The 57671-nt window shown below is 56.0% G+C and carries 51 protein-coding genes and 1 riboswitch (2 of these 52 cut by a window edge); of the genes, 21 read left to right on the forward strand and 30 right to left on the reverse strand.

Annotated features, from left to right (window positions below):
- The 3 genes in view from ppdD to hofC are tightly spaced (at most 12 nt apart) and all read left to right on the forward strand, a layout consistent with a single transcriptional unit that may run on beyond the window.
- On the forward strand, positions 1-24 hold the 3' portion of the coding sequence (ppdD, locus tag ACOT1A_RS08060; RefSeq protein ID WP_023299332.1) for a prepilin peptidase-dependent pilin. The gene continues 414 nt to the left of window position 1, outside the view; only the last 24 of its 438 coding nucleotides appear in the window; its start codon lies off the left edge, out of view; the stop codon is at positions 22-24.
- 12 nt (positions 25-36) lie between these two features.
- Entirely contained in the window at positions 37-1416 is a 1380-nt protein-coding gene (gene gspE, locus ACOT1A_RS08065) for a type II secretion system protein GspE (RefSeq protein ID WP_046619924.1), read from the forward strand.
- The gene (gene hofC / locus ACOT1A_RS08070; protein WP_105323014.1) at positions 1406-2590 is read left to right on the forward strand and encodes a protein transport protein HofC; all 1185 of its coding nucleotides are present in this window, start codon (positions 1406-1408) and stop codon (positions 2588-2590) included. Before gspE ends, hofC begins: the two co-directional genes overlap by 11 nt.
- Before the next feature lie 33 nt (positions 2591-2623).
- On the opposite strand, the gene ACOT1A_RS08075 is transcribed toward hofC, so the two are convergent.
- Entirely contained in the window at positions 2624-3667 is a 1044-nt protein-coding gene (locus tag ACOT1A_RS08075; RefSeq protein WP_022647054.1) for a GMP reductase, read from the reverse strand.
- 228 nt (positions 3668-3895) lie between these two features.
- On the opposite strand from ACOT1A_RS08075, the gene coaE reads away from it, so the two are divergent.
- From coaE to yacG, 3 genes are read left to right on the forward strand one after another with little or no spacing between them, the layout of a single operon-like run.
- Entirely contained in the window at positions 3896-4516 is a 621-nt protein-coding gene (coaE, locus tag ACOT1A_RS08080; RefSeq protein WP_105323013.1) for a dephospho-CoA kinase, read from the forward strand.
- Complete coding sequence (gene zapD / locus ACOT1A_RS08085; RefSeq protein WP_105323012.1) at positions 4516-5259, forward strand: cell division protein ZapD; 744 nt, start codon at positions 4516-4518, stop codon at positions 5257-5259. The genes coaE and zapD overlap by 1 nt, the downstream gene beginning before the upstream one ends.
- Before the next feature lie 9 nt (positions 5260-5268).
- Complete coding sequence (gene yacG / locus ACOT1A_RS08090; RefSeq protein ID WP_003856332.1) at positions 5269-5463, forward strand: DNA gyrase inhibitor YacG; 195 nt, start codon at positions 5269-5271, stop codon at positions 5461-5463.
- A 34-nt stretch (positions 5464-5497) separates the two neighbouring features.
- Here yacG and mutT read toward each other — a convergent pair whose 3' ends face one another.
- The 23 genes from mutT to leuO all read right to left on the reverse strand — a co-directional run bounded on the left by mutT (position 5498) and on the right by leuO (position 32663).
- Complete coding sequence (mutT, locus tag ACOT1A_RS08095; protein ID WP_032621758.1) at positions 5498-5890, reverse strand: 8-oxo-dGTP diphosphatase MutT; 393 nt, start codon at positions 5888-5890, stop codon at positions 5498-5500.
- Between the two features lie 57 nt (positions 5891-5947).
- The gene (gene secA, locus ACOT1A_RS08100) at positions 5948-8653 is read right to left on the reverse strand and encodes a preprotein translocase subunit SecA (protein ID WP_022647050.1); all 2706 of its coding nucleotides are present in this window, start codon (positions 8651-8653) and stop codon (positions 5948-5950) included.
- A 58-nt stretch (positions 8654-8711) separates the two neighbouring features.
- On the reverse strand, positions 8712-9215 hold the full coding sequence (gene secM / locus ACOT1A_RS08105; RefSeq protein ID WP_105323059.1) for a secA translation cis-regulator SecM: 504 nt from the start codon (positions 9213-9215) through the stop codon (positions 8712-8714).
- A gap of 280 nt (positions 9216-9495) precedes the next feature.
- The gene (gene lpxC, locus ACOT1A_RS08110) at positions 9496-10413 is read right to left on the reverse strand and encodes a UDP-3-O-acyl-N-acetylglucosamine deacetylase (protein WP_003856337.1); all 918 of its coding nucleotides are present in this window, start codon (positions 10411-10413) and stop codon (positions 9496-9498) included.
- A 101-nt stretch (positions 10414-10514) separates the two neighbouring features.
- The gene (gene ftsZ, locus ACOT1A_RS08115; RefSeq protein ID WP_022647048.1) at positions 10515-11666 is read right to left on the reverse strand and encodes a cell division protein FtsZ; all 1152 of its coding nucleotides are present in this window, start codon (positions 11664-11666) and stop codon (positions 10515-10517) included.
- Between the two features lie 62 nt (positions 11667-11728).
- On the reverse strand, positions 11729-12985 hold the full coding sequence (ftsA, locus tag ACOT1A_RS08120; protein WP_003856340.1) for a cell division protein FtsA: 1257 nt from the start codon (positions 12983-12985) through the stop codon (positions 11729-11731).
- Positions 12982-13824, reverse strand: a complete 843-nt coding sequence (gene ftsQ, locus ACOT1A_RS08125) for a cell division protein FtsQ (protein WP_003856342.1) — start codon at positions 13822-13824, stop codon at positions 12982-12984. The genes ftsA and ftsQ overlap by 4 nt, the downstream gene beginning before the upstream one ends.
- Position 13825: 1 nt before the next feature.
- The gene (locus ACOT1A_RS08130; RefSeq protein ID WP_023299324.1) at positions 13826-14746 is read right to left on the reverse strand and encodes a D-alanine--D-alanine ligase; all 921 of its coding nucleotides are present in this window, start codon (positions 14744-14746) and stop codon (positions 13826-13828) included.
- The gene (murC, locus tag ACOT1A_RS08135; protein ID WP_022647046.1) at positions 14739-16214 is read right to left on the reverse strand and encodes a UDP-N-acetylmuramate--L-alanine ligase; all 1476 of its coding nucleotides are present in this window, start codon (positions 16212-16214) and stop codon (positions 14739-14741) included. The genes ACOT1A_RS08130 and murC overlap by 8 nt, the downstream gene beginning before the upstream one ends.
- 59 nt (positions 16215-16273) lie before the next feature.
- The gene (murG, locus tag ACOT1A_RS08140) at positions 16274-17338 is read right to left on the reverse strand and encodes an undecaprenyldiphospho-muramoylpentapeptide beta-N-acetylglucosaminyltransferase (protein ID WP_038415340.1); all 1065 of its coding nucleotides are present in this window, start codon (positions 17336-17338) and stop codon (positions 16274-16276) included.
- Positions 17335-18579: a cell division protein FtsW gene (gene ftsW / locus ACOT1A_RS08145; RefSeq protein ID WP_022647044.1), complete on the reverse strand. Its 1245-nt coding sequence runs from the start codon at positions 18577-18579 to the stop codon at positions 17335-17337. The genes murG and ftsW overlap by 4 nt, the downstream gene beginning before the upstream one ends.
- Positions 18579-19895: a UDP-N-acetylmuramoyl-L-alanine--D-glutamate ligase gene (gene murD / locus ACOT1A_RS08150; RefSeq protein ID WP_276170076.1), complete on the reverse strand. Its 1317-nt coding sequence runs from the start codon at positions 19893-19895 to the stop codon at positions 18579-18581. The genes ftsW and murD overlap by 1 nt, the downstream gene beginning before the upstream one ends.
- 2 nt (positions 19896-19897) lie before the next feature.
- Complete coding sequence (gene mraY / locus ACOT1A_RS08155; protein ID WP_003856353.1) at positions 19898-20980, reverse strand: phospho-N-acetylmuramoyl-pentapeptide-transferase; 1083 nt, start codon at positions 20978-20980, stop codon at positions 19898-19900.
- The gene (murF, locus tag ACOT1A_RS08160) at positions 20974-22332 is read right to left on the reverse strand and encodes a UDP-N-acetylmuramoyl-tripeptide--D-alanyl-D-alanine ligase (protein WP_232934351.1); all 1359 of its coding nucleotides are present in this window, start codon (positions 22330-22332) and stop codon (positions 20974-20976) included. The genes mraY and murF overlap by 7 nt, the downstream gene beginning before the upstream one ends.
- Complete coding sequence (gene murE, locus ACOT1A_RS08165; RefSeq protein ID WP_046619892.1) at positions 22329-23816, reverse strand: UDP-N-acetylmuramoyl-L-alanyl-D-glutamate--2,6-diaminopimelate ligase; 1488 nt, start codon at positions 23814-23816, stop codon at positions 22329-22331. Before murE ends, murF begins: the two co-directional genes overlap by 4 nt.
- The gene (ftsI, locus tag ACOT1A_RS08170) at positions 23803-25569 is read right to left on the reverse strand and encodes a peptidoglycan glycosyltransferase FtsI (RefSeq protein WP_038415335.1); all 1767 of its coding nucleotides are present in this window, start codon (positions 25567-25569) and stop codon (positions 23803-23805) included. The genes murE and ftsI overlap by 14 nt, the downstream gene beginning before the upstream one ends.
- A 15-nt stretch (positions 25570-25584) precedes the next feature.
- Positions 25585-25950 carry a cell division protein FtsL gene (ftsL, locus tag ACOT1A_RS08175; RefSeq protein WP_003856363.1) on the reverse strand — a complete coding sequence of 122 codons (366 nt, stop codon included), beginning with the start codon at positions 25948-25950 and terminating at the stop codon, positions 25585-25587.
- Positions 25947-26888 carry a 16S rRNA (cytosine(1402)-N(4))-methyltransferase RsmH gene (gene rsmH / locus ACOT1A_RS08180; protein WP_003856366.1) on the reverse strand — a complete coding sequence of 314 codons (942 nt, stop codon included), beginning with the start codon at positions 26886-26888 and terminating at the stop codon, positions 25947-25949. Before rsmH ends, ftsL begins: the two co-directional genes overlap by 4 nt.
- Before the next feature lie 2 nt (positions 26889-26890).
- Positions 26891-27349, reverse strand: coding sequence for a division/cell wall cluster transcriptional repressor MraZ (mraZ, locus tag ACOT1A_RS08185; protein ID WP_014830641.1), 459 nt, complete (start codon positions 27347-27349; stop codon positions 26891-26893).
- A 591-nt stretch (positions 27350-27940) separates the two neighbouring features.
- A complete protein-coding gene (gene cra / locus ACOT1A_RS08190; protein ID WP_003856369.1) occupies positions 27941-28945 on the reverse strand; it encodes a catabolite repressor/activator in 1005 nt (334 codons plus the stop codon).
- 176 nt (positions 28946-29121) lie between these two features.
- A complete protein-coding gene (gene ilvN / locus ACOT1A_RS08195) occupies positions 29122-29616 on the reverse strand; it encodes an acetolactate synthase small subunit (protein WP_001252742.1) in 495 nt (164 codons plus the stop codon).
- A 1-nt stretch (position 29617) separates the two neighbouring features.
- A complete protein-coding gene (gene ilvI / locus ACOT1A_RS08200) occupies positions 29618-31342 on the reverse strand; it encodes an acetolactate synthase 3 large subunit (protein WP_045308063.1) in 1725 nt (574 codons plus the stop codon).
- Positions 31343-31718: 376 nt separating this feature from the next.
- Positions 31719-32663 (reverse strand): transcriptional regulator LeuO, encoded by a 945-nt coding sequence (leuO, locus tag ACOT1A_RS08205; protein ID WP_022647036.1) that lies wholly within the window; start codon positions 32661-32663, stop codon positions 31719-31721.
- A gap of 627 nt (positions 32664-33290) precedes the next feature.
- On the opposite strand from leuO, the gene leuL reads away from it, so the two are divergent.
- The 5 genes from leuL to leuD all read left to right on the forward strand — a co-directional run bounded on the left by leuL (position 33291) and on the right by leuD (position 38150).
- Positions 33291-33377 carry a leu operon leader peptide gene (gene leuL / locus ACOT1A_RS08210; RefSeq protein WP_057979999.1) on the forward strand — a complete coding sequence of 29 codons (87 nt, stop codon included), beginning with the start codon at positions 33291-33293 and terminating at the stop codon, positions 33375-33377.
- 91 nt (positions 33378-33468) lie between these two features.
- Positions 33469-35040 carry a 2-isopropylmalate synthase gene (gene leuA / locus ACOT1A_RS08215; protein WP_022647035.1) on the forward strand — a complete coding sequence of 524 codons (1572 nt, stop codon included), beginning with the start codon at positions 33469-33471 and terminating at the stop codon, positions 35038-35040.
- Positions 35040-36131, forward strand: coding sequence for a 3-isopropylmalate dehydrogenase (gene leuB, locus ACOT1A_RS08220; RefSeq protein ID WP_022647034.1), 1092 nt, complete (start codon positions 35040-35042; stop codon positions 36129-36131). Before leuA ends, leuB begins: the two co-directional genes overlap by 1 nt.
- Positions 36132-36133: 2 nt before the next feature.
- Entirely contained in the window at positions 36134-37534 is a 1401-nt protein-coding gene (gene leuC, locus ACOT1A_RS08225) for a 3-isopropylmalate dehydratase large subunit (RefSeq protein WP_023299316.1), read from the forward strand.
- 10 nt (positions 37535-37544) lie between these two features.
- The gene (leuD, locus tag ACOT1A_RS08230; RefSeq protein WP_023299315.1) at positions 37545-38150 is read left to right on the forward strand and encodes a 3-isopropylmalate dehydratase small subunit; all 606 of its coding nucleotides are present in this window, start codon (positions 37545-37547) and stop codon (positions 38148-38150) included.
- 90 nt (positions 38151-38240) lie between these two features.
- Here leuD and ACOT1A_RS08235 read toward each other — a convergent pair whose 3' ends face one another.
- From ACOT1A_RS08235 to sgrT, 3 genes are all read right to left on the reverse strand, one after another.
- A complete protein-coding gene (locus ACOT1A_RS08235) occupies positions 38241-38393 on the reverse strand; it encodes a Hok/Gef family protein (protein WP_010427008.1) in 153 nt (50 codons plus the stop codon).
- 217 nt (positions 38394-38610) lie between these two features.
- Entirely contained in the window at positions 38611-39789 is a 1179-nt protein-coding gene (locus tag ACOT1A_RS08240) for a sugar efflux transporter (protein WP_058645797.1), read from the reverse strand.
- A 120-nt stretch (positions 39790-39909) separates the two neighbouring features.
- The gene (gene sgrT / locus ACOT1A_RS08245) at positions 39910-40062 is read right to left on the reverse strand and encodes a glucose uptake inhibitor SgrT (RefSeq protein WP_003856388.1); all 153 of its coding nucleotides are present in this window, start codon (positions 40060-40062) and stop codon (positions 39910-39912) included.
- An 88-nt stretch (positions 40063-40150) separates the two neighbouring features.
- Here sgrT and sgrR point away from each other — a divergent pair, with 88 nt between their 5' ends.
- The 4 genes from sgrR (at position 40151) to thiQ (ending at position 45229) form a co-directional block, all read left to right on the forward strand.
- Complete coding sequence (sgrR, locus tag ACOT1A_RS08250; RefSeq protein WP_276170075.1) at positions 40151-41806, forward strand: HTH-type transcriptional regulator SgrR; 1656 nt, start codon at positions 40151-40153, stop codon at positions 41804-41806.
- Positions 41807-41842: 36 nt separating this feature from the next.
- Positions 41843-41943: riboswitch (TPP riboswitch) on the forward strand.
- A gap of 31 nt (positions 41944-41974) precedes the next feature.
- Positions 41975-42958 (forward strand): thiamine ABC transporter substrate binding subunit, encoded by a 984-nt coding sequence (gene thiB / locus ACOT1A_RS08255; RefSeq protein ID WP_022647029.1) that lies wholly within the window; start codon positions 41975-41977, stop codon positions 42956-42958.
- A complete protein-coding gene (thiP, locus tag ACOT1A_RS08260; RefSeq protein ID WP_126314605.1) occupies positions 42934-44544 on the forward strand; it encodes a thiamine/thiamine pyrophosphate ABC transporter permease ThiP in 1611 nt (536 codons plus the stop codon). Before thiB ends, thiP begins: the two co-directional genes overlap by 25 nt.
- Positions 44528-45229: a thiamine ABC transporter ATP-binding protein ThiQ gene (thiQ, locus tag ACOT1A_RS08265; protein WP_276170074.1), complete on the forward strand. Its 702-nt coding sequence runs from the start codon at positions 44528-44530 to the stop codon at positions 45227-45229. The genes thiP and thiQ overlap by 17 nt, the downstream gene beginning before the upstream one ends.
- Before the next feature lie 43 nt (positions 45230-45272).
- Here thiQ and ACOT1A_RS08270 read toward each other — a convergent pair whose 3' ends face one another.
- Together ACOT1A_RS08270 and araC are read right to left on the reverse strand one after the other, a co-directional pair.
- Complete coding sequence (locus ACOT1A_RS08270; RefSeq protein WP_017383796.1) at positions 45273-46040, reverse strand: DedA family protein; 768 nt, start codon at positions 46038-46040, stop codon at positions 45273-45275.
- Positions 46041-46158: 118 nt separating this feature from the next.
- On the reverse strand, positions 46159-47004 hold the full coding sequence (araC, locus tag ACOT1A_RS08275; RefSeq protein ID WP_032625458.1) for an arabinose operon transcriptional regulator AraC: 846 nt from the start codon (positions 47002-47004) through the stop codon (positions 46159-46161).
- 335 nt (positions 47005-47339) lie between these two features.
- Here araC and araB point away from each other — a divergent pair, with 335 nt between their 5' ends.
- From araB to rluA, 6 genes are all read left to right on the forward strand, one after another.
- Complete coding sequence (gene araB, locus ACOT1A_RS08280; RefSeq protein WP_276170073.1) at positions 47340-49049, forward strand: ribulokinase; 1710 nt, start codon at positions 47340-47342, stop codon at positions 49047-49049.
- A gap of 10 nt (positions 49050-49059) precedes the next feature.
- Positions 49060-50562, forward strand: a complete 1503-nt coding sequence (gene araA / locus ACOT1A_RS08285; RefSeq protein ID WP_015572656.1) for an L-arabinose isomerase — start codon at positions 49060-49062, stop codon at positions 50560-50562.
- Positions 50563-50648: 86 nt separating this feature from the next.
- Entirely contained in the window at positions 50649-51344 is a 696-nt protein-coding gene (araD, locus tag ACOT1A_RS08290) for an L-ribulose-5-phosphate 4-epimerase (RefSeq protein WP_022647024.1), read from the forward strand.
- 155 nt (positions 51345-51499) lie between these two features.
- On the forward strand, positions 51500-53857 hold the full coding sequence (polB, locus tag ACOT1A_RS08295; RefSeq protein WP_276170072.1) for a DNA polymerase II: 2358 nt from the start codon (positions 51500-51502) through the stop codon (positions 53855-53857).
- A 127-nt stretch (positions 53858-53984) separates the two neighbouring features.
- Positions 53985-56891, forward strand: a complete 2907-nt coding sequence (gene rapA / locus ACOT1A_RS08300) for an RNA polymerase-associated protein RapA (protein WP_046619877.1) — start codon at positions 53985-53987, stop codon at positions 56889-56891.
- 12 nt (positions 56892-56903) lie between these two features.
- The gene (gene rluA / locus ACOT1A_RS08305; protein ID WP_003856412.1) at positions 56904-57563 is read left to right on the forward strand and encodes a bifunctional tRNA pseudouridine(32) synthase/23S rRNA pseudouridine(746) synthase RluA; all 660 of its coding nucleotides are present in this window, start codon (positions 56904-56906) and stop codon (positions 57561-57563) included.
- Positions 57564-57594: 31 nt separating this feature from the next.
- Here rluA and djlA read toward each other — a convergent pair whose 3' ends face one another.
- Positions 57595-57671: the 3' portion of a co-chaperone DjlA gene (gene djlA, locus ACOT1A_RS08310; protein ID WP_023299305.1), read on the reverse strand. Its footprint extends 739 nt past the window's final position; the window shows 77 of its 816 coding nt (coding positions 740-816); its start codon lies beyond the right edge, outside the window; its stop codon occupies positions 57595-57597.

The following is a 57671-nucleotide window of genomic DNA, read 5'->3' on the forward strand; positions in this document are numbered from 1 at the left end:
GTTTTCCGCTTCGACAACAACTGACAGGAGTGGACAATGAACACCGAACAGCTTATGACGCTCTGTCAGCGCTATCACGCACTGCTACTCGCAAGCGACACCGAGATGATCAGCATTGCGGTGGTGGGTAATCCTGCCTCTGAGCTGATGGAAGCGTTACGCTTCGCCACGCAGAAACGTATTGATATTGAGTGCTGGACGGCCGAACGGATGGAAAAACGGCTTCAGTCCCTCTCATCATCACACCTGCCGGGAATAGCGCCAAACTCAGCCGCTGACGTGCTCAGTACAACGTTGCAGCAGGCAGTGAACCAGCGGGCTTCTGACATCCATATTGAACCGACGGAGCACGGCTACCAGATCCGTTTGCGAATCGACGGTGTTCTCTACCCGCAACCGCCGGTTTCCGCCGCCCTCGGTACGACGCTTGCCGCACGCCTGAAGGTGCTGGGCCAACTGGATATTGCGGAGCGCCGCCTGCCGCAGGACGGTCAGTTTACGGTGGAGCTGGCAAGCGTCCCCGTCTCTTTTCGTATCGCAACCCTTCCCTGTAGCGGTGGAGAAAAAATCGTGCTTCGTCTGCTTCACCAGGTACAGCAGGCTCTGGAGCTTGAACTGCTGGGGATGAGTGCAGACCAGCAGGCCCGTTTTGCCGGGGCGCTTAACAGCCCTCAGGGGTTGATTCTGGTCACCGGCCCGACCGGTAGCGGGAAAACGGTGACGCTGTACAGTGCGTTACAGGCGCGAAATACCCCTGACGTTAATATTTGCAGCGTGGAAGATCCCGTTGAAATCCCGCTTGCAGGCTTAAACCAGACGCAGATTAATCCGCGCGCGGGGCTGACCTTCCAGAGCGTGCTGCGTGCCCTGCTCAGGCAGGATCCTGACATCATTATGGTGGGTGAAATTCGTGACGGCGAAACGGCAGAAATTGCCATTAAGGCGGCGCAAACCGGGCATCTGGTGCTGTCCACCCTTCATACTAATTCGACGACTGAAACGCTGGTACGGTTGCAACAGATGGGCGTCGCGCGCTGGATGATCTCTTCGGCACTCTCGATGGTGATTGCCCAGCGGCTGGTGCGTCGTTTATGCCCGTACTGCCGACAGGAAGCCAGCCGCCACACCGAATTACCTCGCACGCTGTGGCCCCGGCCGCTTCCTCGCTGGCAACCCACCGGTTGCGAACGCTGCTACCACGGTTTTTATGGTCGCGTAGCCATTTTTGAAGTGCTCGTCATCGACGACACGCTGCGGCAGGCCATCGCCAGCGGAGCAAGCACGGAGGTGATTGGGTCCAGCGCACGTCAGGCGGGAATGACCTCTTTGTTTGAGCATGGCTGCATGGCCGTGGAGCAAGGGCTGACCACGCTCGAAGAGCTGTTGCGCGTCCTGGGAATGCCCGATGGCTGCTAATTCGCTCTGGCGCTGGCGTGCCCTGACCACCGAGGGGGAGGTGCAAACCGGCACCCTCTGGGCCATCGACCGTAACGCAGCTTACACGGCTCTGGTGCTTAAACAGCTGCACCCGCTGGCGCTAAAACGCTGCCAGCAGCGACACCGATGGCAGGTGCAACACTGCTACGATATTTTTCGCCAGCTCGCCACGCTGCTACAGGCCGGACTTACGCTGTCCCAAAGCCTGCACATGCTGGCGGAACAGCATCCTTTGAAGCACTGGCAGGCGCTGCTGCACAGTCTTGCTGATGACCTGAGCGAAGGTTGCGCCCTGTCAGAGGCCATGAAGAAATGGCCAGAGGTGTTTAGCCCCCTTTATGTCTCGATGGTGAAGACGGGTGAGCTGACGGGTAAGCTCGAAGCCTGCTGCCGTCAGCTTGCGCAGCAACAAAAATCCCAGCAGCAGCTCAGTGCAAAGGTGAAGAAAGCGCTGCGCTATCCGCTGATCATCCTGACGCTGGCCGTTTTCGTGGTGCTGGCGATGGTCACGCTGGTGTTGCCTGAGTTTGCTGCAATCTACAAAACGTTCAACACCCCGCTCCCTTTGCTCACGCAGGCAGTCATGGGGCTGGCGGCCCTGGTTCAGGCGCATATGCTCACCCTTTTGGCCCTGCTCGTGGCAATGGTTGTCATCGCCTGTAAGCTGCGGCGGCATCCGCGCTGGCAGTACGTCCTGTTACATGTACCGGTGATGGGCACGCTGATGCGTGGGCAAAAACTGGGGCAAATTTTTACCGTGCTGTCATTAACCCAGCAGGCCGGGATTGCCTTTTTACAAGGACTGGAGAGTGTGGAGGAAACCGTTGAGAGTGGCTACTGGCAGGAGAAACTCCGTGAGATACGCAGCGATATCGAACAGGGGATGCCCGTGTGGTCCTCCTTCCAGAAGGCCTCTGTTTTTACGCCACTGTGTATTCAGCTCATTCGCACCGGAGAAGTGTCGGGTTCACTGGATGTGATGCTGATGAATCTGGCCCGCCATCATACGGAACAGACATTTCAGCAGGCAGACAATCTGGCGGCGCTTCTTGAGCCTTTTCTACTGGTCGTGACAGGTCTGATTATTGGCACGCTGGTGGTGGCAATGTATCTGCCGATTTTCCATCTGGGGGATGCAATGAGCGCGGGGTAATGCTGGCGCACGGACGCGCGCCAGCCGTAGCCGTCAGAGGCTATTAAATACGCGGTTTTCCTGCTCCTGAACGCGGATAAACGTCGTGCGTTTCGTCAGCTCTTTCAGGCGGGAAGCCCCAACGTAGGTGCAGGCAGAACGCAGACCGCCGAGGATATCGCGCGCCGTGTTTTCGACCGGGCCGCGCAGTGGCAGCTTCACGGTTTTACCTTCCGCCGCACGGTATTTCGCGACACCACCCACGTGACGGGTCATCGCAGATTCAGAGCTCATTCCGTAGAACAGCATGAATTTCTCACCGTTCTCTTCCACCACGGTACCGCCGCTCTCTTCGTGGCCTGCCAGCATGCCGCCGAGCATCACGAAGTCCGCGCCGCCGCCGAAGGCTTTCGCCACATCGCCTGGCATGGTGCAGCCACCGTCGCTGATGATCTGGCCGCCCAGACCGTGCGCGGCGTCAGCGCATTCAATTACCGCAGACAGCTGCGGATAACCCACACCGGTTTTCACGCGCGTGGTGCAAACGGAGCCCGGGCCAATGCCCACTTTCACAATGTCGGCCCCGGAGAGGATCAGCTCTTCACACATTTCACCGGTCACCACGTTGCCCGCGATGATGGTTTTGGTTGGCCAGGCTTCACGCGCCTTGCTGACGAACTGGACGAAATGCTCGGAATAACCATTTGCCACGTCAATGCAGACAAAATTCAGCGCCGGATTGGCGTTCAGGATCTGTTTGGTTTTCTCGAAATCTGCATCAGACGTACCGGTCGAGACCATCACATGCTTCACCACGTCAGCCGAGGCGGAGGCGACAAACGCATTCCACTCCTCAGGGCTGTAGTGTTTATGTACCGCAGTAAGGATGTCGAATTGCGCCAGCGCGGTCGCCATCTCGAAGGTCCCGACGGTGTCCATGTTGGCCGCGATAATCGGCACGCCAGACCACGTCTGACCGGAATGCTTAAAGGTGAATTGACGTTCGAGTTCAACGTCTGAGCGACTTTTCAGTGTAGAGCGTTTAGGGCGGATAAGAACGTCTTTGAAACCTAACTTCAGATCTTCTTCGATACGCATGTGCGGATTCCTGGGGTTAGAGGCAAATATATTAAAAGCACAACTCCAGTGACGCTATCATACGCACTAATACCTGCTCCGCAAGACTGCGAAATTCTCTTTTTTTACGCTACAATCCTATAAATTTACCTGGTAAAAAGCGGGTAAAGAGAGCTAAACATTGGCTGTTGTAAGTTTGAATTTTAAGCAACTGATTTTAAAACTGAATAATTCCCAGGATCTGATTTAATGGGGTATATCGTCGCATTAACCGGCGGCATCGGTAGTGGTAAAAGCACCGTTGCGCACGCGTTTGCTCGTCTCGGCATCACGATTATCGACGCCGATATCATTGCCCGTCAGGTGGTAGAACCCAATACACCCGCCTTAAACGCCATCGAAGCGCATTTTGGTCGCCGTGTGATACAGGCTGACGGCACCCTGAATCGTCGGCAGCTGCGTGAGTGCATATTTTCCGATCCGGCGGAAAAAGCCTGGCTTAATGCCCTGCTCCACCCCATTATCCACCAGGAAACTCAGCGTCAGATTGCCGCAGCCAGTTCGCCCTATGTGTTGTGGGTGATCCCGTTACTGGTGGAAAATCAGCTTCAAAATAAAGCAAATAGAACGCTGGTGATTGACGTTTCCCGCGAAACGCAAATCCAGAGAACCATGGCGCGTGACCATGTTTCACGCGAGCATGCTGAACAAATTCTTGCCGCACAGGCCACGCGCGAAGCGCGCCTCGCCGTTGCGGATGATGTTATTGATAATAACGGCGCACCAGATGCCATTGCATCGGATGTTGCTCGTCTGCACGCGAAGTATCTGACCTTCGCCGCGCAGGCCGTTGCACAGGAAAAACCATAATGTCGACTCATATCCTTTTTGAGCATCCGCTTAACGAAAAAATGCGTACCTGGCTACGCATAGAATTTCTTATTCAACAACTTTCACAACATCTGCCCGTCAACGATCATGCCACCGCGCTGCATTTTTTCCGCAACGTGGGCGATCTGCTGGATGTGATTGAACGCGGCGATGTCCGCACTGAGCTGTTGAAAGAGCTGGAGCGCCAGCAGCGTAAATTACAGGCCTGGGCCGAAGTACCGGGCGTAGATACAAGTCGAATTGACGCTTTACGCCAGCAGCTAAAAAACAGCAGCGCGACGCTGATGGCCGCGCCGCGCGTTGGACAATTTTTACGCGAGGACCGTCTGATTGCGCTGGTGCGTCAGCGTCTGAGCATACCGGGCGGTTGCTGTAGCTTTGACCTTCCAACGCTGCATATGTGGCTGCACATGCCGCAGGAACAGCGCGATCGCCAGGTAAACAGCTGGATGGGCAGTCTGGAGCCGATGAATCAAACGTTATCCCTGATCCTCGATCTTGTGCGTAACTCTGCCCCGTTCCGCAAGCAGACCAGTCTCAACGGTTTTTATCAGGATAACGGCGACGACGCCGATCTTCTGCGTTTGAATCTCTCTCTTGGCGAGCAGCTTTACCCGCAAATTTCCGGACATAAAAGCCGTTTCGCGATCCGCTTTATGCCGCTGGACAGTGAGCATGGCACCGTGCCGGAACGCCTCGATTTTGAACTGGCCTGTTGTTAAGGAGTGCCGATGTCTGACGTAACCACCGTAAACTGCCCAACCTGTGGGAAAACTGTCGTCTGGGGAGAAGTGAGTCCATTTCGCCCATTCTGCTGCAAACGCTGTCAACTTATAGACCTGGGCGAATGGGCGGCGGAAGAGAAACGCATTCCGAGCGAAGGCGATCTCTCGGATAGCGATGACTGGAGCGAAAACCAGCAGTAACATTAAAAGCCTGCTGGCGCTTCGCTTAGCAGGCCTACGGTTGTGCGACCAGCCGGAGGATCACAGGCTCATTGGCAGGCGGGAATTTTTCCGCATCGCTGGCCTGAAGCTCAATCCAGTTACCCGGCTGCCCCTCTTTTCCCCATGGCTCACCTTCCCAGTTTTCCACCAGCCAGAACCAGAGCGTGATGTGCCTGTCCGGAAACTGGTACTCCAGCTTATCGAACAGCGTTGCGTCAAGCGGGGTGATCCCCACCTCTTCCTGAAGCTCACGCACCAGCGCCTGCTCCGGCGTTTCACCTGATTCGATTTTCCCGCCGGGGAATTCCCATTTGTTGGCCATATGCGCATCGGCGGCACGTTGGGTAATGAAGATCTGGTTTTGCGGGTTGCGAATGATCCCGACAGCAATTTGCAGTGTTTTCATCATGTCACGTCCATAAAAAAGGCGCAGATATCTGCGCCTTTTCGGTTTGTTATGTTCTTAGCTCAGGCGGCCGTGGCACGCCTTGTATTTTTTGCCGGAACCGCATGGGCACGGATCGTTACGACCGACTTTACGATCGCCCGTCTGCGCTGCGATTGCCGCTGCGGCTTCGCTCTCATCGGTCTGATGACTCAGCTGCTGCATCTGTGCCAGACGCTCAGCTTCTTCACGACGCTGCTGCTCCATCGCTTCCACTTCTTCCGGCATACGCACCTGAACTTTGCTCAGAGTGCTGATGACTTCATACTTCAGCGACTCCAGCATGGCAGCAAACATGGAGAAGGATTCACGCTTGTACTCCTGCTTCGGATCTTTCTGCGCATAACCACGCAGGTGGATACCCTGACGCAGGTAGTCCATTGCCGCCAGGTGCTCTTTCCACAGGGAGTCCAGGGTCTGCAACATTACGCCTTTCTCGAAGTGACGCATCATCTCAGCGCCAACCACTTCTTCCTTACGCTTGTAGACGTCCAGCGCGGTTTCGTAGATACGCTCGCGCAGGGTCTCTTCGTGCAGCTCAGGCTCTTTGTCCAGCCACTCTTTGATTGGCAGTTCGAGGTCGAAGTCGTTTTTCAGACGTTCCTGCAGGCCTTCGATATCCCACATCTCTTCCAGAGACTGCGGTGGAATGTGCGCGTCGATAGTGGCTTTGAACACATCTTCGCGAATGCTGTTGATGGTTTCGCTCACGTCGGACACGTCCAGCAGTTCGTTACGCTGGGTATAGATTGCACGACGCTGGTCGTTGGCAACGTCATCATATTCCAGCAGTTGCTTACGAATGTCGAAGTTGCGGCTTTCTACTTTACGCTGGGCGTTGGCAATCGCTTTGGTAACCCACGGGTGCTCGATCGCTTCGCCAGGTTTCATGCCCAGTTTACGCATCATGCCGGACACACGGTCAGAGGCGAAAATACGCATCAGCGCATCTTCCATGGACAGATAGAAGCGGGAAGAACCGGCATCACCCTGACGGCCCGCACGACCGCGCAGCTGGTTATCGATACGACGAGATTCATGACGCTCGGTACCAATGATGTGCAGACCACCGGATGCCAGCACCGCGTCGTGACGCACCTGCCAGTCGGCTTTTATCTGCGCGATTTGCTCCGGGGTTGGGTTTTCCAGCTCGGCCACTTCGGCCTGCCAGCTACCGCCGAGCATAATATCGGTACCACGACCCGCCATGTTGGTAGCGATGGTTACGGCAGCCGGGTAACCCGCCTGCGCAACGATATCTGCTTCTTTAGCGTGGAACTTGGCGTTCAGCACGTTGTGCTTGATGCCCGCCTTGGTCAGCTCGTTAGACACCACTTCAGATTTCTCGATGGAGATGGTCCCCACCAGAACCGGCTGGCCCTTCGCGGTACGATCGCGAATATCTTCGATGATCGCCTGGATTTTTTCCGCTTCGGTCATGTATACCAGGTCCGGCATATCCTTACGGATCATTGGACGGTTGGTTGGTACAACCACGGTATCCAGCTTATAGATGGAGCTAAACTCAAACGCTTCGGTATCTGCGGTACCGGTCATCCCCGCCAGCTTCTCGTACAGACGGAAGTAGTTCTGGAAGGTGATGGAGGCCAGCGTCTGGTTTTCGTTCTGAATATCCACGCCTTCTTTCGCTTCCACGGCCTGGTGCAGACCATCGGACCAGCGACGTCCCTGCATGGTACGACCGGTGTGTTCATCGACGATGATGACTTCACCGTCTTTAACGATGTAGTCAACGTCGCGGGTGAACAGGGCGTGCGCGCGCAGTGCAGCCGTTACGTGGTGCATCAGCATGATGTTGCTCGGGGAGTACAGAGACTCGCCCTCTTCCATAATGCCTTCAGCCACCAGCAGCTCTTCGATTTTCACCAGGCCGCGTTCGGTCAGGTTGACCTGACGCGCTTTTTCATCCACGGAGAAGTGACCTTCACCCTGGAAAGTATCGGAGTCTTCTTTCTCCTGACGCAGCAGGTGTGGAATGATTTTGTCGACTTTACGGTACATCTCGGAGCTGTCTTCGGCCGGGCCGGAGATGATCAGCGGGGTACGCGCTTCATCGATCAGAATGGAGTCAACCTCATCCACCAGCGCATAGTGCAGTTTACGCTGGACGCGCTCTTCAGGGCTGAACGCCATGTTGTCACGCAGGTAGTCGAAGCCGTATTCGTTGTTGGTGCCGTAGGTGATGTCCGCGTTGTAGGCTTCACGCTTCGCAGGTGCCGGCAGGCCGGACATGTTAATGCCCACGGTCATGCCGAGGAATTCGAACAGTGGACGGTTATTTTCGGCGTCGCGTTGCGCCAGATAGTCGTTGACGGTAACAACGTGAACGCCCTTACCCGTCAGCGCATTCAGGTAAGCCGGCAGCGTTGCAGTCAGGGTTTTACCTTCACCGGTACGCATTTCCGCGATGCAGCGCTCGTTGAGCACCATCCCGCCCAGCAGCTGCACGTCGAAGTGACGCATGCCGAACACGCGTTTACTGGCCTCACGTACTACGGCAAAGGCTTCCGGGATCAGGCTTTCTAAGGTTTCGCCTTTCTCCAGACGCGCACGGAACTCCGCGGTTTTTGCTTTCAGTTCATCATCAGAGAGCTTCTCCATCGCCGGTTCCATACCGTTGATGACGTTCACAGCTTTGCGCATGCGGCGCAGGGTACGATCGTTACGACTACCAAAAACTTTGGTTAACAATTTGATTAGCATAATAAATTCTCAAACGCCCCAGTCGGGCAGATAAATTAAGGTATTGAAAAAGATTAATTTAGCTGAGGCGTTGAGGCCCGGCACGGATGCCGTGAACCTGGCTAATCCAGGCCGAAACAGAGAAGGATGCGGGGGAAACAAAAGCAGTTTGCGCCGTCTGACTCACGGTCACAGGCGGCTGGTTGTCCTGCGTCAGAAGCGCATTGAGCGTATCGAGCAGAGCAAGGTGCTGAGCCTGGACCGGCAGCGTTTCTTCAGCAACAGGCATCGTCTGCGGCGCCATCGCGAACGACAGATGGCGAATAACCGTGCGAATCGCGTGTTGCTGCCAGTAATCAACGGAGAAATTGGGACGACGGCTGGCTTCAAGCCATGCGAGATTAGTGAAGTTAACCCGCGTGGTGAGATCGTGTTTGGTCGTCGTGGAACGTGCTGGCGTTGCCGCGTCTGCGCTGTTGCTGAGCACAGGCAAGCCGAGACTCGCCGCGACCATCCCCAATAAGAGATGCGGCCAGAAGTAACGTCTGCCAAATTGTCGCCAGCGCGTCAGTATTCCGCTCACTTGCTCCACCACGTTCGCCCGCCAGTGCAGGCTGAGTTCAGTTATTCTTTTTTAGCGCCCAGATATTACCACTAAAGCCAATACACGACAGCAGGAATGACACCTTGCAGCAGGTAAAAACGGTCATTAATGCAGCGAACACACCGTTATTTGGCACCCAACACAGGCCAGGGGTGAGAGAGACAAATCCAGAAAGGGCAGAAATAAAAACGACTGGCTTCCCTGGTCGGAGAGAGTACCAGGTGAACCAGTCGCTTTTCTTACGAAACGGCTTTAACCGTTACGCCAGGACCATAGTCGGGGCTTTGAACGCCAGCGGCAGTTCAGCTTCGTCTTCGAAGGTCACATATTCCCAGGCTTCCTGTTTTGCCAGGACGGCCTGCAACAGTTTGTTGTTCAGTGCATGACCGGATTTAAACGCGGTAAAGGCACCAATGATGTTGTGACCACACATGAAGAGGTCGCCGATCGCGTCCAGCATTTTGTGACGAACAAATTCATCTTCAAAACGCAGACCGTCTTCGTTCAGTACGCGATAATCGTCAACAACGATGGCACAATCGAAGCTGCCGCCCAGGCACAGGCCGCGGGATTGCAGATATTCGATATCACGCATAAAGCCGAAGGTACGTGCTCGGCTGATCTGACGCATGAACGCATCCGCAGAGAAGTTCATCGCATAGCGCTGGGTGCTGGAGTCAATCGCCGGATGGTTAAAATCGATGGTGAAGTCCAACGAGAAACCATTGTACGGTTTGAATTCAGCCCATTTGTCGCCATCTTCGACGCGAACGGTCTCTTTAATGCGAACAAATTTCTTCGCGCAGTTCAGTTCTTCGATGCCGGCATCCAGCAACAAATAAACGAACGGAGCAGCACTCCCGTCCATGATCGGGATTTCTGGCGCATCGACTTCAACCATAATGTTGTCGATACCCAGACCCGCCAGGGCGGCGTTCAGGTGCTCTACGGTAGAAATCCGCACGTCATGCTCGTTCACCAGACAAGTACAGAGCATAGTATCACGCACAGATTTGGCATCGGCCGGAAAATCTACCGGTGGATTCAAGTCGGTGCGACGATAGATGACCCCGGTATTGGCCGGCGCAGGGCGTAACGTCAGTGTGACTTTCTTGCCGGTATGTAAACCGACACCCGTCGCCTGAACGATACGTTTAAGTGTCCTTTGTTTGATCATCGTATAATCTCGCCAAATTAACTATCCAACCGAGAGTGTATATCACTAACGGTGGGCCAGTTTAGCACAAAGAGCGCAAATCCCCAAATTCCAGCCAATTCTTAGTCAGCTTGCTTACGCAGGAACGCCGGGATATCCAGATAATCTGGCTCTTTTGCCGTTTGTGGAGTCGGGTCGTTCACCACTTTCGCAGCCGGTTTTTGCTCCTGAGTCAGAGGCGACATACCGTGCTGCTGGTAACGATCCATCACCGGTTGCTGAGTCTGTTTGTTGGTCACGAGGGTGATCTCAGGACGCTTGTCCATACCGATACCGGTGGCCACAACGGTCACACGCAGTTCGTCGTTCATTTCCGGGTCAAGGGACGTACCGATAACAACGGTAGCGTTGTCAGAGGCGAATGCACGGATGGTGTTACCCACGGTTTCGAACTCATCCAGACGCAGGTCAAAGCCAGCGGTAATGTTGACCAGCACGCCGCGCGCGCCAGACAGATCGATATCTTCCAGCAGTGGAGAAGAGATCGCCATTTCAGCGGCTTCTTCCGCACGGTCTTCACCGCTCGCCACGCCAGAGCCCATCATCGCGTAGCCCATCTCGGACATCACTGTGCGAACGTCTGCAAAGTCAACGTTCATCAGGCCAGGACGGGTAATCAGTTCAGCGATACCCTGAACCGCGCCTTTCAGCACGTCGTTTGCCGCGCCAAAGGCGTCCAGCAGAGAGATACCGCGACCCAGCACTTTCAGCAGCTTGTCGTTCGGAATGGTAATCAGAGAGTCCACGTGCTTGGACAGCTCGGTGATACCCTGCTCCGCGAAAGCCATACGCTTCTTACCTTCAAAGTTGAAAGGCTTGGTCACGACAGCAACGGTCAGAATACCTAAATCTTTAGCGACTTCCGCCACAACGGGTGCTGCACCGGTACCTGTACCGCCGCCCATACCCGCTGCGATGAAGACCATGTCTGCACCGTCCAGTGCAGCGCGCAGCGCTTCACGATCTTCTTCAGCCGCGTTGCGGCCCACTTCCGGGTTAGCCCCTGCTCCCAGACCTTTGGTGATGCCACCACCGATCTGAATCGTCTGGCCAACAGCCGTTTTACGCAGCGCCTGCGCATCGGTGTTCACCGCGAAGAATTCAACACCTTCGATGCGCTCGCGCACCATGTGCTCTACGGCGTTACCGCCGCCGCCACCGACGCCGATGACTTTAATCACCGCGTCGTTGGTTAATTCCATAGGTTCAAACATAATCTCTCTCTCCGTTGTGCCTGTCGCCCGAGACCGCTAATTCTCTCCGGTCTCTTAAAAAATTAAAATTCTTTTCGCAACCAGGTGTTAAGTCGTTTGACCCACGACCCCACCGAGACGCGTTTTTCCACCTCTGCCTCACCACTTAAATGGGATTCTTTCCCGTAGTGCAGCAGGCCCACCGCCGTTGAATAGTACGGCTCCTGAGCATAATCCGTTAAACCGGTGATATTCAGCGGCGCACCAATACGCACCTGCGTATGGAACACGCGCTGAGCGCAGGCCGCAAGACCTTCAATTTGCGCTGCCCCGCCGGTTAATACAATCCCCGCTGCGAGATGATGTTTCACACCCTGCTGGCGAAGCTGTTCCTGTAACTGCAAAATCTCTTCGTTGACCAGGTTGAGCAGCTCGGTATAACGCGGCTCAATTACCTCAGCCAGCGTCTGGCGTTGCAAACTGCGCGGCGGTCGACCGCCTACGCTCGGTACTTCAACGCTCTCGTCTTTGCCGACGATAGAGCCCAGCGCGCAACCGTGGCGCACTTTAATCGCCTCTGCATCGCTCGGTGGCGTACCAAAGGCGTAAGCGATATCGCTGGTCACCACATTCCCGGCGTACGGGATCACTTTGGTGTGGCGCAACGCACCGCCGGTATAGACAGCCATGTCCATTGTACCACCACCAATATCGACCACACAGACGCCCAGTTCACGTTCGTCTTCGGTCAGCACGGAATAGCTCGCGGCAAGTCCGGCGAAAATTAGTTGGTCAACTTTCAGGCCACAACGTTCAACGGCTTTTACAATGTTCTTCGCCATATCGTTGTGACATGTGATCAGGTGCACTTTTGCCTGCATACGTACGCCCGACAGACCGACCGGATTCTTGATACCTTCCTGGTAGTCGATCGCGTATTCTTGCGGGATCACATGCAGCACACGGTGCTCGTCGCGAACACGCACGGATTTCGCCGTGTGGACAACGTTCTCAACGTCTTCCTGCGTCACTTCTTCTTCAGAAATCGGCACCATACCGATTTCATTCTGGCAACTGATGTGCTTACCAGAAAGGGCCAGATAGACAGAGGAAATCTGGCAATCTGCCATCAATTCAGCCTGGTCGATGGCGCGCTGAACGCATTTCACCACCGACTCAAGGTCGTTTACCCCACCTTTATCCATACCACGGGAAGGGCAACTGCCCACGCCAATGATATTGACCATACCGTCGGGCAGAACTTCCCCTACCAAAGCGGCAACCTTCGCGGTGCCAATCTCCAGTCCTACTACCAATTTTCTGTCCGTCGACTTGATCATTGTTGTTCTGCCTGTACCTGTGCCTGATTTTGTTGCTGATTAGGTTCCTCGACCGGAGCCGGCTCCCAACCGACTGCTGCGCCTGAGTCATAGCGCAAATCAACGTAGCTTATCCGTTTGCCATCCGTCTGCGCCTGCTGCTGTAAAACCGGGTAAAGTTCTACAAAACGCGCCAGACGTTTCATTGTGTCGCCGCGGCCAAGATTGAGCTTAATGCCATTCGTTAAGGTCAGCTGCCAGGAACGGCGCGCCGTCATCGCAGCATCTTTTAACGTAAAGCGATCCTTAGCCAGCACCTGCCCCATCTCACGAAAACCCTGCAATACTTCGTTTTCGCTGCCTTCCGGGCCATACAACATCGGTAAATTCTGCTTGTTGACACGATCGCTCGGGACGCTGAACGAATTTCCGTCTACGTCAACCATATGCTGATCATTCCAACGCGCAATCGGCACATATTCAACCAGATGAATCTTCAATTCATCAGGCCATTGCTTTCTGACACTCGCCTGTTTTATCCACGGCAGACGTTCAATCTGGCTCTGGATAATGTTGACGTCCTGCGTCATAAAGGTGCCAGGCGACCCCAGCGCCAGAATTGACTGGCGAATGTCATCGTTACGCGTGTAGTGACGCTCTCCGGTCACTACCAGCTTCGACAGCGGCAACCGCTGTGCGTCTTCCATCCAGCCCAGCACCATCCAGCCGCTGATAAACACGGTGCACAGCACCCCGAGCAGGAAGATAATCCCTGCAAGACGCGTTCCATTACTCCGGCGCGAAGAAGAATATTCTTCTTCGTCATCGCGGTTGCGCGTGTTCAACGCAGCCTGAGACATATCAGCCCGCCTGGTCCAGAATACGTACGACTAATTGCGAGAAGCTCATTCCCGCCTGACGCGCCGCCATCGGCACAAGGCTATGGCTGGTCATACCCGGAGACGTGTTTGCTTCCAGCAGATAAAATTGCCCATCACCGTCAAGCATCACATCAATTCGTCCCCAGCCTCGGCATCCCAAAACATTCCAGGCTTTAAGCACCAGAGACTGTAATTCCGCTTCACGTTGTGCTTCAAGGCCAGCTGGGCAGAAATATTGCGTCTCATCAGAGAGATACTTCGCCTCATAATCATAGAAGACTCCGGCGGGTTGGATGCGTATTGACGGTAAAATTTCTTCACCAAGCATCGCGACGGTAAATTCCGGCCCGCTAAGCCATTTTTCAATCAGAACTTCTTCATCATGTTGAAATGCCAGTGCTAAAGCGTCAGCCAAATCTACAGCTTTATCAACTTTGGACATTCCCACGCTCGACCCTTCACGGCTAGGCTTCACAATAACCGGTAAGCCCAGTGACGCAATGCGTGTATTAACGCTGTCCGACAAGCCCAATTCAAATTCACGGCGCGTCAGTGCAACCCATGGCGCAACGGGCAGACCCGCCCCCTGCCACAGCAGTTTGCTGCGCAGTTTATCCATGGAGATGGCGGATGCCATCACGCCGCTGCCGGTGTACGGCATACCGATCAACTCCAGCAGCCCCTGCAACGTGCCGTCTTCACCGCCGCGGCCATGCAACGCGATAAAGGCTTTATCGAAGCCCATCGCTTTCAGCTGCGTAACGTCCACCTCTTTCGGATCAACCGGATGCGCGTCCACGCCACCTTCACGCAGGCCCGCCAGCACGGCAGCGCCCGAATTCAGAGAAACCTCGCGTTCGGCGGAAGTGCCGCCAAACAGGACAGCAATCTTATCAGCCATGACGCTCGTCCTCCTGAGTTTGCGGCTTCAGTTTGATTTCAGCTAAGGTACGGGCGATTTTGCCGATATTTCCCGCACCCTGAATCAGGATCAGATCGTTACCCGTCAGGACCGGGGCAAGCATTTCAGCTACCTGCACCGGGTCGGGGACCAGGATAGGGTCCACTTTACCGCGTCCGCGGATGGTACGACATAAAGACCGACTGTCCGCGCCCGGAATCGGCGCTTCACCCGCGGCATAAACATCCAGCATCAGCAGGGTATCGACCTGCGAAAGGACGTTGGCAAAATCGTCATACAGATCGCGGGTACGTGTGTAACGGTGCGGCTGGAAGATCATGACCAGATTCTTTTCCGGCCAACCCGCGCGTGCCGCTTTGATGGTTGCGTCCACCTCCGTCGGATGGTGACCGTAGTCATCGACCAGCATCGCAGAACCTGGCTTACCGTTTACTGGCTCCAGTGGGAACTCACCCAGGAAGTCGAAGCGACGGCCCGTTCCCTGGAAGCTTTCCAGCGCGCGCAGGATCGCCTCATCATCAATGCCTTCTTCCGTTGCAACAGCCACCGCCGCCGCCGCATTCAGGGCATTGTGACGTCCCGGCGCGTTCAGGGTGACATGCAGGAGCTCTTTATCCTGGCGTGCCAGGGTGAAATGTCCCTGCGCACCAATCTGCTTATAATCTTCCACGCGTACATCAGCGTCTTCGCTGAAGCCGTAGGTGGTAATTTGACGCCCGACGCGCGGCAGCAGCTCGCGGATCACCGGGTCGTCCACGCACATCACCGCACGGCCATAGAACGGCAGGTTGTGCAGGAAGTTAATAAAGGTCTGCTTTAAGTTCTCGAAGTCGCCCTGGTAGGTATCCATATGGTCAGCTTCGATATTGGTGACGATAGCCACCATCGGCTGCAAATGCAGGAACGACGCGTCGCTTTCATCCGCTTCCGCAATCAGATAACGGCTGTGGCCCAGACGCGCATGCACGCCAGCGGCTTTCACCAGACCACCGTTAACGAACGTTGGGTCGAGACCCGCTTCCGCATAAATGCTGGAGACCATCGCTGTTGTTGTGGTTTTACCGTGCGTACCGGCCACCGCAATGCCGTGACGGAAACGCATCAGTTCAGCCAGCATTTCCGCGCGACGGATCACCGGAATGCGCGCCTCATGCGCCGCAACGATTTCCGGGTTATCCGCGGAGATCGCGCTGGACACTACAACCACGCTCGCATCGCTCACGTTTTCCGGGCGATGATTGAAATAGATAGTCGCCCCCAGCGACGCCAGCTGCTGCGTAACAGGGTTTGGCGCCAGGTCAGACCCGCTGATCTGATAGCCTTCGTTAGCTAACACTTCGGCAATACCGCCCATGCCAGCACCACCGATGCCGACAAAGTGAATGTGCCGGACGCGACGCATCTCGGGCACGATAGAACGCAGTTTTGCCAGTTGTTGTGTATTCATTCTCTAAACGCCATCGACTACTTCAAAAAAATCGTGCAGCGCAACACGCGCTGCGAGAATTATGCCTGGGCTGCCAGGCTCACTTCTTTTGCCACCCGTTCCGTTGCATCCGGGATAGCGGTCGCGCGTGCGCGTTGCGCCATCTCCAGTAATACATCCCGGTTCCAGCCCGCCAGGGTAGTAGCGACCGCATCAGCGGTAAATTGTGGCTGCTCAAAAATTTTTGCGGCACCAGCTTTCTCAAGCGGCAGCGCATTCCAGTACTGCTGTCGGTCTTTGTGCTGGAACGGCACAAAAAGCGCTGGCAAACCGGCGGCGGCGATTTCGCTCACCGTCAGCGCGCCCGAGCGACAGACCACGACATCGGCCCAGGCATAGGCTGCGGCCATATCATCAATAAATTCAGTCACTTTATGCTGCGGCTGACCTTCCTGCGCGTAAGCCTGCTCAACGCTCTGCTGAGCGCCCTTCCCGCTCTGGTGCCAGATGGTCACCGCATCACCCAGTTTTGCCGCAACCTGTGGCATCGTCTGGTTTAAAATACGTGCGCCCTGGGAACCGCCGACAACCAGCACGCGCACCGGCCCTTCTCGGCCCGCCAGACGTGCATCTGGCAGCGGCAGCGCCAGCACGTCCACACGCACCGGATTCCCTACGACATCCGCTTTCGGGAATGCCCCAGGGAAGGCCTGCATAACTTTGGTGGCGATTTTTGCCAGCCATTTGTTGGTCAACCCGGCAATACCGTTCTGCTCATGCAGAACAACAGGGATGCCCAGTGACCACGCCGCCAGTCCTCCCGGACCGGAAACGTAGCCGCCCATGCCCAGAACGACGTCAGGCTTAAAGCGCTTCATAATGTCGCGCGCCTGACGCCAGGCATTGAAAATGCGCACCGGCGCCAGCAGCAGCGCCTTGATCCCTTTGCCACGAAGGCCAGAAATACGAATAAAGTCGATCTCGATACCGTGTTTAGGTACAAGGTCGGCTTCCATGCGGTCTGCGGTTCCCAGCCAGCGTACCTGCCAGCCCTGTTCCATTAAATGGTGCGCAACCGCCAGTCCCGGGAACACGTGTCCGCCGGTCCCGCCTGCCATCACCATTAACCGCTTCGGTTGATTCATCGTGAACCTCGTGTAAACGCCTGAGCTTTCTCCAGACGCGTTTCATAATCTATGCGTAACAAAAACATGATGGCCGTCGACATGATCAACAGACTCGAACCACCATAACTGATCAACGGCAACGTCAGACCTTTGGTTGGCAGCATACCCGCTGCGGCCCCAACGTTTACCAGTGCCTGGAAGCTAAACCAGATACCAATTGAGCAAGCCAGGAAACCGGAGAAGCGGTGATCGATCTCCAGCGCTTTACGGCCAATCGACATGGCGCGGAAAGCGACGAAGAATACCATTAATAGCGCCAATACCACACCGATATAACCCAGTTCTTCCCCAATAATGGAGAAGATGAAGTCGGTATGCGCCTCCGGTAAATACTCCAGTTTTTGCACCGAGTTGCCCAGGCCTTGGCCCCAGACTTCGCCGCGGCCAAACGCCATCAGCGACTGTGTCAGCTGATAACCGCTGCCGAACGGATCTTCCCATGGGTTCCAGAACGAGGTCACACGGCGGATACGGTATGGTTCGGCGAGGATCAGCAGCACCACCGCCGAAATCCCCATCCCGATGATGGCAATGAACTGCCACAGTTTTGCTCCCGCCAGGAACAGCATCGCCAGCGTAGTGACAAACAGTACGACTACCGTACCGAGGTCGGGCTGCGCCAGCAGCAGGATCGCAAGCACCAGAATCACGCCCATCGGTTTTAAGAAGCCGCGCAGGTTGTTACGAACTTCGTCGACTTTACGCACCAGGTAGTTTGCCAGGTAGCAGAACAACGAAAGCTTGGTGAACTCTGCAGGCTGAATACGCAGCGGACCAAAGGCGATCCAGCGTGATGCCCCGTTAACGGAGCTCCCGACGACCAGAACGATCAACAGCATGATGATTGAGGCGATAAGCATGGCCGTACTGTGCCGCTGCCAGAACGACATCGGCAGGCGTAAGGTGATCATTGCCAGGCAGAACGCGAGAATGATGTACAGCCCGTCACGCTTGGCAAACAGGAACGGATCGTTTGCCAGACGCTGTCCGACAGGCATCGACGCCGAGGTGACCATAATAAAGCCGGTCGCTGCCAGCCCCAGCGTGAGCCAGAACAGCGTGCGGTCGTACATAATCAGGCTGTCGGAATCTTTATCCCGTGAAGCCATCACCCAGCCTTTCAGCGCCGTAAACAGCCATACCAGGATACCAAACCCTGGCAGACGCGGCATTTTCAGGCGAGGGAGAGATAAACGCATCAGCCTAACTCCTTCGCCAGGCGGGTAAAGACATCGCCCCGCTGTTCGAAATTCTTAAATTGATCGAGGCTGGCACAGGCTGGCGAGAGCAGCACCATATCGCCGGGCTTCACGCGGGGGGCGATAAGGCGCATCGCCTGTTCCATGGTCTCGGTTTGTTCGGCGACCTCAGGACGCAACGCCGCAAGCTCGCTGCCATCGCGGCCAAAGCAATAAAGGCGCACGTTATCACCATTGAGGTACTGCTTCAGCGAGGAGAAATCGGCTGATTTACCGTCGCCGCCCAGCAGCAGATGCAGTGTGCCTTCAACGTACAGACCGTTCAATGCCGCCTCGGTGCTACCCACATTGGTTGCTTTGGAATCGTTAATCCAGCGTACGCCTTTGTGCTCCAGCGCCAGCTGAAAACGGTGAGCCAGGCCGGTAAAGGTGGTCAGCGCCTTCAGGCTTGAAGATCGCGGCAGGCCAACGGCATCCGCTAGCGCCAGCGCCGCCAGCGCGTTGGTGTAGTTATGCTGGCCGGAGAGCATCATCTCTTTCACGTTCAGCACCTTCTCACCTTTCACCCGCAGCCAGGTTTCGCCCTGCTGGCGGTTAAGGTGATAGTCACCCATGTTAATACCGAAGCTAATGCAGCGATCGTCTGCGCCACGCACCGGCATGGTGAGTGCATCATCGGCATTCACCACGCAGACTTTGGCATTTTCATAGACACGCAGCTTGGCCGCGCGGTACTGCTGCAAGCCGAACGGGTATCTGTCCATATGATCTTCGGTGACATTAAGGATCGTCGCCGCCGCCGCATGCAGGCTTGAAGTGGTTTCCAGCTGGAAGCTGGAAAGCTCAAGTACAAACAGCTCACACCCTTTATCGAGCAGCATCAACGCGGGCAGGCCAATATTACCGCCCACGCCGACATTTTTGCCCGCCGCTTTCGCCATCTCACCCACCAGGGTGGTGACGGTGCTTTTACCGTTTGAACCGGTAATGGCAACGATCGGGGCCTGCGCCTCCCGGCAGAACAGTTCGATATCGCCAACAATCTCAACGCCTGCATCCGCCGCGGCACTCAGCGAAGGATGCGCCAGCGCCATGCCCGGGCTGGCAACAACCAGATCGGCGACCAGCAGCCACTCATCATTCAGACCACCCAGGTGGCGTTCAACCTGCTCCGGCAGCTTGTCCAGACCCGGCGGAGAGACGCGCGTATCCATCACGCGCGGCGTCACGCCACGCGCAAGGAAAAAGTCCACGCAGGAGAGGCCGGTAAGGCCCAACCCGATGATAACGACTTTTTTGCCCTGGTAATCTGCCATGATTAACGTACCTTCAGCGTTGCCAGGCCAATCAGCACCAGCATCAGCGAAATAATCCAGAAGCGCACAATGACGCGCGGCTCCGGCCAGCCTTTCAGTTCATAGTGGTGGTGAATCGGTGCCATACGGAAGATGCGCTGACCGCGCAGCTTGAAGGAACCGACCTGCAAAATCACCGACAGGGTCTCAACGACAAACACACCGCCCATAATCACCAGCAGGAACTCCTGACGCAGCAGCACGGCGATAATGCCCAGCGCGCCGCCCAGTGCCAGTGAACCGACGTCGCCCATAAAGACCTGCGCCGGATATGTGTTGAACCACAGGAAGCCCAGCCCCGCGCCGACAATCGCCGTACAGACGATCACCAGCTCACCAGCGTGTCGCAGGTACGGGATGTGCAGGTAGTTTGCAAAGTTCATGTTACCGGTCGCCCACGCCACCAGCGCGAAACCGCCCGCGACAAACACGGTTGGCATGATGGCCAGGCCGTCCAGACCATCGGTCAGGTTGACGGCGTTGCCGGTGCCGACGATCACAAAGTAAGCCAGCAGAATGTAGAACAGCCCCAGCTGCGGCATCACGTCTTTGAAGAACGGCACCACCAGCTCGGTGGCCGGGGTGTCTTTTCCTGCCAGGTAAAGCGCGAAGGCCACACCCAGCGCAATTACCGACATCCAGAAATACTTCCAGCGGGCGATCAAACCTTTGGTGTCTTTGCGCACGACTTTGCGGTAGTCATCAACAAAACCGATGATCCCGTAGCCAACCAGAACGGTCAGCACGCACCAGACGTAGGGGTTAGACGGATAAGCCCACAGCAGAACGGACACCACAATCGCGGTCAGGATCATTATCCCGCCCATGGTCGGCGTACCGCGCTTGCTGAAATGCGATTCCGGACCGTCGTTACGCACGACCTGGCCGAAAGAGAGTTTTTGCAGACGGGCAATCATGCGCGGGCCCATCCACAACGAGATGAACAGCGCAGTCAGCAGGCTGACGATGGCGCGAAACGTCAGATAGGAAAAGACGTTAAAGCCTGAATAATATTTGACCAAATGTTCGGCCAGCCAAACTAACATGTCCCGTTCTCCTGTAATGCGTGCACAACCTCTTCCATGGCGGCACTACGTGAACCTTTAACTAAAACAGTCACAATCTGTTTTTCTGTAATCAATGCCTTCAGGCGTTCGATCAGTGCAGATTTATCGGCAAAATGTTCGCCAACTTCACTGGCATCGGAAATGGCCTTGCTCAGCGTGCCTGCGCTCAGTACGCGGTCAAGCCCGGCAGCTTTCGCCGCTTCGCCAACCTGTATGTGGCAGGCTTCGCTTTCATCACCCAGCTCGGCCATATCGCCCACAACCATCACGCGATAGCCCGGCATCTCAGACAAGACCTGCACGGCCGCCGTCATGGAGCCGACGTTAGCGTTGTAGGAGTCATCCAGCAGGAGTTTGTTTTCAGCCAGCTGGATCGGGAACAGACGCCCCGGCACGGCTTTTAAATTTGCCAGACCAGTTTTTATCGCAGCGTGTGAGGCCCCTACCGCCATTGAGAGCGCTGCCGCAGCAAGCGCATTGGCGATGTTATGACGACCCGGCAGAGGCAGCAGCACGTCGATGTCGCCCGTTGGGGTCGTGAGGGTGAACTCGGTGCCGTGGGACGTCACATGAATGTTGGTCGCCGAAAAATCACTGTTTGCCGCATTCGGGGAGAAGCGCCAGGTTTTGCGTGAACCAATGATGCTCTGCCAGTTCAGCCAGTCATTGTTATCGGCATTCATAATGGCAATGCCGTCATCCGGCAGGCCGGTATAAATTTCACCTTTCGCTTTCGCCACACCGGCCAGCGAACCAAAACCTTCAAGATGTGCCGCCGCCAGGTTATTCACCAGCGCCGCTTCCGGACGCGTCAGGCTCACGGTCCAGGCGATTTCGCCCTGATGGTTAGCCCCTAACTCAATCACCGCATATTCATGCTCGTGGGTCAGGCGCAGCAGCGTCATCGGTACACCGATGTCATTATTAAGGTTGCCCGCCGTATAAAGCGTGTTTCCGCACTGGCTAAGGATCGCCGCCGTCATCTCTTTAACGGAGGTTTTGCCCGACGAGCCCGTCAGCGCCACGACGCGTGTTGGCACCTGCTGGCGAACCCATGCCGCCAGCTCACCAAAGGCCAGGCGCGTATCTTTCACCACAATCTGCGGCAAATCGATATCGAGCTTACGGTTGACCAGCAGCGCACCCGCGCCGTTATCTTTAGCCTGTTGCGCAAAATCGTGGGCGTCAAAACGTTCCCCCTTCAGCGCCACAAACAGGCAGCCCGCCGTCACCTTACGGGTGTCGGTGGTCACAGCCTCGATGGTCAGATCCTGACCATGCAGCATCCCCTGCAATACCGCAGCGGCCTGGCTTAACGTAATGCTAATCATGCCACCACTCCCAGCAGACGCGCTGCCGTCACGCGGTCGGAGTAATCCAGACGACGATTGCCGACGATCTGATAATCTTCATGACCTTTACCGGCCAGCAGAACCACATCATTCTCCTGCGCCTGCATAATGGCGTTAGTCACGGCCTCCGCACGGCCTTCGACCACGCGCGCACGACCCGCATCCAGCATGCCCGCCAGAATGTCGTTGATAATGGCCCTCGGCTCTTCGGTACGCGGGTTGTCATCGGTCACCACGGGAATATCCGCGAACTGCTCAGCGATGGCGCCCATCAGCGGACGTTTACCCTTGTCGCGATCGCCACCGCAGCCAAACACGCACCAGAGCTTGCCTGCGCAGTGCAGACGCGCCGCTTCCAGCGCTTTTTCCAGCGCATCCGGCGTATGGGCGTAATCCACGACCACCGTCGGCTTGCCCGGCGCACTGAACACTTCCATGCGGCCACAGACCGGTTGCAAACGCTCAGACGTTTTCAGCAGATCCACCATCGGGTAACCCAGCGCCAGCAGCGTCGCCAGCGCCAGCAGCAGGTTACTGACGTTAAAGGCCCCCATCAGGCGGCTTTCAATTTCACCTTCGCCCCAGGTGGAAGCAAAGCGGATCGTCGCCCCGCTATCGTGGTAGTTCACTTCGACTGCCTTCAGCCAGCGGCCACGACAGTTCGGATTAATGCGATCTTCCATCGACACCGCCACCGCATCTGGCAGTTTTTCCAGCCAGCGGCGACCGACTTCGTCGTCGGCGTTAATGATCGCCTGCCCGTGGTGGTGAGTGGAATAAAGCAGCCATTTCGCCGCTTCGTAGTGCTCCATATCACCATGATAATCAAGGTGATCGCGGCTCAGGTTTGTAAAGACAGAGGCGGCAAATTTCAGTGCCGCCACGCGATGTTGTACCAGACCATGGGAGGAGACCTCCATCGCCGCGAAGGTCGCCCCCTGCTCTGCAAGGCCTGCCAGCACACGCTGCACGTCAACCGCCGAGCCTGTAGTGTTTTCCGTCGGGCTTACTTTGCCCAGAATACCGTTCCCCACCGTGCCCATGACGGCACCGGTTTCACCCAGCAGCTGAGCCCACTGCGCCATCAGCTGAGTGGTGGTGGTTTTTCCGTTGGTTCCTGTCACGCCAACCAGCTTTAACTGGTCGGAAGGTTCGTTGTAAAAACGTCCTGCCAGCGCGGAGAGACGCTCATTCAGCTGGCTGAGATAGATGACCGGCACGCCGTGCATTTCACGGATCTCACCGTCTGTTGCCTCATCTTTGGCCTCAGCAATAATGGCAGCAACACCTTGCGCAATCGCCTGCGGGATATAACGACGCCCGTCCGCCTGATGACCTACCACTGCCACAAAAAGATCGCCAGAAGCCGCTACGCGGCTATCCAGTACCATCTCTCGCAGTGCTCGCGCAGGTAGCATAGGCACCCACGGAGCAAGAAGGTCGCGCAAATTACGATCTGCCACCTGTTCCCTCGCCTTGATTAATTACAAATTCACTTTTTTCGCCCGTCGCCAGCGCATCCGGTTCAATGTTCATGGTGCGCAACACGCCGCCCATAATAGCCCCGAACACAGGCGCGGAGACGGCGCCGCCGTAGTATTTACCCGCCTGCGGATCGTTGATGACGACCACCAGCGCAAAACGCGGATTGCTTACAGGCGCTACGCCTGCGGTATAGGCAATGTATTTGTTGATATAGCGGCCGTCCGGCCCCACTTTTTTCGCTGTACCGGTTTTGATGGCGATACGATAGCCCTTAATCGCGGCCTTCACGCCACCACCACCGGGCAGCGCGACGCTTTCCATCATATGTACGACGGTACGAACGATAGATTCCGGGAAAACACGTTCCCCCGGTACCGGTGGATCAACTTTGGTGATCGACAGCGGGCGATAAATGCCATAGCTGCCAATCGTTGCGTAGACTCGCGCTAACTGTAAGGGAGTTACCATTAGCCCGTAGCCGAAAGAGAAGGTGGCCCTCTCTATGTCAGACCACCGTTGTTTTTGAGGATATAAGCCACTGCGTTCTCCGACCAACCCCAAATTGGTCGCCTTTCCCAGCCCAAAACGTGAGTAAGTATCTACTAACGCTGAGGACGGCATCGCTAACGCCAGTTTTGACACACCGACGTTACTCGACTTCTGTAAGACCCCGGTCAGGGTCAGTTCGCTGTAACGTGCCACGTCTTTTATTTCGTGGCCGTTAATTCGATAAGGGATCGTATTCAGAACGGTATTTTCGTTGACGATGCCCCGCTGTAGAGCCGTCATCACCACCATAGGTTTTACGGTTGAACCGGGTTCAAACACATCGGTGATGGAGCGGTTACGCATCGCATCTTTTGCTGTACCGGCAAAATTATTCGGGTTGTATGAGGGACTACTGGCCATCGCCAGCACTTCACCTGTCGCCACATCCACCAGCACGGCACTGCCCGATTCCGCCTTGTTAAACGCGACGGCGTTGTTCAGCTCACGATAGACCAGCGCCTGCAAGCGCTCATCAATACTCAGGGCCAGGTTGTGCGCGGCCTGGCTGTCTGTCGAGGAAATATCTTCAATGACGCGACCATAGCGGTCTTTACGCACGATTCGCTCGCCAGGCTGGCCGGTAAGCCACTTGTCGAAGCTTTTTTCAACGCCTTCAATCCCCTGGCTATCCACGTTGGTGAAGCCAATCAGGTGCGCGGTGACTTCGCCGGAAGGATAATAACGGCGGGATTCTTCCCGCAGATGAATGCCGGGCAGCTTAAGTTTTTTAATGTAATCAGCCATGTCAGGGTTCACCTGACGGGCAAGATAGATGAAGCGCCCTTTCGGGTTGGCGTTAACGCGTGACGCCAGCTGATCCAGCGGCATTTTCAACGCGTCTGAGAGCGCCTTCCAGCGGTTATCAAGGGTGATCCCGCCTGCGTCATGCAGCTCTTTAGGATCGGCCCAGATCGCCTTCACCGGTACGCTCACCGCCAGCGGGCGGCCGGAGCGGTCGGTGATCATCCCACGAGAGGTAGAAACTTCCTGCACGCGCAGAGAACGCATATCCCCCTGACGCACCAGCATGTCAGGCGCGATGATTTGTAGCCACGCCACGCGTCCCAGCAGGAAACCCAGCGCCAGTAAAATGCAGCCGCAAAGCAACGCAAAACGCCAACTGATAAAGTTGGCCTGTTCTTCCTGGCGTTTTGGTTTTAGCGTTTTTGCCGCTGCTTTCATGCGTCGCGTTTTCCCTTATTTTTGTACTACGATATTTTCCTGCGAAGGATCAACATGCTGTAATTGCAGTTTTTCCGTTGCGATCCGTTCAACCCGGCTGTGATCGCCGAGCGCGTTTTCTTCAAGGATCAGATTTCGCCATTCAATATCCAGCGCATCGCGTTCCAGTACCATCTGTTCACGCTGCGCAGTTAATAAACGGGTATGGTGAGCGGTGGTTACCACCATGACTGCCGTCACAATGATGCAAATGAACAAGCAGAGTGGCAGCTTCCCAAACCGCAAAAGATCGTCGCCGATCACGCCAGGCAAGGCATGGCGCTCGTTGCTTCCTAACGATCCCTTAACTTTGCTTAGGGTCTCTGTCACTCTGCTGATCATGCGTTCGTCCTCTCTGCAATACGCAGCACTGAACTACGGGCACGTGGATTCTCTGCCACCTCTTCTTCGCCCGGCATCAACTTGCCTAATGCTCGCAACTGACGGCCTCCCAGCTTTCTGAGTTGTTCTTCCGTCATCGGCAGCCCAGCTGGAACCTGCGGACCGCGGCTCTGTTCACGCATAAAGCGCTTAACGATGCGATCTTCCAGCGAATGGAAGCTGATGATGGATAACCGCCCACCCGGGGCCAGCACGTCGAGCGAGCTTTTTAGCGCCAGCTCTATTTCCTCCAGTTCACTGTTTACCCAGATACGAACCGCCTGGAAGGTACGGGTCGCAGGATGTTTGTGCTTGTCCTTCACTGGCGTTGCCGCCGCGATGACTTCTGCCAGCTCTTTGGTACGGGTCATTGGCTCAACGCGGTTGCGCTCCACGATGGCGCGCGCAATACGTTTGCCAAAGCGTTCTTCGCCGAAGGTTTTGATCACCCAGGCAATATCCGCTTCGTCAGCAGTTTGTAACCACTCGGCGGCAGACTGGCCGCGAGTGGGGTCCATACGCATATCCAGCGGACCGTCGCGCATAAAGGAGAAGCCGCGTTCTGCATCATCAAGCTGTGGTGAAGAGACGCCAAGATCGAGGAGGATCCCGTCGATTTTGCCGGTCAGGCCGCGCTCGGCGACATAATCCGCAAGCGCAGAGAAAGGTCCATGCACGATGGAAAAGCGAGGGTCATCGATGGTTTGCGCAACGGCAATCGCCTGCGGATCGCGGTCAATTGCCAGCAGGCGCCCTTCCGCTCCAAGCTGAGAGAGGATCAAACGCGAGTGGCCACCGCGACCAAAAGTGCCATCAATATAGATGCCATCTGGACGAATATTCAGGCCGTTAACGGCCTCATCCAGCAGCACCGTTGTATGTTTATAATTTTCCATCATATTTATAGAGACAAGTCCTGCAGCCGTTCCGATAATGTTGCGGAATCAGACTGCTCAGCGTCGATATCTTCCTTGACCTGTTGATACCAGGTCGTTTCGTCCCACAGTTCAAACTTGTTGAACTGCCCGACCAGCATCACTTCTTTAGTCAGACCGGCATGTTGCCGCAACACAGGCGCAATCAATAATCGCCCGGCGCTATCCATCTGACATTCACTGGCATGTCCCAATAACAACCGCTGTACGCGGCGTTCCTGCGGGTTCATGCTCGACAGTCGCGACAGCTTTTGCTCAATGATTTCCCATTCAGGCAAAGGATAAAGCAGCAGGCAGGGGGAGTTGATGTCAATGGTGCAAACCAGTTGACCCGAAGCGTTCTCAATCAGCTGGTCACGGTATCGGGTTGGTACCGATAAACGCCCTTTGCTGTCGAGATTGACTAACGTTGCTCCACGGAACATGCCAGCCTCACCCCTCCTCACCACTTTAACCCACAAATTCCCACCTGAAGGAGTTTACGGAGCGAGGGAAAAGCTTGTCAAGCCAGGACTCTCTCTGTACGGACCCGAAAGCATCCTATTTACAGAGCAAGAGTGACCTGGCTAATAACTAAACAACTGGCGAGGCAAAATTAACGTTATGAATATTTGTAAGAAAAAAACCGAATATGCACACGAGCGTTAAGACTCACTCAATATCATCGCAGGGAAATATAAAGTGTCAGTTTGCGACGCGGGCAGCATTTTAAGGCATATCGCCGGGGGATAACAGCACCAGTTTAATCCCGAGGCAATATGGATTCGTTCGTGTGCATTGAGGCCTGGAGGGAGAGTGAAAAATGGCTGAATATTCATCGGCTGGCGCCTGTTTGTAACAAAACAATACAAAGAAATGTCAGTCAAAAATTTATAATTGTGCTTTTTAACACCAAAATGGATTCAGAAAAATAGCAGGCTATGAATCTTAGAGATAAATCCTAATTTTTATCCGGGAATTATTTATCGCAATAAATTCGCCGCAAAAGGGGCAGTTATACCGCCCCTGTGGAAATATTAATGGCGGCTCAAAATTCCGCGCCGATAGAGATTACGTTTGATACGCGTAAGCCCGGGTTTCGGCTTGCGGGGTTCATCCAGGCTTGCCAGAACAATCTCCAGCACGCGCTCGGCGACGTCGCGGTGACGCTGAGCCACGGCCAGCACTGGACATTGCAGGAAGTCGAGCAGTTCGTTATCACCGAAGGTAGCAATCGCCAGATCGGATGGCAGCTTGCCATCGCGACGTAACGTCACGTCCATCACTCCCTGCAACAGAGCAAACGAGGTGGTAAACAACGCCTGCGGCATCGGGTGCGTTTCCAGCCATTTCTCGAACAGCTGGGCAGCCGCTTCGCGCTCATAACTGTTGGCATAGAGATAATGAACGTCACGCGGATCGTCTTTCCATGCCGTACGGAACCCTTGTTCACGCAGGAAGCTTACCGAAAGTTCAGGCAAAGCGCCAAGATACAGCACCGTTTCAGCCGGGAAGGTACGCAGCTCGGCAGCCAGCATTTCTGCATCGTCCTGATCGGCACCCACGACGCTGGTGAAATGTTCACGATCGAGCGCACGATCCAGCGCCACTATCGGGAACGGATCGTTCGCCCAGCGCTGATAGAACGGATGCTCGGGTGGTAAAGAGGTCGACACGATGATGGCATCAACCTGACGTTGCAGCAGATGCTCAATGCAGCGCATCTCGTTGTCGGGCTGATCCTCGGAGCAGGCAATCAACAGCTGATAGCCCCGCTGACGAGCCTGACGTTCCAGATAGTTGGCGATGCGGGTATAGCTGGTGTTTTCCAGGTCCGGGATCACCAGGCCAATAGAGCGGGTGCGCCCGGCACGTAAACCTGCGGCGACAGCATTCGGATGGTAATTATGCTCACGAACGACTGCCATCACTTTCTCAACGGTCTTATCGCTGACACGATACTGCTTTGCTTTACCGTTAATCACATAGCTGGCCGTGGTTCTCGACACGCCGGCGAGCCGGGCGATTTCATCCAGTTTCACAATTGCCCCTCAAAAAAAGAAAAGAGTCCATGGCCCTGTCAAGGTTATGGTTAAATATTTTAACATCTAAACGCAGAATAGCCTTCACGGCAACCGCTTTTGTCTGCGTTGTCGGCGGATTACGCAAAAAAAAGCCCGGCTTTGGCTACCGGGCTGAAAGAGGCGAACCTATTGCGCTACTCACGCATGATTTTATCGCCGCGCGAGAGGCCAACAACGCCAGAGCGCGCAACTTCAACAATTTTTGCCACATCCCTGACAGAGGCCAGGAAAGCGTCCAGCTTATCGCTCGTTCCGGCAAGCTGGACAGTATATATAGAAGGCGTGACGTCAATAATCTGCCCACGGAAAATATCCGTGTTGCGCTTGACCTCTTCACGGCCGTAACCGCTGGCCTGAATTTTCACCAGCATCACTTCACGTTCGACGTAAGCCCCCTGCCCCAGCTCGCTGACGCGCAGTACGTCCACCAGCTTGTGCAATTGCTTTTCGATCTGCTCAAGCACTTTCGCATCGCCGACAGTCTGGATCGTCATGCGCGAGAGCGTAGGGTCATCGGTCGGTGCCACGGTCAGGCTTTCAATGTTATAGCCGCGCTGGGCAAAGAGCCCAATAACCCGCGACAGTGCGCCCGACTCATTTTCCAGTAATACAGATAATATCCGGCGCATATCAGGTTCTCTCCGTTTTGCTTAACCACATTTCATCCATGCCACCGCCACGAATATGCATCGGATAAACGTGCTCTGTGCCATCGACGATAACGTCCATGAAGACGAGGCGATTGTTTTTAACGTGCTCAAGCGCTTCGCCGAGCTTCGCTTCCAGCTCTGACGGATCGGTTACCCGCATGCCAATATGACCATAGGCTTCAGCCAGACGGACAAAGTCCGGAAGTGATTTCATATAGGACTGGGAGTGACGGCCCGAATAAATCATATCCTGCCACTGTTTTACCATGCCGAGGTAACCGTTATTCAGGTTCAGCACCAGCACTGGCAGTTCATATTGCAGCGCAGTGGAAAGTTCCTGAATATTCATCTGTATACTGCCGTCACCCGTTACGCAAATAACCGTTTCGTTTGGCAACGCCAGCTTTACCCCCAGCGCGGCGGGCAAACCAAAGCCCATCGTGCCGAGCCCGCCTGAGTTGATCCAGCGACGCGGTTTATCAAACGGGTAATACAGCGCAGCAAACATCTGATGCTGGCCCACGTCAGAAGTGACATACGCATCGCCATTAGTCAGACGCCAGATCGTCTCGATCACCGCCTGCGGTTTGATGTTCTCACTTTGCGTGTCGTATTTAAGGCACTGACGGCCACGCCATTGCTCGATCTGTTGCCACCAGTCGCGGATCTCGTCCAGCGGTTGAGAGGCGGTCTCCTGCGCCAGCAGATCCAACATTTGATCCAGCACCTGTCGTGCGTCTCCCACGATCGGCACATCCGCCGGCACCGTTTTAGAGATAGAAGTAGGATCGATATCAATGTGCAGCACCGTCGCATTCGGGCAGTATTTCGCCAGGTTGTTCGTGGTGCGATCGTCAAAACGCACACCGACGGCGAAAATCACGTCAGAATTGTGCATCGTCATATTGGCTTCGTAGGTGCCGTGCATACCCAGCATGCCCAGCGCCTGCCGATGCGTGGCAGGGAATGCCCCCAGCCCCATCAGTGATGACGCAACAGGAAGATTGAGCTTCTCGATCAGTTCGCGTAGTTGCGTTTCGCAGGCTGCATTGACGGCGCCGCCCCCCACATAGACCACCGGTTTTTTCGCAGACAGCAGCGTTTGCAGCGCACGTTTAATCTGTCCTTTGTGCCCTTGCGTGGTCGGATTATACGAACGCATGCTCACCGACTCAGGCCAAAGGTAAGGCAGTTTATTCCCCGGATTGAGAATATCTTTTGGCAGATCGACAACCACTGGCCCAGGACGACCGCTGGCGGCCAGCCAGAAGGCTTTTTTCAGTACGCCCGGGATATCTTCAGTTTGTTTAACCAGAAAGCTGTGCTTCACCACGGGGCGTGAGATCCCCACCATGTCGCACTCCTGAAACGCATCATAGCCAATCAGCGACGTCGCCACCTGTCCGGAAAGAATGACCAGTGGAATAGAGTCCATATACGCAGTCGCTATGCCGGTAATGGCATTGGTCGCCCCCGGCCCGGAAGTGACCAGCACAACACCCACTTCGCCCGTGGCGCGGGCCAGGCCGTCAGCCATATGCACAGCAGCCTGTTCATGACGAACCAGAACATGATCAATACCGCCTACCGTGTGCAGCGCGTCGTAAATATCGAGAACCGCGCCTCCGGGATAGCCGAACACTTGTTTCACGCCCTGATCGATAAGCGATCGGACGACCATTTCCGCGCCAGACAACATCTCCATGCTTTGCCTCCAGGCTTTTGTTATAGACGGTCTACAGAATTCATTTCCGCGCCGTCTTCTGACAGGGTAAACCCATCTTATAATGTGCAGAGTGATGGATACCTTAACCGCTCGTTATGAGGCAGGCAATTAGCAAACGGGATGCGGGAATGAGCAATAAAAGCAGAAAAAACAGCTGACAGACATGAATATGGTGAATTCGTCTGGTATGAGTGGAGACAATAATAATTCATCTCTTAAAAAGAGGATGGATCAGGAAATCATCTATTTTTGAGCATGCATAAGTAACTGAAAAAATGAACACAGAACATAATATCGCCAGTTTTAAAAACCGCAGAATAAACCGCATGACGCCATGCGGTTTATTCACCAGAACCTAGCGACGGCAAATATTGATCAGCAGCTCTTCCATCCACTGATGCCCTTTATCCCGACCCGCAGCCTCATGCCAGGAAAGATAACAGGTACGGCTATTAAGCTTGAGCGGCAGAGGTAAAATTTGCAGATTCAGTGAATCGGAGAACTCTTCAGCAAGCCAGCGCGGCGCAATAGCGACTAACTGCGTCTGAGAAACGACATTTAATACACTGACCATGGCCATTCCCTGATAAGCCACGCTGGCTTGTTTATCGGCGGTGTCATACCACGGCTGACTGAATGAGGCATATCTGTCAAGAGCAACAACGGCGTGTTGCTCACTGTAAACATCGCTTTCACGCAGCGGCGAATTCATACGGGGATGTTTTTTACTGGCGACTAACACCATTTCGTCTTTGAACAACGGAACACAGGCAAACTCTGGACGGCGGAACTCTTCGTATCCCAGAACAAACTCTGTTTCCTGATAACGAAGCTGGTGTTCAGTGTTTTGATTTAATGATGATTTAAAAACGAGATGAATATTTGGGGCGATCTGTTCAACTTTATTATATATAACAGACGTCAAATAATTATCTAACGGACTGCAAACACAGAGATGGAAAACCCGCTCACTGCTTAAGGGTTCAAAGCCCGAACCGGGAAGTTCATTTTGAACTAGCTGTAGCGCCTGACGAATCGAACCGAATAGCTGGAATGCACGCGCTGTGGGCTGAATTCCCCTCCCATAACGAACGAATAACTCGTCGTTAAACATCACCTTAAGTCTGGCTACGGCATTACTCACGGCAGGCTGAGACATTCCCAGAGATTGCGCTGCTCGCGTAATATTCTGCTCCTGCATCACTGCATCGAATACAGTTAACAAGTTAAGATCCACTGTGCGTAACTGAGGCTTAACCCCATCATAAGTCTGTGGTTGGTTAATATTATTTTCTGGCATTTCTGACTCCACCGTCACGCTAAATTCCCTTTGCCCAGGTACAGTAATAACTTCGAAAAATATGATTTACCATGCATATACAACAAGCGAAAGGAAATTATTTAAAATTCGGAATATATAAAGAGCCCCATTCACCGAGCGGCTTTACGCACCCCATAAATGAAGAGTTAAAAATCGTTCAAAAGATATCTCAAACTTTATTGTGAGCATGAAACCATAAACCAGACAAATACACAATCAACGCTCTCATTAATAATGACTTAAGCGTTATTAAACTATTAATAGTATACAACGCATATTCATTAACAAATTGATATCAATTTTGATAACTTACTTACCCGTAAATCATTCATGAAGTTTATAAATCAATGATATGAAACACATTCCATTTCATAGCATGTTGGTGAAAATAGTATGTTCAATTGCTACCAATTATATTCAAATTATTCCAGAGATGAATCCCCAGTCCAATAATAGACAATAAAATCGGTTAGCCACGCAAAAACCAGCACAATTAGCTAATGTATTCTCCCTGCGCTGGGTCTCCGTTTTGTCCGGGAGGGGTTGACATGAGTCGGCGTATCCAGTACCACTAAAAGCATATCGCATTCACCTGGAGCAGGATTCATGATTCGCACCCTTCGTTTCACCGGTCTACTACTACTAAACGCATCCACTGTGCGCGGTAGACTGGCGGGCGAAATTCAGCGTTGAATCGTCTTCAGTAAAACTAAAAACCCGCGCCACTGCGCGGGTTTTTTTATGCTCGTAGCAAGGCGCCCTAAGACTGACAAGGACCTAACCCATGAGCCAGCAAGTCGTTATTTTCGATACTACTTTACGTGACGGTGAACAGGCATTACAGGCGAGCCTGAGTGTTAAAGAAAAACTGCAAATTGCGCTGGCCCTGGAACGCATGGGTGTAGACGTAATGGAGGTCGGTTTTCCTGTCTCCTCGCCGGGTGATTTTGAGTCAGTGCAGACCATCGCCCGCACCATCAAAAACAGCCGCGTGTGCGCTCTGGCTCGCTGCGTTGAGAAAGATATCGATGTGGCCGCGGAATCCCTGAAAGTTGCAGAAGCTTTCCGTATCCATACTTTTATTGCCACCTCCCCCATGCACATTGCAACCAAGTTGCGCAGCACGCTGGATGAAGTGATCGAACGTGCGGTGTATATGGTTAAACGGGCGCGTAACTACACTGACGACGTGGAATTTTCCTGTGAAGATGCAGGCCGCACGCCGATTGACGATTTGGCCCGTGTTGTGGAAGCCGCTATTAATGCCGGAGCCAGAACCATCAACATCCCGGATACCGTCGGCTACACCATGCCGTTTGAGTTTGCCAACATCATTACCGGTCTGTATGACCGCGTACCAAATATTGATAAAGCCATTATCTCTGTACACACCCACGATGACCTGGGTCTGGCCGTTGGCAATGCTATCGCGGCGGTGCACGCCGGCGCGCGTCAGGTAGAAGGCGCGATGAACGGCATCGGCGAACGCGCAGGCAACTGTTCGCTGGAAGAAGTGATCATGGCGATCAAAGTGCGCAAAGACATCATGGACGTGCACACACGCATCAATCACAACGAAATCTGGCGCACCAGCCAGACCGTCAGCCAGATTTGCAACATGCCGATCCCGGCCAACAAAGCGATTGTCGGTACGGGCGCGTTCGCTCACTCTTCCGGTATCCACCAGGATGGGGTGCTGAAGAACCGTGAAAACTACGAAATCATGACTCCGGAATCCATCGGTCTGAACCAGGTTCAGTTGAACCTGACCTCACGCTCTGGTCGCGCGGCAGTGAAGCACCGTATGGAAGAGATGGGCTACAAGGACAGCGATTACAACATGGATCAGCTGTACGACGCCTTCCTGAAGCTGGCGGACAAGAAGGGCCAGGTGTTCGATTACGATCTGGAAGCGCTGGCATTCATCAACAAACAGCAGGAAGAGCCAGAGCACTTCCGTCTGGACTACTTCAACGTCCAGTCCGGCTCAAGCGACATCGCCACCGCCTCCGTTAAGCTGGCCTGCGGGGATGAAATTAAAGCGGAAGCCGCCAACGGCAACGGCCCTGTGGATGCCATTTACCAGGCGATTAACCGCGTCACTGAGTACGACGTAGAGCTGGTGAAATACGACCTGACGGCTAAAGGGCACGGTAAAGACGCCCTGGGTCAGGTGGATATCGTCGTCAATTATAACGGTCGCCGCTTCCACGGTGTGGGTCTGGCGACAGATATCGTCGAATCCTCCGCGAAAGCGATGGTGCATGTCCTGAACAACATCTGGCGCGCCGCCGAAGTCGAAAAAGAGTTGCAACGCAAAGCTCAGAATAAAGAGAACAACAAGGAAACCGTGTGATGTCGAAGAATTACCATATTGCTGTGTTGCCGGGTGACGGTATTGGCCCGGAAGTGATGGCACAGGCGCTGAAAGTACTGGAAGCCGTTCGGTCGCGTTTCGCGATGAAAATTACCACCAGCCACTACGATGTGGGCGGTATTGCAATTGATAACCACGGTACGCCATTGCCGAAAGCCACTGTGGAAGGCTGTGAAAATGCCGATGCCGTGCTGTTTGGCTCCGTGGGCGGCCCTAAGTGGGAACATTTGCCGCCAGCAGAGCAGCCGGAGCGCGGTGCGCTGCTGCCGCTGCGTAAACATTTCAAACTGTTCAGCAACCTGCGTCCGGCGAAGCTGTACCCCGGGCTGGAAGAGTTTTGCCCGCTGCGCGCGGATATCGCGGCCAACGGTTTCGACATTCTCTGCGTGCGTGAGCTGACCGGCGGCATCTACTTCGGTCAGCCAAAAGGTCGCGAAGGCAGCGGTCAGCATGAGAAAGCGTTTGATACCGAGGTCTATCACCGTTTTGAAATTGAACGTATCGCCCATATCGCGTTTGAGTCAGCGCGCAAACGCCGCCGTAAAGTGACCTCGATTGATAAAGCGAACGTGCTCCAGTCTTCCATTTTGTGGCGCGAAATCGTCAGTGAAGTCGCTAAGCAGTACCCGGACGTTGCGCTGTCGCATATGTATATCGACAACGCAACGATGCAGCTGATCAAAGATCCGTCTCAGTTTGACGTGTTGCTGTGCTCCAACCTGTTCGGCGATATTCTCTCGGATGAATGCGCCATGATCACTGGCTCCATGGGAATGCTGCCCTCCGCCAGCCTGAACGAAGAAGGCTTTGGCCTGTACGAACCGGCGGGGGGCTCCGCGCCGGATATCGCAGGCAAAAACATCGCCAACCCGATTGCGCAGATCCTCTCCCTGGCTCTGCTGCTGCGCTACAGCCTGGATGCAGGCGATGCAGCAACCGCAATTGAAAACGCCATTAACCGGGCGTTAGAAGAAGGCGTCCGTACCGGTGATTTAGCACGCGGCACGGCGGCAGTCAGTACCGATGAAATGGGCGACATCATTGCCCGCTATGTCGCTGAAGGGGTGTAATCATGGCTAAGACGTTATATGAGAAGTTGTTTGATGCGCACGTTGTTTACGAGACGCCAGACGAAACCCCACTGTTGTACATCGACCGTCATCTGGTACACGAAGTGACGTCTCCTCAGGCATTTGACGGCCTGCGTGCGCACAAGCGCCCGGTGCGTCAGCCGGGTAAAACCTTTGCCACGATGGATCACAACGTTTCCACCCAGACCAAAGACATTAATGCATCTGGCGAGATGGCGCGTATCCAGATGCAGGAGCTGATTAAGAACTGTAACGAGTTTGGCGTGGAGCTGTACGATCTGAACCACCCCTATCAGGGCATCGTCCACGTAATGGGGCCTGAACAGGGTATTACTCTGCCGGGCATGACCATTGTCTGCGGCGACTCCCACACCGCGACGCACGGCGCATTTGGCGCCCTGGCGTTCGGGATTGGCACCTCTGAAGTGGAACACGTTCTGGCGACGCAGACCCTGAAGCAGGGCCGCGCCAAAACCATGAAGATTGAAGTGAAGGGGAAAGCCGCGCCGGGTATCACCGCGAAAGATATCGTGCTGGCGATTATCGGCAAAACCGGCAGTGCAGGCGGTACCGGTCACGTCGTTGAGTTCTGCGGCGACGCTATCCAGGCGCTGAGCATGGAAGGTCGTATGACCCTGTGCAACATGGCCATTGAGATGGGTGCCAAAGCAGGACTGGTAGCCCCAGACGACACCACCTTCAACTATGTGGAGGGGCGTCTTCATGCGCCGAAAGGACAGGATTTTGACGACGCGGTAGCATACTGGAAAACCCTGAAAACGGACGAGGGGGCAATTTTTGATACCGTTGTGACGTTGCAGGCGGAAGAGATCGCCCCGCAAGTCACCTGGGGCACCAACCCGGGCCAGGTCATTTCCGTCAACGACAGCATTCCTGACCCGGCTTCCTTCGCCGATCCGGTCGAGCGCGCGAGTGCGGAAAAGGCGCTGGCCTATATGGGGCTGAAACCCGGCGTACCGCTGACCGACGTGAGCATTGATAAAGTGTTCATCGGCTCCTGCACTAACTCCCGTATCGAAGATTTACGCGCTGCGGCAGAAATTGCAAAAGGCCGCAAAGTGGCACCGGGCGTGCAGGCGCTGGTTGTGCCGGGCTCCGGTCCGGTGAAAGCCCAGGCGGAAGCGGAAGGTCTGGATAAGATCTTTATCGAAGCAGGCTTCGAGTGGCGCCTGCCCGGCTGCTCCATGTGTCTGGCGATGAACAACGACCGCCTGAATCCGGGCGAGCGCTGTGCCTCCACCAGCAACCGTAACTTTGAAGGCCGTCAGGGCCGCGGTGGGCGCACCCACCTGGTCAGCCCGGCAATGGCCGCCGCTGCGGCAGTCACCGGTCATTTCGCCGATATTCGCAGCCTGAAATAAGGAGACAATCATGGCAGAGAAATTTACCCAACATACGGGCCGTGTTGTCCCGCTGGACGCCGCTAACGTCGATACTGACGCGATCATTCCTAAACAGTTTTTGCAGAAAGTGACGCGCACGGGTTTTGGGGCGCATCTGTTCAACGACTGGCGCTTCCTCGACGATAAAGGCGAAGTGCCGAACCCGGAATTCGTCCTGAACTTTCAGGAATACAAAGGCGCCTCCATTTTGCTGGCGCGGGAAAACTTTGGCTGCGGATCGTCGCGTGAACACGCGCCATGGGCATTGACCGACTACGGTTTTAAAGTGGTTATCGCCCCAAGCTTCGCGGATATCTTCTATGGCAACAGCTTCAACAACCAGCTGCTGCCGGTGACGCTGAGTGACGAACAGGTCGATGAACTGTTTGCGCTGGTGCAGGCAAATCCGGGGATGTCGTTTGAAGTGGATCTGGAAGCAGAAGTGGTGAAAGCCGGTGACAAGACCTACAGCTTTAGCATTGATGCGTTCCGTCGCCACTGCATGCTGAACGGTCTGGATAGCATTGGCCTGACGCTGCAGCACGAAGAGGCTATCTCCACCTACGAGAAAAAACAGCCTGCGTTTATGGGCTAAAGGCAATGGCCCGCAGGGCGCGGGCCATTGATAAGGGTGCGTTGAGGCGTAACCACTCTGGAGAGGCGGGGAAAAACCCCGCCAATACCGCTAACGTTTTGCTTCGTAAGCCAACACTGCCGCCAGCTCTGTTTTCTCCTGTCTGAAGTGCAGCTCACACAGCGAGTCGCGCACCATCCAGGTGAAGATCAACAACGTCGTACAGATCAGAAACAAACCTAACAGCAGAGTACGTTTTGGCATTCCAGCCTCCTTATTGCTTTTCGGCAATGAAGAGACTAACCTCGCAATGTTGGTTGTGAAGTTGGTCTCCCCATCAGTTTTTTTGATGTGGGACTCTCCACTGTTTGCCTCTTGCGAAAGCCTGAGGCAAACAGCCTCAAGCACCCGTCACGCACTCTATGCGCCTTCTCTGCTCCTGTCAGAAAATCGTTTCATTTCGTGAAGCCGCCTTCCAGAATCAAACGTCTTTAACCCGGCACGTTAACACAAGCGTGATGACCGAAATCGCTGCGATCACCCAGTACACGGATGCATGTCCATAGCTTTGCGACAGCGCCCCCTGAATCACCCCTGCCAGAATCACGCCGGTAGAGATACTGTTAGTAAACAGCGTGGTCGCGGAGCCTGCTCGCCCCGGCATTAAATCCTGGAACCAGAGCATGCCGATCCCGGCAACGATTCCGATAAATACCGCGTTAAATAGCTGTAACGCCAGCAAAGCTTCCCGCGAATGGAAAAGGATTAACCCCGCGTAGAACACCACCCCAGCCGCCACGGCGACGACCATCATCCGACGCTTTCCGAAACGTTTTACGTAGTAACCCGCCAGAATCATCGCCGGGATCTCCAGCCCGGCAGCGGTGCCCATCAGGATCCCCGCGAGCTTGTCGGGCAGTCCCAGATCGCTGCTGATCCACAGCGGCATATCGATAATGTACATGGTGTTGCAGGTCCACATCAGCGTGGAGGCGATAAACAACATGCGGACGTGTTTATCCTGCCAGCCGCTTACCTGGGTGATGGGCTTGTCCGTCGCTTGCTCTACGCGCGCCACCGATGGCAGCACAAAGGCTATCAGCGCCAGGCTGATGGCAAAAATTCCCGCGGCGATGGTGAACATGACGGTGAAACCGTAGTTCAGCGCCAGCATGAACGCCAGCGGGGGGCCGATGACCCATGCGAGAGAGAGCTGCGCACGCATCACCGAGCTGAACATCACCACTTCCCGCGCCGAGTTGTCGGCGTACTCCCGGGCCAGGGCGAAGAGCTGCGGCATGGCGGTGTTCGCCAGAGAGGCCAACAGCACGCCACAGGTGATAAGCGTCAGGTAGTGACGATTAAAGGCAAACAGCAACGCGTTGCCCACGGCCATGGCGCAACAAAAGAGGATCAGCTTGCGGCGATCGCCCTGGCTGTCGGATCGTTTCGCCAGCCACAGGCTGACGAGGATCCCGGCAATGGCGTTGACGGTGTAGAACAGGCCTACCCAAAATGGCTGCGCCCCAACCTCACGACTGAGAAACAGGCTCAGCGTCGGCGCCTGTAGCGCACCGGCCACGCCCATCATGAAGGCCACCAGCATAAAAGCGGCGTACACGCCGTTCAGGCGTCGCCCCATCGTCATCAACCAGAGCATGCGCAAGTCCTTATGAAAGCGAATCGAAATTGGGTGAAATAGTAAACGAAAAAAGCCAGCAAAAACATTTTGCTGGCGGGTGATTAGCACCAATACTCAGTCACACATGATCGAGGCGAGTTAGCGAGAAGAGGTCGGTTTCGTAACGTCCCACTGCATCAGATCTTCCAGTATTCTCAGCCGCTGCTCTGCGCACTGGCGGGCCAGCCAGGACACTCCCTTTGTCGCTGAAAAATAGTGCTGATAAAACTGACGTGCGGTAGACCTCTTCATAATTTACCTCCTCGCTTCATCGATAAGGATTATTGGCTTAATATAGGGATTAATAAATTGCTGATTTTTTGTCAGGAGTTCCTCTTTTATGCCTTCTGGTCGTCTGCAACAACAATTTATCCGCCTCTGGCAGTGCTGCGAGGGGCAATCGCAGGAGACCACGCTGAACGAGCTGGCTGAGCTCCTCAACTGCTCCCGGCGTCATATGCGTACCCTCCTTAACACCATGCAGCAGCAGGGCTGGCTAAACTGGGAGGCCGAAGCCGGACGCGGTAAGCGCTCGCGCCTGACTTTCCTCTATACCGGCCTGGCGTTGCAGCAACAGCGGGCGGAGGATCTGCTGGAGCAGGACCGCATCGATCAGCTGGTCCAGCTGGTGGGCGACAAAGCCGCCGTGCGCCAGATGCTGGTCTCGCATCTGGGACGCAGCTTTCGTCAGGGACGCCACATTCTGCGAGTGCTTTACTATCGCCCAATGAAAAATCTGTTGCCCGGTACGGCGTTACGTCGCTCTGAAACCCACATGGCCCGGCAGATTTTTAGCGGTCTGACGCGGATAAATGAGGAAAACGGGGAACTGGAAGCGGATATTGCCCATCACTGGCAACAGGTGTCTCCGTTGCACTGGCGCTTCTTTTTACGTCCCGGCATTCATTTCCACCATGGACGCGAGCTGGAGATGCGCGACGTTATCGATTCCTTAGAGCGCGCCCGCACGCTGCCGCTCTATTCGCATATCGCGCGGATCCACTCCCCCACGGCCTGGACCCTGGATATTGAGCTATCGCAGCCGGACAAATGGCTTCCGTGGCTTCTGGGCTACGTACCCTCGATGATCCTGCCTGCCGAGTGGCGATCCCTGAACAATTTTTCCAGCCAGCCGATTGGTACGGGCCCCTACTCCGTTTCACGGAACAACAGTAATCAGCTGAAGATCCGCGCCTTTGATGATTACTTTGGCTATAGGGCGCTGATCGACGAAGTCAACGTCTGGGTACTACCGGATCTCAACGAAGAGCTGAGCGCAGGCCTGACGCTGGAAGGGCCAACAACCAGCGAAAAGGCGTTCGAGAGTCGCCTGGAAGAGGGTTGCTACTATCTGCTTTTTGACAGCCGCAGCCATCGCGGGGCGAATCACGACGTCCGCAAGTGGATCAGCCATATTCTGGCGCCCGCTAACCTGATTTATCACGCAGAGGAGCAATACCAGACCTGGTGGTTCCCGGCCTATGGCCTGCTTCCGCGCTGGCACCATGCGCAGCCAGTACGCAGTGAAAAACCTGCCGGACTGGAGACCATCACCCTCAGCTACTATCGCGATCACATTGAACACCGGTTTATCGCAAGGATCATGAGTAAGCTGCTGGCAGCCGAGGGCGTGACGCTGGCGATACAGGAAGTAGACTATGATGAATGGCACCGTGGAGACGTTATCAGCGATATCTGGCTCAACAGTGCGAACTTCACGCTGCCGCTTGATTTTTCGCTCTTCTCTCACCTGTATGAAGTGCCCCTGATTCAGCACTGTATCAATCGGGACTGGCAGCGAGACGCCGCACGGTGGCGGGCAGGAGAAATGGTTCTGGCCGCCTGGTGTCAGGAGCTGCTGGCCGGGCAGACGATCGTACCGTTGATTCACCACTGGCTGCTGATCCAGGGTCAGCGCAGCATGCGCGGCCTGCGAATGAATACCCTGGGCTGGTTTGATTTTAAATCCGCGTGGTTTGCGCCGCCGGAGCCATAACGCTTTCGTAATATTCACCAAATCATTACAATAGCGCCGTTCTCAACGGGGTGCTGCATCACTGATGTGCGCTGAGATAATACCCGTCGAACCTGATCCGGATAACGCCGGCGAAGGGATTTGAGGCTGTCTCTCAAAATCCTTTGCCACTCAACCCTGAGGTGCAAAGTGTTAAAAAACGTTCTTCCTCTGCTGGCGCTGTTTGCGCTGCCTGTTTTTGCTAAGCCTGTCCTGACGGTCTACACCTACGACTCCTTCTCCGCCGACTGGGGCCCCGGCCCGGCGGTGAAAAAAGCCTTTGAAGCCGACTGCAACTGCGAGCTGAAATTCGTGGCACTGGAAGATGGTGTCTCTCTGCTTAACCGGCTGCGTATGGAAGGCAAAAACAGCAAAGCCGACGTGGTGCTCGGGCTGGATAACAACCTGCTGCAAGCCGCCACTCAAACCAGACTGTTCGCCAAAAGCGGCGTGGCGGCAGATGCCGTCAACGTGCCGGGCGGCTGGAAAAACGACACCTTCGTTCCCTTTGATTACGGTTACTTTGCGTTTGTCTACGATAAAAACAAGCTGAAGAATCCGCCCAAAAGCCTGAAAGAGCTGGTCGAAAGCGATCAGAAGTGGCGCGTGATTTATGAAGATCCGCGCACCAGCACGCCGGGTCTGGGGCTGCTGTTGTGGATGCAGAAAGTCTATGGCGACAAAACGCCTGAGGCGTGGCAGAAACTGGCAGCGAAAACCGTTACCGTCACCAAAGGCTGGAGCGAAGCCTACGGCCTGTTCCTGAAAGGCGAAAGCGACCTTGTGCTGAGCTACACGACTTCTCCGGCCTACCACATTATCGCCGAGAAGAAAGACAACTACGCCGCCGCGAACTTTGCTGAAGGACATTATTTGCAGGTGGAAGTGGCCGCCCGCACCGCCGCGAGCAAACAGCCGGAGCTCGCCGAGAAATTCCTGAAGTTTATGGTTTCACCGGCATTCCAGAATGCTATTCCGACAGGAAACTGGATGTACCCGGTCACTGATGTTGCGCTGCCGGCAGGTTTTGAGCAGCTGAACAAACCGCAAACCTCCCTGGAATTTACGCCGCAGCAGGTTGCCACCCAGCGCGCCGCATGGATAAGTGAATGGCAACGCGCCGTCAGCCGCTGATCCCCGGCTGGTTAGTTCCCGGGCTGCTCGCCGCTATACTGATGGTGGTTGTCAGCCTGGGTGCATTCCTTGCGCTGTGGTTTAACGCGCCAGAGAGCGATCTGCTTGCCCTCTGGCACGACAGCTATCTCTGGCACGTCATCCGTTTCTCCTTCTGGCAGGCGTTTCTCTCCGCGCTGCTGTCGACGCTCCCGGCCATTTTCCTCGCGCGCGCCCTCTATCGCAGACGTTTCCCCGGCAGGCTTGCCCTGCTGCGGCTGTGCGCGATGACGCTGATCCTGCCCGTGCTGGTGGCGGTGTTCGGCATTCTGAGCGTCTACGGTCGGCAAGGATGGCTGGCATTCCTTTTCAACCTGCTTGGTCTGGAATGGACCTTCTCGCCATACGGCCTGAAAGGCATTCTGCTGGCGCATATTTTTTTCAATATGCCGATGGCCACGCGCCTCTTTTTACAGGCGCTGGAAAACATTCCCGGTGAGCAGCGTCAGATTGCCGCCCAGCTTGGCATGCGCGGCTGGTCGTTCTTCCGCTTTGTCGAATGGCCGTGGCTGCGACGCCAGATTGCCCCGGTTGCCGCGCTAATCTTTATGCTCTGCTTCGCCAGCTTCGCGACCGTACTTTCTCTCGGCGGCGGGCCGCAGGCCACCACCATTGAGCTGGCGATCTATCAGGCTTTAAGTTACGACTACGATCCGGGCCGCGCCGCGCTGCTGGCGATCGTGCAGATGGTATGCTGTCTGGCACTGGTGTTACTCAGCCAGAGGCTAAGCAAAACGATCCCCACAGGAAGCAATAACATGACAGGCTGGCGCGATCCGCAGGACTGCCTGTATAGCCGCGTCGCGGATTTTATGCTGATCGCACTGGCACTCCTGCTTTTGCTGCCCCCGCTGCTGGCCGTTATCGTTGATGGACTGAATCGCAATGTGTTGTCGGTACTGCAACAACCTGTCCTGTGGCAAGCGACGTGGACCTCCTTGCGCATTGCGCTGGCAGCCGGGCTACTGTGCGTGATCCTGACCATGATGCTGCTCTGGAGCAGCCGCGAGCTGTACGCGCGTCATGCCCGTAAAGCCGGACACGCGCTGGAACTGACGGGTATGCTGATCCTGGCGATGCCGGGCATTGTGCTGGCGACCGGATTCTTTTTACTGTTCAACAGCACCATCGGCCTGCCGGAAAGCGCCGACGGCATCGTCATTTTTACCAACGCACTGATGGCCATCCCTTACGCGCTCAAGGTACTGGAAAACCCGATGCGCGACGTCAACAGCCGCTACAGCTTGCTGTGTCAGTCGCTGGGCATGCAGGGCTGGCAGCGCCTGAAGGTGGTAGAATTGCGCGCACTGAAACGTCCGCTCGCCCAGGCGCTGGCGTTTGCCTGCGTGCTGTCAATTGGCGATTTTGGCGTAGTGGCGCTCTTCGGCAACGAGGATTTCCGCACGCTGCCGTTCTGGCTTTATCAGCAAATTGGCTCTTACCGTAGCCAGGACGGCGCCGTCACGGCGCTGCTCCTGTTGCTGCTGTGCTTTGCGTTATTTACCGTTATCGAAAAACTTCCGGGGCGTGATGTTAAAACTGACTGATGTAACCTGGCTTTATGAGCACCTGCCAATGCGTTTTACCCTCTCCGTTCGTCAGGGAGAGCGAATCGCAGTGCTTGGCCCCAGCGGGGCCGGAAAAAGTACCCTGCTCAATCTGATTGCCGGTTTTTTGCAGCCTGCCAGCGGGTCGATCGTCATTGATAACGGCGAGTTTACCTACGCTCCGCCGGCTAAGCGCCCGGTGTCGATGCTGTTTCAGGAAAACAATCTGTTCAATCATCTTACGGTCTGGCAGAACATCGCGCTGGGTATGGATCCGGGGTTAAAGCTCAGTGCTGCGCAGCGTCAGACGCTGGAGGCGATCGCCGAACAAATGGGCCTGTCTGCGTTTATCAACAGACTACCGGGGGAGCTTTCCGGCGGCCAGCGCCAGCGCGTGGCGCTGGCACGCTGTCTGGTGCGCAAGCAGCCGCTGCTGCTGCTCGACGAACCCTTTTCGGCGCTCGACCCGGCTCTGCGCCAGGAAATGCTCTCGCTGGTTGAGGAGGTGTGCGAGCGCGAACAACTGACGATGCTGATGGTTTCGCACAGCATTGAAGATGCCGCACGCATCGCGCCGCGATCGGTGGTGATCGCGGAGGGACGTATTTTGTGGGATGGAGAAACAGAAGAACTTCAGAGTGGTAACGCAGGGGCATCTTCATTGTTGGGCATTCGTGCGGTCTGATGCCCTCACCCTAATCCTCTCCCACGGTGAGAGGGAAAACACCTTAACGGCTCACCACCTTCAACAGGATCTCGCCGTACACCGGCATCAGCGGGTGGCGGATCAGCGCCACCAGCGCTACCACCGCCACGCCGAGCGTAAGTGGGGCCAGCCAGAGCAGGCGCGTGCGCGGGAGATAGCGGGTCAGGCGATCGACGCTCGCTTTCGCGCTGCGCCACAGGCGCCAGCAGAGCCAAACCGCCAGCCACAGCAGCACCGCCGTACCCAGCAGCAGCCATTTAAACTCACCGCTTTGCATACCGTCAGGAATATCAATCGCCGCGCCCGCCAGGATACCCGGCAGGAAGTAGAACGGCGGCCAGAAGACGCAGCCGATGATATTCGGCACCACAAACTTCGCGACGGGCAGATCCAGCATCCCGGCCACCATCGGCACCAGTGGACGCGTTGGCCCAACGAAGCGCCCCACGAGGATGGTGAACATGCTGTGCTGGTGCAGCGCATGCTCGGTTTTATCCAGCAGCGCTTTGTTTTTTTTCATGAACGACCAGCGGTGTAGCGGCTTCTTAAAGCGCCAGCCCAGCCAGAAGGAGATCCAGTCCCCCAGCAAACAGCCGATAATACCGGCCATCCACGCCTGCCAGAAATTGACCTCGCCGCTGCCGATAAGCGCCCCAAGCCCCGCCATCATCACGGTGCCGGGCAGGATCAGCCCGACCAGCGCCAGCGACTCCAGAAACGCCACCAGCGCCACGGCGATGAGCGAATACATAACGGACTGGGTAATAAAATGTTCCAGCAATGCCTGCATAACTATTCCGGTCAGAAAACGAATCAGCGATTCTGCTTAGCGCCCTGCACCGCGTCAAGGCATCAATTGTCTGAATAGTTTACAAGATGCGCCTGAAGTTCACCTGAATGTTTACCGATTATTCACATCCCGCACGGAATTCGCTCGGGCTGGCACCGGTGCACTTCTTAAACACGCGAGAGAAATAGAGCTGATCTTCAAAGCCGACGTTACGCCCGACGGTGGCGATAGGCATTCGGGTGGTGCTGAGCAGCAGTTTCGCCTGGCTGATGCGCTGATCCTCGCGCCAGCTGAGCACGCTCACGCCAAGCTGCTGGCGGAACAGATGCGACAGCCGTGACGGCGACAGGCACACATGCTGGGCGACGCTGGCAATATCAAACTGGCTGTCGGCAAGGTGGTCGCTGATGTACTGGCAGGCGTCGCGGACGCGGTTGTCCAGCGGCGGATTAAGCGACTCGTTGATGGCCTCCATGCGGCGCAGCAGCACCTGTTCAAGCAGGTTGATGGCCAGCAGTTCGGCGTAGCGCCCTCCCGCCTGCCCTGCCTCAATAATCTGTGCAAACAGCTCACGGAACTGCGCCAGATGCGCCTCATCCGGGCGATAAAAACCGGTTTGCGCGAAAATGGCCGGCCACGAGAGCCACTCCTGCCAGTAGGCGCGCGGACGGAAATAGACCCACTGGTGATACCACTCTTTGGCATCCGGGTGGCGCCCGTAGTGGTGGATCTCCCCCGGCGGGAACAACAGCATATCACCAGGGCGGCAGATAAACTGCCGATCGCCGTTTTTAATCACCCCTTCCCCGCGAACGGTCAGGTTCAGAATATACCCTTTCATTCCGAGCGGTCGATCGACGTAGAAATCGAGATACCCCTCGGCCTCAATGGGCGTCAGCCCCGCCACCAGATGGGCGTTAAATGAGTATCCCGGCAGCAGGGGATCGTTTTGCGGTTCGGCCATAGATTCAGTTCTCCCAAGGGTCCTGAAGGAAACCAATTGTCCATATCGATAAAAGCAGTATAAAAATGGCCCGCGAAAAGATCCAAAAAGCATCACGCCTCTTTTACGTCCGCCATGTTTCAGCCTTTCCCCCTGATTTCTCCGCCAGCACGGGCGGATAAGCAGTAACAAAAGTGTCTATAAGTACGGCAGAAATGTCCACATTGAATATTTGCACGGCGTCACACTTTCAATCGTAACAGCAATTTAGTCCATAAGATTAGCGGATCCTGCCTGACGATCTTTGTCCCCAGTCTCTAATGTTCTTCCATACCTGTTTTGGATGGAGCAACACCATGGCAATTGCAATTGGCCTCGATTTTGGCAGCGACTCAGTTCGCGCGCTGGCAGTGGACTGTACGACTGGCCGGGAGATAGCAACCAGCGTTGAGTGGTATCCGCGCTGGCAAGAGGGGCGCTACTGCGATGCGCCGAACAACCAGTTCCGTCACCACCCGCGCGATTACATTGAATCAATGGAAGCGGCGATCAAAACCGTGCTGGCGGAGCTGACGGACGCCCAGCGGGCCGACGTCGTGGGGATTGGCGTCGACAGTACCGGTTCAACGCCAGCCCCGGTTGATGCAGAAGGCCGCGTACTGGCGCTTCGCCCGGAGTTTGCTGATAACCCGAACGCCATGTTTGTGCTGTGGAAAGACCATACCGCCGTGGAAGAGGCGGAAGCCATCACCCGCTTATGCCACCAGCCGGGCAAAACCGACTACTCGCGCTACATCGGCGGGATCTACTCCAGCGAATGGTTCTGGGCAAAAATCCTGCACGTTACCCGCGCGGACGCGTCGGTCGCACAGGCAGCGGCGTCATGGATTGAGCTGTGCGACTGGGTTCCCGCCCTGCTTTCCGGCACCACGCGTCCGCAGGCTATTCGCCGTGGCCGTTGCAGCGCCGGGCATAAATCGCTGTGGCATGAAAGCTGGGGTGGTCTGCCTCCGGCAGCGTTCTTCGATGAACTCGACCCGATCATCAACAAAAACCTGACATACCCGCTGTTTACCGACACCTTCACCGCCGATATTCCGGTCGGCATGCTCTGCGAAGAGTGGGCGAAACGCCTCGGTCTGCCGCAAAACGTGACCATTTCCGGCGGCGCGTTCGACTGCCATATGGGCGCCGTGGGCGCGGGTGCGCAGCCTAACACGCTGGTGAAAGTGATTGGCACCTCCACCTGCGACATTCTGACGGCGGATAAAACGACCGTTGGCGACCGCGCGGTGAAGGGTATCTGCGGTCAGGTTGACGGCAGCGTGGTGCCTGATTTTATCGGCCTCGAAGCGGGTCAGTCCGCATTTGGCGATATCTACGCCTGGTTTGGCCGGGTGCTCGGCTGGCCGCTGGATCAGCTGGCGGCCGCGCATCCTGAACTGAAAACCCAGATTACCGCGAGCAAAAAACAGCTCCTGCCGCAGCTCACCGAAGCCTGGGCAAAAAATCCGTCTCTCGATCACCTGCCGGTGGTGCTGGACTGGTTCAACGGCCGTCGTACGCCGTTTGCCAACCAGCGTCTGAAAGGGGTGATTACCGATCTCAACCTGGCGACCGACGCGCCCGCGCTGTTTGGCGGTCTGATCGCCGCCACCGCGTTCGGCGCGCGCGCCATCATGGAGTGCTTCACCGGGCAGGGCATTGACGTGAACAACGTGATGGCTTTGGGCGGTATCGCCCGTAAAAACCCGGTGATCATGCAGGCCTGCTGCGACGTGCTCAACCGTCCGCTGCAAATTGTGGCCTCCGATCAGTGCTGTGCGCTGGGCGCAGCGATTTTCGCTGCCGTGGCCGCAGGCGTCCATGCGGATATCCCGACCGCGCAACAGCATATGGCGAGCGCCGTCGAAAGTACGCTTCAGCCGCAGGCTCAGCAGGCACAACGCTTTGAACAGCTTTATCAGCGCTACCAGCAATGGGCAAAAAGCGCCGAACTTCACTATCTCCCTGTCGCCGCCCCGGCCAAAAGCACCGCGGACACTACGGCAACCCTGACACTTTAAGGACACGATAATGACCATTTTTAATAATTATGAAGTGTGGTTTGTGATTGGCAGCCAGCATTTATACGGACCGGAAGCGTTGCAGCAGGTGACGAAACACGCGGAGCACGTTGTGAATGCGCTGAACGCGGAAGCCAAACTGCCGTGCAAACTGGTGCTGAAGCCGCTGGGTACTACGCCGGACGAAATCACTAACATCTGCCGCGATGCCAATTACGATGACAAATGCGCTGGCCTGGTGGTGTGGCTGCACACCTTCTCGCCAGCCAAAATGTGGATCAACGGCCTGGCTATCCTCAACAAACCGCTGCTGCAATTCCACACTCAGTTCAACGCCTCTCTGCCGTGGGACAGCATCGACATGGACTTCATGAACCTGAATCAGACCGCGCACGGCGGTCGCGAGTTCGGCTTCATCGGCGCACGTATGCGTCAACAGCATGCCGTGGTGACCGGCCACTGGCAGGACGGCCAGGCACAAAAACGCATTGGCTCCTGGATGCGTCAGGCGGTCTCTAAGCAGGATACCCGTCACCTTAAAGTGGTGCGTTTCGGCGACAACATGCGCGAAGTGGCGGTCACCGACGGTGATAAAGTGGCCGCGCAGATTAAATTTGGCTTCTCCGTGAATACCTGGGCGGTGGGCGACCTGGTGCAGGTGGTGAATGACATCAGCGATGGCGACGTTAACGCGCTGGTGGACGAGTACGAAAGCAGCTACCGCCTGACGCCTGCGGCACAGGTCAACGGCGACAAGCGCCAGAACGTGCTGGATGCCGCACGCATTGAACTGGGCATGAAGCGTTTTCTGGAACAGGGCGGCTTCCATGCCTTCACCACCACCTTTGAAGATCTCCACGGCCTGAAACAGCTCCCGGGTCTGGCGGTACAACGTCTGATGCAGCAGGGCTACGGTTTTGCGGGCGAAGGCGACTGGAAAACTGCCGCTCTGCTTCGCATCATGAAGGTGATGTCGACCGGTCTGCAGGGCGGCACCTCTTTTATGGAAGACTACACCTACCACTTCGAGAACGGTAACGATCTGGTGCTCGGCTCGCACATGCTGGAAGTGTGTCCGTCTATCGCCGTTGAAGAGAAACCGATCCTCGATGTGCAGTACCTCGGCATTGGCGGCAAAGCGGATCCGGCCCGTCTGATCTTCAACACCCGTACCGGCCCGGCCATTAACGCCAGCCTGATCGACCTCGGCGATCGTTTCCGCCTGCTGGTGAACTGCGTCGATGCTGTGGAAACTCCGCATTCTCTGCCGAAACTGCCGGTCGCGAACGCCCTGTGGAAAGCGCAACCTGACCTGCCAACCGCGTCGGAAGCCTGGATCCTGGCCGGCGGCGCGCACCACACCGTCTTCAGCCACGCGCTTGACCTGAACGATATGCGTCAGTTTGCCGAGCTGCACGACATCGAACTGACCGTGATTGATAACGACACCCGTCTGCCAGCCTTTAAAGACGCGCTGCGCTGGAACGAAGTCTATTACGGTTCAAAACGCTAAGCCCTGAATGCCCGGTGGCACTTCGTTTACCGGGCCTACGGTTCTGTAGGCCGGATAAGCGCAGCGCCATCCGGCAGGAGACGACAATGTTAGAAGATCTCAAACGTCAGGTACTCGAAGCCAACCTGGCGCTGCCAAAACATAACCTGGTGACCCTGACTTGGGGCAACGTCAGCGCCGTTGACCGGGAAAAAGGCGTGTTCGTGATCAAGCCTTCGGGCGTGGATTACACGGTGATGACCGCGGAAGATATGGTGGTGGTCAGCATCGAAACGGGTGAAGTGGTTGAAGGCGATAAAAAGCCCTCCTCCGATACGCCCACTCACCGCCTGCTGTATCAGGCCTTCCCGACCATCGGTGGGATTGTGCATACCCATTCGCGTCACGCGACCATCTGGGCGCAGGCGGGCCAGCCAATTCCGGCCACCGGCACCACCCACGCGGACTACTTTTACGGCACCATTCCCTGCACGCGTCTGATGACCGATGCGGAGATCGGCGGTGAGTACGAATGGGAAACCGGGAACGTGATCGTCGAAACCTTCGAAAAACAGGGTATCGACGCGGCGCAAATGCCCGGCGTGCTGGTGCACTCCCACGGTCCGTTTGCCTGGGGTAAAAACGCGGAGGACGCGGTGCACAACGCGATCGTGCTGGAGGAAGTCGCCTACATGGGGATCTTCTGCCGCCAGCTGGCACCGCAGTTGCCGGATATGCAGCAAACCCTGCTCGATAAGCATTATCTGCGCAAGCACGGCGCGAAGGCGTACTACGGGCAGTAAAACATTGTCCGGTGGCGCTGCGCTTATCGGGCCTACGGATCCTGTTGGCCGGATAAGCGTAGCGCCATCCGGCAAAACAGGCACTGTATAAAACCCCAGCAAACACCCCTCAACCAGGCTATAATCAGGCCTGGTTTGTTTTGTGGGATAGCGGCGTGGCACAGGCGCAAGAAGGCTTTTTACTGACCCGACACTGGCGGGATACCCCTCAGGGCACCGAGGTTGCGTTCTGGCTGGCGACGGATAACGGCCCGCTGCACGTTACCCTGCCGCCTCAGGAGTCCGTGGCGTTTATCCCTGAACACCACGTCGAGAAAGTAAAGCAGCTGCTGCGCGGTGAAAACGGCTGGCGCCTTACTCCCCTTGAGCTAAAAGACTTCCACCGCCAGCCGGTTTATGGCCTCTACTGCCGCGCCCATCGCCAGCTGATGCGCTATGAAAAATTGCTCCGCGAAGCGGGCGTGACGCTCTACGAAGCGGACATTCGCCCGCCGGAACGTTTTCTGATGGAGCGGTTTATCACCGCCCCCGTCTGGGTGGACGGCGCTGAGCAGAACGGTTGTCTCGTGAACGCGCGCCTGAAGCCTAACCCGCACTATCGCCCGCCGCTGAAGTGGGTCTCGCTGGATATCGAAACCACCCGTCACGGCGAGCTGTACTGCATCGGCCTTGAAGGCTGCGGGCAGCGGGTTGTCTATATGCTCGGGCCCCCGAACGGCGATGCGTCCGCGCTGGATTTTCATCTGGAATACGTTACCAGCCGACCACAGCTGCTGGAGAAGCTTAACCAGTGGTTTGCCGAGCACGATCCCGACGTGCTGATCGGCTGGAACGTGGTGCAGTTTGACCTGCGCGTGCTGCAAAAACATGCCGAGCGGTACCGCATTCCCCTGACGTTAGGGCGCGGAAACACGGAGCTGGAGTGGCGTGAGCACGGTTTTAAGAACGGCGTATTCTTCGCACAGGCTAACGGTCGCCTGATTGTCGACGGCATCGAGGCGCTGAAATCCGCCTTCTGGAACTTCTCTTCCTTCTCGCTGGAAGCGGTCGCCCAGGCGCTGCTCGGTGAAGGTAAATCCATCGACAATCCCTGGGACCGAATGGACGAGATCGACCGGCGCTTTAATGAGGATAAGCCGGCGCTCGCTACTTATAACCTGAAAGACTGTGAGCTGGTAACGCAGATTTTCCATAAAACCGAGATCATGCCCTTCCTGCTGGAACGCGCAACGGTAAACGGTCTCGCGGTCGACAGGCACGGCGGCTCGGTAGCGGCCTTCAGCCACCTCTATTTCCCGCGGATGCACCGGGCGGGCTATGTGGCCCCTAACCTCGGTGACGTGCCGCCGCAGGCCAGTCCCGGCGGTTACGTGATGGATTCACGGCCCGGGCTGTATGATTCGGTGCTGGTGCTGGATTATAAAAGTCTGTACCCGTCGATTATCCGCACATTTCTGATTGATCCGGTAGGGCTGGTCGAGGGGATGGCGCAGCCAGACGATGCGCACAGTACTGAAGGTTTTCTCGGGGCACGCTTCTCGCGCGAAAAACACTGCCTGCCTGAGATCGTGGGAAACATCTGGCACGGCCGCGACGAGGCAAAACGCCACGGCAACAAGCCGCTCTCACAGGCGCTGAAAATCATTATGAACGCCTTTTACGGGGTGCTGGGCACCAGCGCCTGCCGCTTCTTTGATCCGCGTCTGGCGTCGTCCATCACCATGCGCGGGCACGACATTATGCACCAGACCAAAGCGTTGATTGAATCCCGGGGTTATGACGTTATTTATGGCGACACCGATTCCACCTTTGTCTGGCTGAAATCGGCCCGTTCAGAAGACGACGCCGCGCAAATCGGCAAAGAACTGGTCGCCTTCGTGAACGCCTGGTGGCGCGAAAGTTTGCAAAAAGAGCGGTTAACCAGTGCGTTAGAGCTGGAGTTTGAAACCCATTTTGCCCGCTTTTTAATGCCGACCATTCGCGGAACCGACCAGGGCAGCAAGAAGCGCTACGCCGGACTGATTCAGGAAGGCGACAAGCAGCGGATGGTGTTTAAAGGGCTGGAGACAGTGCGCACCGACTGGACGCCGCTGGCACAGCAGTTTCAGCAAACGCTTTATCTGCGGGTGTTCCGCAATGAGCCGTATCAGGACTACGTGCGCGAGACGATAGCCAGCCTGATGGCAGGCGAACTTGACGCGCAGCTGGTGTATCGCAAGCGCCTGCGCCGCCCGCTGGCGGACTACCAGCGTAATGTTCCTCCGCACGTCCGCGCGGCGCGGCTGGCGGATGAAGAGAACGTTCGCCGGGGCCGCGCGCCGCAGTATCAGAACCGGGGAACGATCAAATACGTCTGGACAACGAACGGACCAGAACCCGTTGATTACCAGCAGTCTCCGCTCGATTACGATCACTACCTGACCCGCCAGCTTCAGCCTGTTGCGGAGGGAATTTTACCGTTCATCAACGACGACTTTGCTACACTAGTGACAGGACAACTTGGGCTATTTTGACGCGTGACGAAACCGTTGCCATCCAGTACCATAGCGCCCTTTCCATTCCCGGACCCATTTTTCGATGACCGTCTTTTTTGACGGGGTCGAACTATTGCCTGCAATTAAAGATTAGAGCCGAACAACTATGCCTTTTACACTTGGTCAACGCTGGATCAGCGATACAGAAAGCGAACTTGGATTAGGAACCGTCGTTGCCGTCGATGCGCGCATGGTTACCCTCCTTTTCCCTGCTACCGGTGAAAACCGCCTGTACGCTCGCAATGACTCCCCTGTTACCCGCGTAATGTTCAATCCGGGTGATACCGTGACCAGCCATGACGGCTGGCAACTGAAGGTTGAAGACGTAAAAGAAGAGAATGGACTGCTCGCCTACATCGGAACGCGTCTTGATACCGACGAGACAAATGTCATCCTGCGTGAAGTGCTGCTCGACAGCAAACTGGTGTTCAGCAAGCCGCAGGACCGTCTGTTTGCCGGGCAAATCGACCGAATGGATCGCTTCTCCCTGCGCTACCGCGCGCGTAAGTTCCAGAGTGAGCAGTACCGCATGCCGTGGAGCGGCCTGCGCGGTCAACGTACCAGCCTTATTCCCCATCAGCTGAATATCGCCCATGACGTGGGCCGTCGCCATGCGCCTCGCGTGCTGCTGGCTGACGAAGTGGGCCTGGGTAAAACCATCGAAGCAGGCATGATCCTGCACCAGCAGCTGCTCTCTGGCGCTGCCGAGCGCGTGCTGATTGTGGTTCCAGAAACGCTGCAACATCAGTGGCTGGTTGAAATGCTGCGCCGCTTTAACCTGCGCTTCTCCCTGTTCGACGATGAGCGCTATGCCGAAGCCCAGCACGACGCGGACAACCCGTTTGAAACCGAACAGCTGGTCATTTGTTCCCTGGACTTCGTGCGCCGCAGCAAGCAGCGCCTGGAGCATCTGTGCGACGCTGAATGGGATCTGATGGTCGTCGACGAAGCGCACCACCTCGTCTGGAGCGAAGACGCGCCAAGCCGTGAATACATGGCGATTGAGCAGCTTGCCGAGCGCGTACCGGGCGTTCTGCTCCTGACCGCCACGCCGGAGCAGCTGGGTCTTGAGAGCCACTTCGCCCGTCTGCGCCTGCTCGATCCCAACCGTTTCCACGATTTTGAGCAGTTTGTTGAAGAGCAGAAAAACTACCGCCCGGTGGCGGACGCCGTCGCGCTGCTGCTGGCCGGTAATCGTCTCTCTAATGATGAGCTTAACACTCTCAGCGATCTGATTGGCGAGCAGGATATTGAGCCGCTGCTTCAGGCCGCGAACAGCGACAGCGATAATGCGGGATCCGCGCGTAAAGAGCTGATCGACATGCTGATGGATCGCCACGGTACCAGCCGCGTGCTGTTCCGTAACACCCGTAACGGCGTGAAAGGCTTCCCGAAACGCGAGCTGCACACCATCAAACTGCCGCTGCCGACCCAGTACCAGACGGCGATTAAAGTCTCCGGCATTATGGGTACCCGTAAATCTGCGGAAGATCGCGCGCGCGACATGCTCTACCCGGAGCAGATTTATCAGGAATTCGAAGGCGACACCGGCACCTGGTGGAACTTCGATCCGCGCGTGGAGTGGTTGATGGGCTACCTCACCGCTCACCGTTCCCAGAAAGTGCTGGTGATCTGCGCCAAAGCCGCTACCGCATTGCAGCTGGAGCAGGTTCTGCGTGAGCGCGAAGGCATTCGCGCCGCCGTGTTCCACGAAGGCATGTCCATAGTTGAGCGCGATCGTGCAGCAGCCTGGTTTGGTGAAGAGGACAGCGGCGCGCAGGTTCTGCTGTGCTCTGAAATCGGTTCTGAAGGCCGTAACTTCCAGTTCGCCAGCAATCTGGTGATGTTCGATCTGCCGTTTAACCCGGATCTGCTGGAGCAGCGTATCGGCCGTCTGGATCGTATCGGGCAGGCGCACGATATTCAGATCCACGTGCCGTATCTGGAGAAAACCGCCCAGTCCGTGCTGGTGCGCTGGTACCACGAAGGGCTGGACGCGTTTGAACACACCTGCCCGACCGGCCGCACCATTTACGATCAGGTCCATGGCGATCTGATCGGTTACCTGGCCGCGCCTGAAAATAGTGAGGGCTTTGATGAACTGATCAAATCCTGCCGTGAGAAGCACGACGCACTGAAAGCGCAGCTGGAGCAGGGTCGCGATCGCCTGCTGGAGATCCACTCCAACGGCGGTGAAAAAGCGCAGCAGCTGGCCGAAAGCATTGAAGAGCAGGACGACGACACCAGCCTGATCAGCTTCTCCATGAATCTGTTCGACATCGTCGGTATAAACCAGGACGATCGCGGCGAGAACATGATCGTGCTGACCCCGTCCGATCATATGCTGGTGCCGGATTTCCCGGGCCTGCCGGAAGACGGCTGCACTATCACCTTTGAGCGTGATGTGGCGCTGTCCCGCGAAGACGCACAGTTCATTACCTGGGAGCACCCGCTGATCCGCAACGGTCTGGATCTGATCCTCTCCGGCGATACCGGCAGCAGCACCATTTCCCTGTTGAAGAACAAAGCCTTGCCTGTGGGCACGCTGCTGGTGGAGCTGATCTACGTTGTGGAAGCGCAGGCGCCGAAACAGCTTCAGCTTAACCGCTTCCTCCCGCCAACGCCGGTGCGTCTGCTGCTGGATAAAAACGGTACGAATCTGGCCAGCCAGGTGGAGTTTGAAAGCTTCAACCGTCAGTTGAGCGCGGTGAACCGCCATACCGGCAGCAAGCTGGTGAATGCGGTGCAACAGGACGTGCATGCCATTCTGCAACTGGGTGAAACCCAGGCCGAAAAAGCGGCCAGAGTGCTGATTGATGCGGCGCGCAGCGAAGCCGATGAGAAGCTTTCTGCCGAGCTGTCGCGTCTGGAAGCGTTGAAAGCGGTGAACCCGAACATTCGTGACGATGAGCTGGCCGCGATTGAGAGCAACCGCCAGCAGGTGCTGGAAAGCCTGAATCAGGCCGGATGGCGTCTCGACGCCCTGCGTCTTATCGTTGTGACGCATCAGTAAGCGGAGCGCAAAATGGTAATGGAGCCCTACAATCCCCCGATGGATCCGTGGCTGGTCATTCTGTATCAGGACGAGCACATTATGGTGGTTAACAAGCCGAGCGGCCTGTTGTCCGTGCCGGGGCGTCTGGAAGAGCATAAAGACAGCGTGATGACGCGTATCCAGCGCGATTATCCCCAGGCCGAGTCTGTCCATCGTCTGGATATGGCGACCAGCGGCGTGATTGTGGTGGCTCTTAATAAGGCGGCAGAACGTGAGCTGAAGCGTCAGTTCCGCGAGCGCGAGCCGAAGAAGCAGTATGTCGCCCGCGTGTGGGGCCATCCGGCGCAGGCGGAAGGGCTGGTGGATTTACCGCTGATTTGTGACTGGCCGAACCGGCCAAAGCAGAAGGTGTGTTATGAAACCGGCAAGGCTGCGCAGACCGAGTATGAAGTGCTGGAGTACGCGCCGGATAATACCGCGCGCGTCCTGCTGAAGCCGATTACCGGGCGCTCCCATCAGCTGCGTGTGCATATGCTTGCGATGGGTCACCCGATTCTGGGTGACAGATTCTATGCGCCGCCGGAAGCGCTGGCGTTAGCGCCGCGCCTGCAACTGCATGCGCAGACGCTCACCATCACCCACCCTGCTTTCGGCAACGCCATGACGTTCAAAGCCCCGGTGGACTTCTGAAAAAATGGCCCGACACTGTCGGGCCATTTTTTTATTTAAAACCTTTCTGCTCTTTAATCAGCTCGTAGGCTTTCTGGATTTCCTGCGCTTTCTGTTTCGCCATCTCCA

The organism is Enterobacter cloacae complex sp. SYL003, assembly GCF_049236925.1.
GTDB classification, from domain to species: Bacteria; Pseudomonadota; Gammaproteobacteria; order Enterobacterales; family Enterobacteriaceae; genus Enterobacter; species Enterobacter intestinihominis.

What these genes read in the sequence shown, in the direction of transcription:
- gspE (WP_046619924.1), top strand. Translation starts at nt 37, where the DNA reads ATGAACACCGAACAGCTTATGACGCTCTGTCAGCGCTATCACGCACTG.
- hofC (WP_105323014.1), top strand. Translation starts at nt 1,406, where the DNA reads ATGGCTGCTAATTCGCTCTGGCGCTGGCGTGCCCTGACCACCGAGGGG.
- ACOT1A_RS08075 (WP_022647054.1), bottom strand. Translation starts at nt 3,667, where the DNA reads ATGCGTATCGAAGAAGATCTGAAGTTAGGTTTCAAAGACGTTCTTATC.
- coaE (WP_105323013.1), top strand. Translation starts at nt 3,896, where the DNA reads ATGGGGTATATCGTCGCATTAACCGGCGGCATCGGTAGTGGTAAAAGC.
- zapD (WP_105323012.1), top strand. Translation starts at nt 4,516, where the DNA reads ATGTCGACTCATATCCTTTTTGAGCATCCGCTTAACGAAAAAATGCGT.
- yacG (WP_003856332.1), top strand. Translation starts at nt 5,269, where the DNA reads ATGTCTGACGTAACCACCGTAAACTGCCCAACCTGTGGGAAAACTGTC.
- mutT (WP_032621758.1), bottom strand. Translation starts at nt 5,890, where the DNA reads ATGAAAACACTGCAAATTGCTGTCGGGATCATTCGCAACCCGCAAAAC.
- secA (WP_022647050.1), bottom strand. Translation starts at nt 8,653, where the DNA reads ATGCTAATCAAATTGTTAACCAAAGTTTTTGGTAGTCGTAACGATCGT.
- lpxC (WP_003856337.1), bottom strand. Translation starts at nt 10,413, where the DNA reads ATGATCAAACAAAGGACACTTAAACGTATCGTTCAGGCGACGGGTGTC.
- ftsZ (WP_022647048.1), bottom strand. Translation starts at nt 11,666, where the DNA reads ATGTTTGAACCTATGGAATTAACCAACGACGCGGTGATTAAAGTCATC.
- ftsA (WP_003856340.1), bottom strand. Translation starts at nt 12,985, where the DNA reads ATGATCAAGTCGACGGACAGAAAATTGGTAGTAGGACTGGAGATTGGC.
- ftsQ (WP_003856342.1), bottom strand. Translation starts at nt 13,824, where the DNA reads ATGTCTCAGGCTGCGTTGAACACGCGCAACCGCGATGACGAAGAAGAA.
- ACOT1A_RS08130 (WP_023299324.1), bottom strand. Translation starts at nt 14,746, where the DNA reads ATGGCTGATAAGATTGCTGTCCTGTTTGGCGGCACTTCCGCCGAACGC.
- murC (WP_022647046.1), bottom strand. Translation starts at nt 16,214, where the DNA reads ATGAATACACAACAACTGGCAAAACTGCGTTCTATCGTGCCCGAGATG.
- murG (WP_038415340.1), bottom strand. Translation starts at nt 17,338, where the DNA reads ATGAATCAACCGAAGCGGTTAATGGTGATGGCAGGCGGGACCGGCGGA.
- ftsW (WP_022647044.1), bottom strand. Translation starts at nt 18,579, where the DNA reads ATGCGTTTATCTCTCCCTCGCCTGAAAATGCCGCGTCTGCCAGGGTTT.
- murD (WP_276170076.1), bottom strand. Translation starts at nt 19,895, where the DNA reads ATGGCAGATTACCAGGGCAAAAAAGTCGTTATCATCGGGTTGGGCCTT.
- mraY (WP_003856353.1), bottom strand. Translation starts at nt 20,980, where the DNA reads ATGTTAGTTTGGCTGGCCGAACATTTGGTCAAATATTATTCAGGCTTT.
- murF (WP_232934351.1), bottom strand. Translation starts at nt 22,332, where the DNA reads ATGATTAGCATTACGTTAAGCCAGGCCGCTGCGGTATTGCAGGGGATG.
- ftsI (WP_038415335.1), bottom strand. Translation starts at nt 25,569, where the DNA reads ATGAAAGCAGCGGCAAAAACGCTAAAACCAAAACGCCAGGAAGAACAG.
- ftsL (WP_003856363.1), bottom strand. Translation starts at nt 25,950, where the DNA reads ATGATCAGCAGAGTGACAGAGACCCTAAGCAAAGTTAAGGGATCGTTA.
- rsmH (WP_003856366.1), bottom strand. Translation starts at nt 26,888, where the DNA reads ATGATGGAAAATTATAAACATACAACGGTGCTGCTGGATGAGGCCGTT.
- mraZ (WP_014830641.1), bottom strand. Translation starts at nt 27,349, where the DNA reads ATGTTCCGTGGAGCAACGTTAGTCAATCTCGACAGCAAAGGGCGTTTA.
- ilvN (WP_001252742.1), bottom strand. Translation starts at nt 29,616, where the DNA reads ATGCGCCGGATATTATCTGTATTACTGGAAAATGAGTCGGGCGCACTG.
- ilvI (WP_045308063.1), bottom strand. Translation starts at nt 31,342, where the DNA reads ATGGAGATGTTGTCTGGCGCGGAAATGGTCGTCCGATCGCTTATCGAT.
- leuO (WP_022647036.1), bottom strand. Translation starts at nt 32,663, where the DNA reads ATGCCAGAAAATAATATTAACCAACCACAGACTTATGATGGGGTTAAG.
- leuL (WP_057979999.1), top strand. Translation starts at nt 33,291, where the DNA reads ATGATTCGCACCCTTCGTTTCACCGGTCTACTACTACTAAACGCATCC.
- leuA (WP_022647035.1), top strand. Translation starts at nt 33,469, where the DNA reads ATGAGCCAGCAAGTCGTTATTTTCGATACTACTTTACGTGACGGTGAA.
- leuB (WP_022647034.1), top strand. Translation starts at nt 35,040, where the DNA reads ATGTCGAAGAATTACCATATTGCTGTGTTGCCGGGTGACGGTATTGGC.
- leuC (WP_023299316.1), top strand. Translation starts at nt 36,134, where the DNA reads ATGGCTAAGACGTTATATGAGAAGTTGTTTGATGCGCACGTTGTTTAC.
- leuD (WP_023299315.1), top strand. Translation starts at nt 37,545, where the DNA reads ATGGCAGAGAAATTTACCCAACATACGGGCCGTGTTGTCCCGCTGGAC.
- ACOT1A_RS08235 (WP_010427008.1), bottom strand. Translation starts at nt 38,393, where the DNA reads ATGCCAAAACGTACTCTGCTGTTAGGTTTGTTTCTGATCTGTACGACG.
- ACOT1A_RS08240 (WP_058645797.1), bottom strand. Translation starts at nt 39,789, where the DNA reads ATGCTCTGGTTGATGACGATGGGGCGACGCCTGAACGGCGTGTACGCC.
- sgrT (WP_003856388.1), bottom strand. Translation starts at nt 40,062, where the DNA reads ATGAAGAGGTCTACCGCACGTCAGTTTTATCAGCACTATTTTTCAGCG.
- sgrR (WP_276170075.1), top strand. Translation starts at nt 40,151, where the DNA reads ATGCCTTCTGGTCGTCTGCAACAACAATTTATCCGCCTCTGGCAGTGC.
- thiP (WP_126314605.1), top strand. Translation starts at nt 42,934, where the DNA reads ATGGCAACGCGCCGTCAGCCGCTGATCCCCGGCTGGTTAGTTCCCGGG.
- thiQ (WP_276170074.1), top strand. Translation starts at nt 44,528, where the DNA reads ATGTTAAAACTGACTGATGTAACCTGGCTTTATGAGCACCTGCCAATG.
- ACOT1A_RS08270 (WP_017383796.1), bottom strand. Translation starts at nt 46,040, where the DNA reads ATGCAGGCATTGCTGGAACATTTTATTACCCAGTCCGTTATGTATTCG.
- araC (WP_032625458.1), bottom strand. Translation starts at nt 47,004, where the DNA reads ATGGCCGAACCGCAAAACGATCCCCTGCTGCCGGGATACTCATTTAAC.
- araB (WP_276170073.1), top strand. Translation starts at nt 47,340, where the DNA reads ATGGCAATTGCAATTGGCCTCGATTTTGGCAGCGACTCAGTTCGCGCG.
- araA (WP_015572656.1), top strand. Translation starts at nt 49,060, where the DNA reads ATGACCATTTTTAATAATTATGAAGTGTGGTTTGTGATTGGCAGCCAG.
- araD (WP_022647024.1), top strand. Translation starts at nt 50,649, where the DNA reads ATGTTAGAAGATCTCAAACGTCAGGTACTCGAAGCCAACCTGGCGCTG.
- rapA (WP_046619877.1), top strand. Translation starts at nt 53,985, where the DNA reads ATGCCTTTTACACTTGGTCAACGCTGGATCAGCGATACAGAAAGCGAA.
- rluA (WP_003856412.1), top strand. Translation starts at nt 56,904, where the DNA reads ATGGTAATGGAGCCCTACAATCCCCCGATGGATCCGTGGCTGGTCATT.